General features: G+C 64.0%; 51 protein-coding genes and 2 pseudogenes (2 of these 53 only partly in view). 30 read left to right on the plus strand and 23 right to left on the minus strand.

Annotation, left to right across the window (positions count from 1 at the left end; translation table 11 throughout):
- The 14 genes from gshB to CAG46_RS01065 all read left to right on the plus strand — a co-directional run.
- Positions 1–369, plus strand: partial view of a glutathione synthase gene (gshB, locus tag CAG46_RS00995; RefSeq protein WP_085587811.1) — the 3' end only. 585 nt of this gene lie to the left of the window's left edge; 369 of the gene's 954 nt are visible here — the last part of the coding sequence; the start codon falls outside the window, past its left edge; the stop codon is at positions 367–369.
- Between the two features lie 91 nt (positions 370–460).
- Complete coding sequence (locus CAG46_RS01000; protein ID WP_013974528.1) at positions 461–1366, plus strand: energy transducer TonB; 906 nt, start codon at positions 461–463, stop codon at positions 1364–1366.
- 171 nt (positions 1367–1537) lie between these two features.
- A complete protein-coding gene (locus CAG46_RS01005; RefSeq protein WP_015272081.1) occupies positions 1538–2107 on the plus strand; it encodes a YqgE/AlgH family protein in 570 nt (189 codons plus the stop codon).
- Positions 2107–2544 carry a Holliday junction resolvase RuvX gene (gene ruvX / locus CAG46_RS01010; protein WP_013974530.1) on the plus strand — a complete coding sequence of 146 codons (438 nt, stop codon included), beginning with the start codon at positions 2107–2109 and terminating at the stop codon, positions 2542–2544. Before CAG46_RS01005 ends, ruvX begins: the two co-directional genes overlap by 1 nt.
- Before the next feature lie 49 nt (positions 2545–2593).
- A complete protein-coding gene (pyrR, locus tag CAG46_RS01015) occupies positions 2594–3112 on the plus strand; it encodes a bifunctional pyr operon transcriptional regulator/uracil phosphoribosyltransferase PyrR (RefSeq protein WP_025340908.1) in 519 nt (172 codons plus the stop codon).
- A gap of 12 nt (positions 3113–3124) precedes the next feature.
- On the plus strand, positions 3125–4129 hold the full coding sequence (locus tag CAG46_RS01020) for an aspartate carbamoyltransferase catalytic subunit (RefSeq protein ID WP_003257774.1): 1005 nt from the start codon (positions 3125–3127) through the stop codon (positions 4127–4129).
- Positions 4126–5397, plus strand: a complete 1272-nt coding sequence (locus CAG46_RS01025) for a dihydroorotase (protein WP_075046592.1) — start codon at positions 4126–4128, stop codon at positions 5395–5397. Before CAG46_RS01020 ends, CAG46_RS01025 begins: the two co-directional genes overlap by 4 nt.
- A 257-nt stretch (positions 5398–5654) precedes the next feature.
- Positions 5655–6185 carry an ATP-dependent protease subunit HslV gene (hslV, locus tag CAG46_RS01030; RefSeq protein WP_003249309.1) on the plus strand — a complete coding sequence of 177 codons (531 nt, stop codon included), beginning with the start codon at positions 5655–5657 and terminating at the stop codon, positions 6183–6185.
- Between the two features lie 76 nt (positions 6186–6261).
- Positions 6262–7605, plus strand: coding sequence for an ATP-dependent protease ATPase subunit HslU (hslU, locus tag CAG46_RS01035; protein WP_015272084.1), 1344 nt, complete (start codon positions 6262–6264; stop codon positions 7603–7605).
- A 163-nt stretch (positions 7606–7768) separates the two neighbouring features.
- Positions 7769–8146, plus strand: coding sequence for a gamma-butyrobetaine hydroxylase-like domain-containing protein (locus CAG46_RS01040; RefSeq protein ID WP_003249306.1), 378 nt, complete (start codon positions 7769–7771; stop codon positions 8144–8146).
- 269 nt (positions 8147–8415) lie between these two features.
- Positions 8416–10095 (plus strand): class II poly(R)-hydroxyalkanoic acid synthase, encoded by a 1680-nt coding sequence (gene phaC, locus CAG46_RS01045; RefSeq protein ID WP_085614661.1) that lies wholly within the window; start codon positions 8416–8418, stop codon positions 10093–10095.
- Between the two features lie 63 nt (positions 10096–10158).
- Positions 10159–11010 (plus strand): poly(3-hydroxyalkanoate) depolymerase, encoded by an 852-nt coding sequence (gene phaZ, locus CAG46_RS01050; protein WP_085587802.1) that lies wholly within the window; start codon positions 10159–10161, stop codon positions 11008–11010.
- A 168-nt stretch (positions 11011–11178) separates the two neighbouring features.
- Positions 11179–12861 carry a class II poly(R)-hydroxyalkanoic acid synthase gene (gene phaC / locus CAG46_RS01060; RefSeq protein WP_085614657.1) on the plus strand — a complete coding sequence of 561 codons (1683 nt, stop codon included), beginning with the start codon at positions 11179–11181 and terminating at the stop codon, positions 12859–12861.
- A gap of 13 nt (positions 12862–12874) precedes the next feature.
- A complete protein-coding gene (locus CAG46_RS01065) occupies positions 12875–13489 on the plus strand; it encodes a TetR/AcrR family transcriptional regulator (protein ID WP_075046596.1) in 615 nt (204 codons plus the stop codon).
- Positions 13490–13619: 130 nt separating this feature from the next.
- Here CAG46_RS01065 and CAG46_RS01070 read toward each other — a convergent pair whose 3' ends face one another.
- The 3 genes from CAG46_RS01070 to CAG46_RS01080 form a co-directional block, all read right to left on the minus strand.
- Positions 13620–14408: a phasin family protein gene (locus CAG46_RS01070; RefSeq protein ID WP_085614655.1), complete on the minus strand. Its 789-nt coding sequence runs from the start codon at positions 14406–14408 to the stop codon at positions 13620–13622.
- A gap of 10 nt (positions 14409–14418) precedes the next feature.
- Positions 14419–14838 (minus strand): phasin family protein, encoded by a 420-nt coding sequence (locus CAG46_RS01075; RefSeq protein ID WP_023663112.1) that lies wholly within the window; start codon positions 14836–14838, stop codon positions 14419–14421.
- A gap of 125 nt (positions 14839–14963) precedes the next feature.
- Positions 14964–15239, minus strand: a complete 276-nt coding sequence (locus tag CAG46_RS01080; RefSeq protein ID WP_015272091.1) for a polyhydroxyalkanoic acid system family protein — start codon at positions 15237–15239, stop codon at positions 14964–14966.
- Between the two features lie 124 nt (positions 15240–15363).
- Between CAG46_RS01080 and ubiE the strand changes: the two genes are divergently transcribed.
- The 13 genes and pseudogenes from ubiE to CAG46_RS29275 all read left to right on the plus strand — a co-directional run bounded on the left by ubiE (position 15364) and on the right by CAG46_RS29275 (position 25713).
- Positions 15364–16134, plus strand: a complete 771-nt coding sequence (gene ubiE, locus CAG46_RS01085; protein WP_013974541.1) for a bifunctional demethylmenaquinone methyltransferase/2-methoxy-6-polyprenyl-1,4-benzoquinol methylase UbiE — start codon at positions 15364–15366, stop codon at positions 16132–16134.
- Entirely contained in the window at positions 16134–16757 is a 624-nt protein-coding gene (locus CAG46_RS01090) for an SCP2 domain-containing protein (protein WP_075046598.1), read from the plus strand. The genes ubiE and CAG46_RS01090 overlap by 1 nt, the downstream gene beginning before the upstream one ends.
- The gene (gene ubiB, locus CAG46_RS01095; RefSeq protein ID WP_085614653.1) at positions 16754–18373 is read left to right on the plus strand and encodes a ubiquinone biosynthesis regulatory protein kinase UbiB; all 1620 of its coding nucleotides are present in this window, start codon (positions 16754–16756) and stop codon (positions 18371–18373) included. The genes CAG46_RS01090 and ubiB overlap by 4 nt, the downstream gene beginning before the upstream one ends.
- A gap of 72 nt (positions 18374–18445) precedes the next feature.
- Positions 18446–18838 (plus strand): phosphoribosyl-AMP cyclohydrolase, encoded by a 393-nt coding sequence (gene hisI / locus CAG46_RS01100; protein ID WP_085614651.1) that lies wholly within the window; start codon positions 18446–18448, stop codon positions 18836–18838.
- Position 18839: 1 nt separating this feature from the next.
- Entirely contained in the window at positions 18840–19175 is a 336-nt protein-coding gene (locus CAG46_RS01105; protein WP_013974545.1) for a phosphoribosyl-ATP diphosphatase, read from the plus strand.
- A 171-nt stretch (positions 19176–19346) separates the two neighbouring features.
- The gene (locus CAG46_RS01110; RefSeq protein ID WP_025340917.1) at positions 19347–19619 is read left to right on the plus strand and encodes a twin-arginine translocase TatA/TatE family subunit; all 273 of its coding nucleotides are present in this window, start codon (positions 19347–19349) and stop codon (positions 19617–19619) included.
- Positions 19620–19622: 3 nt separating this feature from the next.
- Positions 19623–20000 carry a Sec-independent protein translocase protein TatB gene (tatB, locus tag CAG46_RS01115; protein ID WP_025340918.1) on the plus strand — a complete coding sequence of 126 codons (378 nt, stop codon included), beginning with the start codon at positions 19623–19625 and terminating at the stop codon, positions 19998–20000.
- A complete protein-coding gene (gene tatC / locus CAG46_RS01120) occupies positions 19997–20785 on the plus strand; it encodes a twin-arginine translocase subunit TatC (protein WP_013974546.1) in 789 nt (262 codons plus the stop codon). Before tatB ends, tatC begins: the two co-directional genes overlap by 4 nt.
- Complete coding sequence (locus CAG46_RS01125) at positions 20782–21489, plus strand: 16S rRNA (uracil(1498)-N(3))-methyltransferase (RefSeq protein ID WP_085614649.1); 708 nt, start codon at positions 20782–20784, stop codon at positions 21487–21489. Before tatC ends, CAG46_RS01125 begins: the two co-directional genes overlap by 4 nt.
- Before the next feature lie 217 nt (positions 21490–21706).
- Positions 21707–22651, plus strand: a pseudogene (locus CAG46_RS29260) (methyl-accepting chemotaxis protein); the annotation flags it as partial.
- 141 nt (positions 22652–22792) lie between these two features.
- Positions 22793–23506 carry a methyl-accepting chemotaxis protein gene (locus CAG46_RS29265; protein WP_371919194.1) on the plus strand — a complete coding sequence of 238 codons (714 nt, stop codon included), beginning with the start codon at positions 22793–22795 and terminating at the stop codon, positions 23504–23506.
- A gap of 263 nt (positions 23507–23769) precedes the next feature.
- A pseudogene (locus CAG46_RS29270) lies at positions 23770–24810 on the plus strand (methyl-accepting chemotaxis protein); the annotation flags it as partial.
- 198 nt (positions 24811–25008) lie between these two features.
- A complete protein-coding gene (locus tag CAG46_RS29275; protein ID WP_371257968.1) occupies positions 25009–25713 on the plus strand; it encodes a methyl-accepting chemotaxis protein in 705 nt (234 codons plus the stop codon).
- A 111-nt stretch (positions 25714–25824) separates the two neighbouring features.
- Here CAG46_RS29275 and CAG46_RS01140 read toward each other — a convergent pair whose 3' ends face one another.
- The 7 genes from CAG46_RS01140 to pip form a co-directional block, all read right to left on the minus strand.
- Positions 25825–26559 carry an amino acid ABC transporter ATP-binding protein gene (locus tag CAG46_RS01140; RefSeq protein WP_013974550.1) on the minus strand — a complete coding sequence of 245 codons (735 nt, stop codon included), beginning with the start codon at positions 26557–26559 and terminating at the stop codon, positions 25825–25827.
- A complete protein-coding gene (locus tag CAG46_RS01145; RefSeq protein WP_015272097.1) occupies positions 26552–27514 on the minus strand; it encodes an amino acid ABC transporter permease in 963 nt (320 codons plus the stop codon). The genes CAG46_RS01140 and CAG46_RS01145 overlap by 8 nt, the downstream gene beginning before the upstream one ends.
- A 78-nt stretch (positions 27515–27592) precedes the next feature.
- A complete protein-coding gene (locus CAG46_RS01150; protein ID WP_024087841.1) occupies positions 27593–28390 on the minus strand; it encodes a transporter substrate-binding domain-containing protein in 798 nt (265 codons plus the stop codon).
- A 252-nt stretch (positions 28391–28642) separates the two neighbouring features.
- Positions 28643–31216, minus strand: a complete 2574-nt coding sequence (gene mdoH, locus CAG46_RS01155; RefSeq protein WP_025340923.1) for a glucans biosynthesis glucosyltransferase MdoH — start codon at positions 31214–31216, stop codon at positions 28643–28645.
- Positions 31209–32870, minus strand: coding sequence for a glucan biosynthesis protein G (locus CAG46_RS01160; protein WP_025340924.1), 1662 nt, complete (start codon positions 32868–32870; stop codon positions 31209–31211). Before CAG46_RS01160 ends, mdoH begins: the two co-directional genes overlap by 8 nt.
- A 323-nt stretch (positions 32871–33193) precedes the next feature.
- Entirely contained in the window at positions 33194–33631 is a 438-nt protein-coding gene (dtd, locus tag CAG46_RS01165) for a D-aminoacyl-tRNA deacylase (protein WP_085614643.1), read from the minus strand.
- Positions 33628–34599 carry a prolyl aminopeptidase gene (gene pip / locus CAG46_RS01170; RefSeq protein WP_013974556.1) on the minus strand — a complete coding sequence of 324 codons (972 nt, stop codon included), beginning with the start codon at positions 34597–34599 and terminating at the stop codon, positions 33628–33630. Before pip ends, dtd begins: the two co-directional genes overlap by 4 nt.
- Positions 34600–34871: 272 nt before the next feature.
- On the opposite strand from pip, the gene CAG46_RS01175 reads away from it, so the two are divergent.
- A complete protein-coding gene (locus CAG46_RS01175; protein WP_085614641.1) occupies positions 34872–40295 on the plus strand; it encodes a dermonecrotic toxin domain-containing protein in 5424 nt (1807 codons plus the stop codon).
- Positions 40296–40354: 59 nt separating this feature from the next.
- Here the strand turns inward: CAG46_RS01175 and hutG are convergent, their stop codons facing one another.
- The 7 genes from hutG to hutC form a co-directional block, all read right to left on the minus strand.
- Positions 40355–41158: an N-formylglutamate deformylase gene (gene hutG / locus CAG46_RS01180; protein WP_085614639.1), complete on the minus strand. Its 804-nt coding sequence runs from the start codon at positions 41156–41158 to the stop codon at positions 40355–40357.
- Positions 41159–41168: 10 nt separating this feature from the next.
- Complete coding sequence (gene hutI, locus CAG46_RS01185) at positions 41169–42374, minus strand: imidazolonepropionase (protein WP_085614636.1); 1206 nt, start codon at positions 42372–42374, stop codon at positions 41169–41171.
- Between the two features lie 16 nt (positions 42375–42390).
- A complete protein-coding gene (locus CAG46_RS01190; protein ID WP_075046609.1) occupies positions 42391–43794 on the minus strand; it encodes an amino acid permease in 1404 nt (467 codons plus the stop codon).
- Between the two features lie 157 nt (positions 43795–43951).
- Positions 43952–45484, minus strand: coding sequence for a histidine ammonia-lyase (gene hutH, locus CAG46_RS01195; RefSeq protein ID WP_003259868.1), 1533 nt, complete (start codon positions 45482–45484; stop codon positions 43952–43954).
- Between the two features lie 107 nt (positions 45485–45591).
- On the minus strand, positions 45592–47265 hold the full coding sequence (gene hutU / locus CAG46_RS01200; RefSeq protein WP_013974561.1) for a urocanate hydratase: 1674 nt from the start codon (positions 47263–47265) through the stop codon (positions 45592–45594).
- Between the two features lie 259 nt (positions 47266–47524).
- Entirely contained in the window at positions 47525–48097 is a 573-nt protein-coding gene (locus CAG46_RS01205; RefSeq protein WP_085614634.1) for a HutD family protein, read from the minus strand.
- Positions 48094–48804: a histidine utilization repressor gene (hutC, locus tag CAG46_RS01210; protein ID WP_013974563.1), complete on the minus strand. Its 711-nt coding sequence runs from the start codon at positions 48802–48804 to the stop codon at positions 48094–48096. Before hutC ends, CAG46_RS01205 begins: the two co-directional genes overlap by 4 nt.
- A gap of 145 nt (positions 48805–48949) precedes the next feature.
- On the opposite strand from hutC, the gene CAG46_RS01215 reads away from it, so the two are divergent.
- A complete protein-coding gene (locus CAG46_RS01215; protein ID WP_085614632.1) occupies positions 48950–50314 on the plus strand; it encodes a formimidoylglutamate deiminase in 1365 nt (454 codons plus the stop codon).
- A 169-nt stretch (positions 50315–50483) separates the two neighbouring features.
- On the opposite strand, the gene CAG46_RS01220 is transcribed toward CAG46_RS01215, so the two are convergent.
- The 5 genes from CAG46_RS01220 to CAG46_RS01240 form a co-directional block, all read right to left on the minus strand.
- Entirely contained in the window at positions 50484–51056 is a 573-nt protein-coding gene (locus CAG46_RS01220) for a lipocalin family protein (protein WP_025340931.1), read from the minus strand.
- Complete coding sequence (gene bamE / locus CAG46_RS01225) at positions 51053–51307, minus strand: outer membrane protein assembly factor BamE (protein WP_003249234.1); 255 nt, start codon at positions 51305–51307, stop codon at positions 51053–51055. Before bamE ends, CAG46_RS01220 begins: the two co-directional genes overlap by 4 nt.
- Positions 51308–51532: 225 nt before the next feature.
- Positions 51533–52129 (minus strand): DUF924 family protein, encoded by a 597-nt coding sequence (locus tag CAG46_RS01230; RefSeq protein ID WP_085614630.1) that lies wholly within the window; start codon positions 52127–52129, stop codon positions 51533–51535.
- Positions 52130–52132: 3 nt separating this feature from the next.
- A complete protein-coding gene (locus CAG46_RS01235; protein ID WP_025340932.1) occupies positions 52133–53143 on the minus strand; it encodes a class 1 fructose-bisphosphatase in 1011 nt (336 codons plus the stop codon).
- A 254-nt stretch (positions 53144–53397) separates the two neighbouring features.
- Positions 53398–55848, minus strand: coding sequence for a glycogen/starch/alpha-glucan phosphorylase (locus CAG46_RS01240; RefSeq protein ID WP_085614628.1), 2451 nt, complete (start codon positions 55846–55848; stop codon positions 53398–53400).
- 185 nt (positions 55849–56033) lie between these two features.
- Here CAG46_RS01240 and CAG46_RS01245 point away from each other — a divergent pair, with 185 nt between their 5' ends.
- Positions 56034–56438 carry a YkgJ family cysteine cluster protein gene (locus CAG46_RS01245; protein WP_003259873.1) on the plus strand — a complete coding sequence of 135 codons (405 nt, stop codon included), beginning with the start codon at positions 56034–56036 and terminating at the stop codon, positions 56436–56438.
- A 201-nt stretch (positions 56439–56639) separates the two neighbouring features.
- Here CAG46_RS01245 and typA read toward each other — a convergent pair whose 3' ends face one another.
- Positions 56640–57671 carry the 3' portion of a translational GTPase TypA gene (gene typA / locus CAG46_RS01250; RefSeq protein WP_025340934.1) on the minus strand. 789 nt of this gene lie beyond the right edge of the window, so the window shows 1032 of its 1821 coding nt (coding positions 790–1821); its start codon lies off the right edge, out of view; it ends in the stop codon at positions 56640–56642.

A 57671-nucleotide genomic window follows, 5' to 3' on the forward strand; every position in this document is an offset into this window, starting at 1 on the left:
ATCATGGCGCAGGAATACCTGCCGCAGATCGTCGACGGCGACAAGCGCATCCTGATGATCGACGGCGAGCCGGTGGACTACTGCCTGGCGCGTATCCCGGCCAGCGGCGAAACCCGTGGCAACCTGGCCGCCGGTGGCCGTGGCGAAGCACGCCCGCTGACCGACCGCGACCGCTGGATCGCCGCCCAGGTCGGCCCGACCCTGCGCGAGAAGGGCCTGATGTTCGTGGGCCTGGACGTGATCGGCGACTACCTCACCGAAATCAACGTCACCAGCCCCACCTGCATCCGCGAGATCGATGCCGCCTACAACACCGATATCGGCGGGCAATTGATGGATGCCATTGATCGCCAGCTGAAGGCACGCTGACCGCCGACGCACGGCAACAACCCAGAGTGGGGTATGATGCGGGTCCTTTTGGCCTGGCCTGCTACCCCGCCCTGCGGTTGCTGGAAACCTGATGACGCTGCCCGCTGACATCCCCGCCGACCTGCTGCCCCCCCGTGTTCGCCCGGTGGACCGGCTCGGCTTTACCCTGTTCCTGGCTGCCCTGGTGCACCTGGCGCTGATCCTCGGCGTCGGCTTCAGCGTGGTCAAGCCTGCCGAAATCCGCCACACCATGGACATCACCCTGGCCACCTTCAAGAGCGAGAAACCGCCGGAGAAGGCCGATTTCCAGGCCCAGGACAACCAGCAGGGCAGCGGCACCCTGGACAAGAAAGCGGTGCCCAAGACCACCGAACTGGCCCCGTTCCAGGACAGCAAGATCAACAAGATCACCCCGCCACCCGCCGCGAAGCCCGAGGTGGTACCGCCCCCTGTACCGCAGAAGTCGGCGGTAGTGACCACGGCGCCCAAGCCACAGAAGGTCGAGCCCAAGCCCAGGGAAAGCAAGCCGCAGCCCAAGCCGGCAGCCCCGGCACCGGACTTCGACAGCTCGCAGTTGTCCAGCCAGATCGCCAGCCTGGAGGCGGAGCTGTCCAACGAACAGCAGATGTACGCCAAGCGCCCGCGCATCCATCGGCTCAATGCCGCCTCGACCATGCGCGACAAGGGGGCCTGGTACAAGGAAGAGTGGCGCAAGAAGGTCGAGCGGGTGGGCAACCTGAACTACCCCGACGAAGCGCGCCGGCAACAGATCTACGGCAACCTGCGCATGATGGTGTCGATCAACCGCGATGGCTCGCTGTACGAGGTGCTGGTGCTGGAGTCGTCCGGGCAACCGGTGCTGGACCAGGCGGCGCAGCGCATCGTGCGGCTGGCGGCGCCGTTTGCGCCGTTTACCGGGGACCTGGCCGAGTTTGACCGGCTGGAGATCATCCGCACCTGGCGCTTTGCCCGTGGGGACCGTTTGTCCAGTAACTGACCTGCGGCATTACGCGGTCCCTGTGGGAGCGGGTTTACCCGCGAAAGCGTCCGACTAAGCGACATCATTGCCTGATCTGGCGCATTCGCGGGTAAACCCGCTCCCACAGGGAACGCGCAAGCCTCGTTACGCACCTTGTCAGCCTCGCCACCTGGCGCCACACTATCCCCCATGAAAACCCTCACGCCGAGCTACCTCAAGCATCAGTTCCTGATCGCCATGCCGCACATGGCCGATCCGAACTTCGCCCAGACCCTCACGTACATCGTCGAGCACAACGCCCATGGCGCCATGGGCCTGGTGGTCAACCGGCCGCAGGAGCTGAACCTGGCCGACATCCTCGAGCAGCTGCGCCCAGACGAAATGCCACCGGCCAGCACCTTGCAGGTGCCGATCTACCAAGGTGGCCCGGTACAGACCGACCGTGGCTTCGTGCTGCACAGCAGCGAATGCAGTTTCCAGGCCACCGTGGCGCTGGAGGGGCTGTCGCTGACCACCTCGCAGGATATATTGCTTGCCATCGCCGCCGGGGTAGGCCCGAAACAGAGCCTGATCACCCTGGGCTATGCCGGCTGGGAAGCGGGCCAACTGGAAGCGGAGCTTGCCGACAACGCCTGGCTCAACTGCCCGTTCGACCCGGAAATCATCTTCGGCCTGACCAGCGACCTGCGCCTGGAGGCCGCCGCGGCCAGCCTGGGGATCAACCTGAACCTGCTGACCAGCCAGGCGGGCCACGCCTGATGGCCGAACTGCACCCTGAACTGCGTCTGCTGCTGGGCTTCGACTACGGCAGCAAACAGATCGGCGTGGCCGTCGGCCAGGTGGTCACCGGCCAGGCCCGCGAGCTTTGCACCCTGAAGGCACAGAACGGCGTGCCGGACTGGGCCCAGGTGGAAAAGCTGATTGCCGAATGGAAGCCCGACGCCATCGTCGTCGGCCTGCCGCTGAACATGGACGGCACCCCCAGCGAAATGAGCGCCCGCGCAGAAAAGTTCGCCCGCCGCCTGAACGGCCGCTTCAACCTGCCCGTGCACACCCACGACGAACGCCTGACCACCTTCGAGGCCAAGGGCGAGCGCATGGCCCGTGGCGGCCAGCGCGGCAGCTACCGCGACAACCCGGTCGATGCCATCGCCGCCGCCCTGTTGCTGCAAGGCTGGCTGGAGGCCAATACCTGATCATCTTTGCCGCCGGGCCCGCCCGGCGCACCCTTCCGAGGAGCCTGCAATGAGCCTACCCGATCCAGCCGAACTGATTCGGCAGATGGCCGTCGACCTTCGCGCCCACCTGGCCCGCCGGGCAATTACCGAACCACGCTACATCGGCATCCGCACCGGCGGCGTCTGGGTTGCCCAGGCCCTGCAGGAAGCCATGGGCGACACCAGCCCCATGGGCACTCTGGACGTGTCGTTCTATCGCGACGACTTCAGCCAGAACGGCCTGCACCCGCAAGTGCGCCCGTCCGAGCTGCCGTTCGAGGTCGAGGGCCAGCACCTGGTGCTGGTGGATGACGTGCTGATGAGCGGCCGCACGGTGCGCGCCGCGCTCAACGAACTGTTCGATTATGGCCGCCCGGCCAGCGTCACCCTGGTCTGCCTGCTGGACCTGGATGCCGGCGAACTGCCAATCCGCCCGAATGTACTCGGCGCCACCCTGTCGCTGGCCGCCCATGAACGGGTAAAATTGACCGGACCCGCACCGCTCGCTCTCGAGCGCCAGGACCTCGCCTCCGCTTCCGCCCTTTAAGAGTCCCCCGCGATGACGCCAATCGACGCCAAGCGCCCGCTGCAGCTCAATGATCAGGGCCAGCTGCGCCACTTCCTCTCGCTCGACGGTTTGCCCCGCGAACTGCTCACCGAGATCCTCGACACCGCCGACTCCTTCCTGGAAGTCGGTGCCCGGGCCGTGAAGAAAGTCCCGTTGCTGCGCGGCAAGACCGTGTGCAACGTGTTCTTCGAGAACTCCACCCGTACCCGTACCACCTTCGAACTGGCGGCCCAGCGCCTGTCGGCCGACGTGATCAGCCTGAACGTGTCGACCTCCTCGACCAGCAAGGGCGAGACCCTGTTCGACACCCTGCGCAACCTCGAAGCCATGGCCGCCGACATGTTCGTGGTGCGCCACTCCGATTCCGGGGCCGCGCACTTCATCGCCGAGCACGTGTGCCCGGAAGTTGCCGTGATCAACGGCGGTGACGGCCGCCATGCGCACCCGACCCAGGGCATGCTCGACATGCTCACCATCCGCCGCCACAAGGGCAGCTTCGAGAACCTGTCGGTGGCCATCGTCGGCGACATCCTGCACTCGCGCGTGGCCCGCTCCGACATGCTGGCGCTGAAAGCGCTGGGCTGCCCGGACATCCGCGTGATCGGCCCGAAAACCCTGATCCCGATCGGTATCGAGCAGTACGGCGTGAAGGTGTACACCGACCTCGCCGAAGGCCTGAAGGACGTCGACGTGGTGATCATGCTGCGCCTGCAGCGTGAGCGCATGGCCGGTGGCCTGCTGCCCAGCGAAGGCGAGTTCTACCGCCTGTTCGGCCTGACCACCGCGCGCCTGGCCGGGGCCAAGCCCGACGCCATCGTCATGCACCCGGGCCCGATCAACCGCGGCGTGGAAATCGAGTCGGCGGTGGCCGACGGCAAGCACTCGGTGATCCTCAACCAGGTCACCTACGGCATCGCCGTGCGCATGGCCGTGCTGTCCATGGCCATGAGCGGGCAGAACGCGCAACGTCAATTCGACCAGGAGAACGCCCAGTGACCATCAGTATTCTCGGCGCCCGGGTCATCGACCCCAACAGCGGCCTGGACCAGGTCACCGACCTGCACCTGGACGGCGGCCGCATTGCCGCCATCGGTGCCGCCCCGGCCGGCTTCAGCGCCAGCCGCACGATCCAGGCTGATGGCCTGGTCGCCGCCCCCGGCCTGGTCGACCTCGGCGTGTCCCTGCGCGAGCCGGGCTACAGCCGCAAAGGCAACATCGCCAGTGAAACCCGCGCCGCCGTCGCCGGCGGTGTCACCAGCCTGTGCTGCCCGCCGCAGACCAAGCCGGTGCTGGACACCTCGGCCGTGGCCGAGCTTATCCTTGACCGCGCCCGCGAGGCTGCCAACAGCAAGGTCTACCCGATCGGCGCCCTGACCAAGGGCCTGGAAGGCGAGCAACTGGCCGAGCTGGTGGCCCTGCGCGACACCGGCTGCGTGGCCTTCGGCAATGGCCTGAAGGAGATCCCCAACAACCGTACCCTGGCCCGCGCCCTGGAATACGCCGCCACCTTCGACCTGACCGTGGTGTTCCACTCCCAGGACCGCGACCTGGCCCAGGGCGGCCTGGCCCACGAAGGCGCCATGGCCAGCTTCCTCGGCCTGCCGGGCATTCCGGAAACCGCCGAGACCGTGGCCCTGGCGCGCAACCTGCTGCTGGTGGAACAGACCGGCGTGCGTGCGCACTTCACCCAGATCACCAGCGCCCGCGGCGCGCGCCTGATCGCCCAAGCCCAGGCCCTGGGCCTGCCGGTGACCGCCGATGTGGCGCTGTACCAGCTGATTCTCACCGACGAATCGCTGCGCGAGTTCTCCAGCCTGTACCACGTGCAGCCGCCGCTGCGCACCGCCGCTGACCGAGACGGCCTGCGCGAGGCGGTGAAGTCGGGGGTGATCCAGGCGATTTCCAGCCACCACCAGCCGCACGAGCGCGACGCCAAGCTGGCCCCGTTCGGCGCCACCGAGCCGGGCATCAGCAGCGTCGAGCTGCTGCTGCCGCTGGCCATGACCCTGGTGCAGGACGGCCTGCTCGACCTGCCAACCTTGCTGGCCCGCCTGAGCAGCGGCCCGGCGGCGGCCCTGCGCCTGCCGGCCGGCGAGCTGAAAGTGGGTGGCGCGGCCGACCTGGTGCTGTTCGACCCGCAAGCCTCGACCGTGGCCGGCGAGCAGTGGTTCTCGCGCGGCGAGAACTGCCCGTTCATCGGCCACTGCCTGCCGGGTGCGGTGCGTTATACCTTGGTCGATGGGCATGTCTGCCACGAGGCCTGACAAAGCGCACACTCGCTTTGTGTAGGAGCGGTCTTGTGTCGCGATCGGGCCGCAAAGCGGCCCCAGCTAATCTTGCATGATGCCGAGATCCTGGGGCTGCCTTGCAGCCCTTTCGCGACACAAGGCCGCTCCTACATCGACCGAGTACGGTTAAGAGACCGAGCCGACCATTCATCCCCCACGGTTGAAATCCTTCCCCCCACCCCCATATGAGTCTGCATCAGGCACTTTCGCCCCGCTGCGTGGAGACTCTCCCCTTGACCACCATCGTTTCTGTCCGCCGTAACGGCAAAGTCGTCATGGGCGGCGACGGCCAGGTATCCCTCGGCAACACCGTGATGAAAGGCAACGCCAAGAAGGTGCGCCGCCTGTACCACGGCCAGGTCATCGCGGGCTTCGCCGGCGCCACCGCCGATGCGTTCACCCTGTTCGAGCGCTTTGAAGGCCAGCTCGAGAAACATCAGGGCCACCTGGTCCGCGCTGCCGTGGAGCTGGCCAAGGAATGGCGTACCGATCGTTCCCTGAGCCGCCTGGAGGCCATGCTGGCCGTGGCCAACAAGGACGCCTCCCTGATCATCACCGGCAACGGCGACGTGGTCGAACCCGAAGACGGCCTGATCGCCATGGGTTCCGGCGGCGCCTACGCCCAGGCCGCAGCCCGCGCCCTGCTGAACAAGACCGACCTCTCGGCCCGTGAAATCGCCGAGACCGCCCTGAACATCGCCGGCGACATCTGCGTGTTCACCAACCACAACCTGACCATCGAGGAGCAGGACCTGGCCGACTGATCAGCTGTTCTGGCGCCTCATCCCGGTGATGGGGTTTTTCCACGCTGATTCATTCCGCCCGAGGACCATTTTCATCATGTCCATGACCCCCCGCGAGATCGTCCACGAACTCAACCGCCACATCATCGGCCAGGACGACGCCAAGCGCGCCGTGGCCATCGCCCTGCGCAACCGCTGGCGGCGCATGCAGCTCCCCGCCGAGCTGCGCGCCGAAGTGACCCCGAAGAACATCCTGATGATCGGCCCTACCGGCGTCGGCAAGACCGAAATCGCCCGCCGCCTGGCCAAGCTGGCCAACGCGCCGTTCCTCAAGGTCGAAGCCACCAAGTTCACCGAAGTGGGCTACGTGGGCCGCGACGTCGAGTCGATCATCCGCGACCTGGCCGATGCCGCGCTGAAGATGCTGCGTGAGCAAGAGATCATCCGCGTGCGCCACCGCGCCGAAGACGCCGCCGAAGACCGCATCCTCGACGCCCTGCTGCCGCAGGCGCGGGTCAGCAGCTTCGCCGAGGAAGCCGCGCAGACCAGCACCGACTCCAACACCCGCCAGCTGTTCCGCAAGCGCCTGCGCGAAGGCCAGCTGGACGACAAGGAAATCGAGATCGAAGTGGCCGATGCCGTGGGCGTCGAAATTGCCGCGCCGCCCGGCATGGAAGAAATGACCAACCAGCTGCAGAGCCTGTTCGCCAACATGGGCAAAGGCAAGCGCAAGGCGCGCAAGCTGAAGGTTAAAGAGGCGCTGAAGATGGTTCGCGATGAAGAAGCGAGCCGCCTGGTCAACGAGGAAGAACTCAAGGCCAAGGCCCTCGAAGCTGTCGAGCAGCACGGCATCGTGTTCATCGACGAAATCGACAAGGTTGCCAAGCGAGGCAACGTTGGCGGCGCCGACGTGTCCCGTGAAGGCGTGCAGCGCGACCTGCTGCCGCTGATCGAAGGCTGCACCGTCAACACCAAGCTGGGCATGGTCAAGACCGACCACATCCTGTTCATTGCCTCGGGTGCGTTCCACCTGAGCAAGCCGAGCGACCTGGTGCCCGAACTGCAAGGCCGCCTGCCGATCCGTGTGGAGCTCAAGGCCCTGACCCCGGAAGACTTCGAGCGCATCCTGCAGGAGCCGCACGCGTCGCTGACCGAACAGTATCAGGCCCTGCTCAAGACCGAAGGCCTGAACATCGAGTTCCTCGCCGACGGTATCAAGCGCCTGGCCGAGATTGCCTACCAGGTCAACGAGAAGACCGAGAACATCGGTGCCCGCCGCCTGCACACCCTGCTCGAGCGTTTGCTCGAAGAGGTGTCGTTCAGCGCTGGCGACCTGGCCAGCACCCATGACGAAGCGCCGATCCAGATCGACGCGGCGTATGTGAACAGCCACCTGGGTGAGCTGGCGCAGAACGAAGACCTGTCGCGTTACATCCTGTAAAACCGGCGTCGACTGCTTCGCGGGCACGCCCGCTCCCACAGGATCACCACAGACCCAAAGCATGTGGTGATCCTATGGGAGCGGGCGCGCCCGCGAAGAGGCCCTTGAATCCCTCCATCATAAGCTGGAAGCTTGCTTCATCAGCTCCCGAGAGATTCCGCCCATGGCCCGCCTGCCCACCGCCATCAACCTGCACAAAGCCTCGAAAACCCTCAGCCTCACCTACGCCCCCGGCGAGGTCTACCACCTGCCCGCCGAATTCCTGCGCGTGCACTCCCCCTCCGCCGAGGTCCAGGGCCACGGTAACCCCATCCTCCAGTTCGGCAAGATCAACGTCGGCCTCAGCGGCCTGGAACCTGCCGGCCAATACGCACTGAAACTGACCTTCGACGACGGCCATGACAGCGGCCTGTTCACCTGGGAATATCTCGAGCAGCTGTGCCTGCGCCAGGAACAGCTGTGGGCCGAGTACCTCGACGAACTGCACAAGGCCGGGAAATCCCGCGACCCTGCCGAGTCGGTGGTCAAACTCATGCTCTAGCGCAAGGCCTGCAGGATTTAGAGCGCATTTTCTAAAATCATCTGTTTGAATGACTTACAGACAGCCCAGTGACGGGCTGTCTTGCGCATTACATGAAAGTCGGGTAACCAATGGGGGGTGGCAAGTTCCCTGCATCAAATTGCAGGTAGTCAGAACCCTCGCAGCACCGCTGTTCCTTATCACTGGTCACCCGAGTAGCAGTACCGGGCTCAGAACTGTGCACCCGCCACAGCAACCGGTACTCGTCTCAGGACAACGGAGCGTCGTAGATGAGTAACAAGAGCAACGATGAGCTGCAGCGGCAGGCCTCGGAAAACACCCTGGGGCTGAACCCGGTCATCGGTATCCGCCGCAAAGACCTGTTGAGCTCGGCACGCACCGTGCTGCGCCAGGCCGTGCGCCAACCGCTGCACAGCGCCAAACATGTGGCCCACTTTGGCTTGGAGCTGAAGAACGTGCTGCTGGGCAAGTCCAGCCTTGCCCCGGAAAGCGACGACCGCCGCTTCAATGACCCGGCATGGAGCAACAACCCACTTTACCGCCGCTACCTGCAAACCTATCTGGCCTGGCGCAAGGAGCTGCAGGACTGGATCGGCAACAGCGACCTGTCGCCCCAGGACATCAGCCGCGGCCAGTTCGTCATCAACCTGATGACCGAAGCCATGGCTCCGACCAACACCCTGTCCAACCCGGCAGCGGTCAAACGCTTTTTCGAAACCGGCGGCAAGAGCCTGCTCGATGGCCTGTCCAACCTGGCCAAGGACCTGGTCAACAACGGTGGAATGCCCAGCCAGGTGAACATGGACGCCTTCGAGGTGGGCAAGAACCTGGGCACCAGTGAAGGCGCCGTGGTGTACCGCAACGATGTGCTGGAACTGATCCAGTACAGCCCCATCACCGAGCAGGTGCATGCCCGCCCGCTGCTGGTGGTGCCGCCGCAGATCAACAAGTTCTACGTATTCGACCTGAGCCCGGAAAAGAGCCTGGCGCGCTACTGCCTGCGCTCGCAGCAGCAGACCTTCATCATCAGCTGGCGCAACCCGACCAAAGCCCAGCGCGAATGGGGCCTGTCCACCTACATCGACGCGCTCAAGGAGGCGGTCGACGCGGTGCTGGCGATTACCGGCAGCAAGGACCTGAACATGCTCGGTGCCTGCTCCGGCGGCATCACCTGCACGGCATTGGTCGGCCACTATGCCGCCCTCGGCGAAAACAAGGTCAATGCCCTGACCCTGCTGGTCAGCGTGCTGGACACCACCATGGACAACCAGGTCGCCCTGTTCGTCGACGAGCAGACTTTGGAGGCCGCCAAGCGCCACTCCTACCAGGCCGGCGTGCTCGAAGGCAGCGAGATGGCCAAGGTGTTCGCCTGGATGCGCCCCAACGACCTGATCTGGAACTACTGGGTCAACAACTACCTGCTCGGCAACGAGCCGCCGGTGTTCGACATCCTGTTCTGGAACAACGACACCACGCGCCTGCCGGCCGCCTTCCACGGCGACCTGATCGAAATGTTCAAGAGCAACCCGCTGACCCGCCCGGATGCCCTGGAAGTGTGCGGCACCCCGATCGACCTGAAACAGGTCAAATGCGACATCTACAGCCTTGCCGGCACCAACGACCACATCACCCCGTGGCAGTCGTGCTACCGCTCGGCGCACCTGTTCGGCGGCAAGATAGAGTTCGTGCTGTCCAACAGCGGCCACATCCAGAGCATCCTCAACCCGCCAGGCAACCCCAAGGCGCGCTTCATGACCGGTGCCGATCGCCCGGGTGACCCGGTGGCCTGGCAGGAAAACGCCACCAAGCATGCCGACTCCTGGTGGCTGCACTGGCAAAGCTGGCTGGGCGAGCGTGCCGGCGAGCTGAAAAAGGCGCCAACCCGCCTGGGCAACCGTGCCTATGCCGCTGGCGAGGCATCCCCGGGCACCTACGTTCACGAGCGTTGAGCTGCAGCGCCGTGGCCCCCTGCGGGGCGCCACGGTGTTCATTTCACCCCATGAGTCACGCGCATGCCGCAACCCTACATCTTCAGGACCGTCGAGCTGGACAACCAGTCCATCCGCACCGCCGTCCGCCCGGGCAAGCCGCACCTGACGCCGTTGCTGATCTTCAACGGCATCGGTGCCAACCTGGAGCTGGTGTTTCCGTTCATCGAAGCACTGGACCCGGACCTGGAAGTCATTGCCTTTGACGTACCCGGGGTCGGCGGCTCGTCCACGCCACGCCACCCGTACCGCTTCCCCGGGTTGGCCAAGCTGACGGCACGCATGCTCGACTACCTCGACTACGGCCAGGTCAATGTCATCGGTGTGTCCTGGGGCGGCGCCCTGGCCCAGCAGTTCGCCCACGATTACCCCGAACGCTGCAAGAAACTGGTGCTGGCCGCCACCGCAGCCGGTGCGGTGATGGTGCCAGGCAAGCCCAAGGTGTTGTGGATGATGGCCAGCCCACGGCGTTACGTGCAGCCGTCGCATGTCATCCGCATTGCGCCGACGATCTATGGCGGCGGCTTCCGGCGTGACCCCGAACTGGCCATGCAGCACGCCGCCAAGGTGCGCTCCGGCGGCAAGATGGGCTACTACTGGCAGCTGTTCGCCGGGCTCGGCTGGACCAGCATCCACTGGCTGCACAAGATCCAGCAACCGACCCTGGTGCTGGCCGGCGACGACGACCCGCTGATCCCGCTGATCAACATGCGCCTGCTGGCCTGGCGGATTCCCAATGCCCAGCTACACATTATCGACGACGGTCATTTGTTCCTGATCACCCGGGCCGAGGCCGTCGCCCCGATCATCATGAAGTTCCTTCAGCAAGAACGACAGCGCGCCGTCATGCACCCTCGCCCGGCTTCGGGTGTGTGAAGGCGATTTGGGGCCCTGTGGGAGCGGGTTCACCCGCGAAGAATCCAACTCGGTGTATGGCACCGGCTTCGCCGGTGTTCGCGGGTGAACCCGCTCCCACAGAGACCCTGCTAGATCAGTGAATATGTTTAGTCATGAGGCACCAGGTCAGGACGAGGGAGTGTTGCCATGAAAGACAAACCGGCCAAAGGAACGCCAACGCTTCCCGCCACCAGCATGAACGTGCAGAACGCCATCCTCGGCCTGCGCGGTCGTGACCTGATTTCCACGTTGCGCAATGTCAGCCGCCAAAGCCTGCGTCACCCGCTGCACACCGCACATCACCTGTTGGCCCTGGGTGGCCAGCTGGGCCGGGTGATACTGGGTGACGCACCGCTTCAGCCGAACCCGCGCGATACGCGCTTCAATGACCCGACATGGAGCCAGAACCCGTTCTACCGTCGCGGTCTGCAGGCCTACCTGGCCTGGCAGAAGCAGACCCGCCTGTGGATCGAGGAAAGCCACCTGGACGACGATGACCGGGCCCGTGCGCACTTCCTGTTCAACCTGATCAACGATGCCCTGGCGCCGAGCAACTCGCTGCTCAACCCGTTGGCGGTCAAGGAACTGTTCAACAGCGGTGGCCAGAGCCTGCTGCGCGGCGTGGCCCACCTGCTCGATGACCTGCGCCACAACGACGGCCTGCCACGCCAGGTCGACGAGCGCGCCTTCGAAGTGGGCGGCAACCTGGCCGCGACCGCTGGCGCCGTGGTGTTTCGCAACGAGCTGCTGGAGCTGATCCAGTACAAGCCGATGAGCGAAAAGCAGCACGCCCGGCCACTGCTGGTGGTGCCGCCACAGATCAACAAGTTCTACATCTTCGACCTCAGCTCGACCAACAGCTTCGTCCAGTACATGCTCAAGAATGGCCTGCAGGTGTTCATGATCAGCTGGCGCAACCCCGACCCGCGCCACCGCGAATGGGGCCTGTCCAGCTACGTTCAGGCCCTGGAAGAAGCGCTCAACGCTTGCCGCAGCATCAGCGGCAACCGCGACCCCAACCTGATGGGCGCCTGCGCCGGCGGCCTGACCATGGCCGCACTGCAGGGCCACCTGCAAGCCAAGCACCAGCTGCGCCGGGTGCGCAGCGCCACCTACCTGGTCAGCCTGCTGGACAGCAAGTTCGAAAGCCCCGCCAGCCTGTTCGCCGACGAGCAGACCATCGAGGCCGCCAAGCGCCGCTCCTACCAGCGCGGTGTGCTGGATGGCGCCGAGGTGGCGCGGATCTTCGCCTGGATGCGGCCCAACGACCTGATCTGGAACTACTGGGTCAACAACTACCTGCTCGGCAAGACACCACCAGCCTTCGACATCCTGTACTGGAACGCCGACAGCACGCGCCTGCCCGCCGCGCTGCATGGCGACCTGCTGGACTTCTTCAAGCTCAACCCGCTGACCCACCCCGCCGGCCTGGAGGTATGCGGCACACCCATCGACCTGCAGAAGGTCGAGCTGGACAGTTTCACCGTGGCCGGCAGCAACGACCACATCACCCCGTGGGATGCGGTGTACCGCTCGGCCTTGCTGCTGGGTGGCGACCGACGCTTCGTGCTGGCCAACAGCGGGCACATCCAGAGCATCATCAACCCGCCCGGCAACCCCAAGGCCTACTACCTGGCCAACCCCAAGCTGTCCAGCGACCCCCGCGCCTGGTTCCACGATGCCAAGCGCAGCGAAGGCAGCTGGTGGCCGTTGTGGCTGGAGTGGATCACCCCGCGCTCCGGCCCGCTCAAGGCACCGCGCAGCGAACTGGGCAATGCCACCTACCCACCGCTGGGCCCCGCGCCGGGCACCTACGTGCTGACCCGATGAGCATGCCGACTGGATGAAGACTCGCGACCGTATCCTCGAATGTGCCCTGCAGCTGTTCAACCAGCAGGGCGAGCCGAACGTATCCACCCTGGAAATTGCCAACGAACTGGGCATCAGCCCTGGCAACCTCTACTACCACTTCCACGGCAAGGAGCCGTTGGTGCTGGGGCTGTTCGAGCGCTTTGAAGAAGCGCTGATGCCCTTGCTCGACCCGCCGCTGGAGGTACGCCTTGACGCCGAAGATTACTGGCTGTTCCTGCACCTGATCGTCGAACGCATGGCGCAGTACCGCTTCCTGTTCCAGGACCTGTCGAACCTGACCGGACGCCTGCCCAAACTGGCCCGCGGCATGCGCAACCTGATCAACGCGCTCAAGCGCACGCTGGCGGCGTTGCTGGCCAGCCTCAAGGGCCAAGGGTTGGTAGAGAGCGAGACCCAGGCGCTGGGGCAACTGGTGGAGCAGATCACCCTGACACTGATGTTCTCGCTGGATTATCAGCGGGTACTGGGGCGCGAGGGGGATGTGGGGATTGTGGTGTACCAGGTGATGATGCTGGTGGCGCCGCATCTGCAGGCCCAGGCGCGGGGGGCAGCGGAGCAGTTGGCGGTGCGGTATCTGGAGGGGTAAGCCTGACTGGGATGTAATGCAGCAGCCGACGCATTCGCGGGTGAACCCGCTCCCACAAGTACCTTGCAGAGCTTACAAGCGGCGCAGTACCTGTGGGAGCGGGTTTACCCGCGAAGAAGGCGACGCGGTATCAGATCAGGGTACCGGTGCCTGTCTGTGCCGAAGGCGGGTTGCTGGCCGGAGCCGCAGTGGGCGCCGGAGCTGCGCTAGCGGCCGGAGCGGCGCTGGCCGCTGGAGCTGCCGGCTTGGCGGCTGCCGGCTTGGCCGGTGCTTTCTTCACAGCAGGCTTCTTCGCCACAGCCGGCTTGGCCGCTGCCGGCTTGGTCGCTGCCGGTTTCGCCGCAGGCTTGGCCGCCGCAGTCTTCGCAGCAGGTTTAGCCGCTGCGGCCTTGGCTGCCGGCTTGGCTGCCGCGGTTTTTGCCGCAGGCTTGGCCGCTGCCGTCTTGGCCAGTGGCTTGGCCGCCGCCTTGCTCGCAGCCGGTTTGGCTGCAGTGCGCGACGAAATCGGGGTAACCGAAGCGCCGGTGAGTTTCTCGATCTGCTTGGTCAGGCTGTCCACCTGCTGGTGCAGGGCCTTGATCTCGTTGCGGCTCGGCACGCCAAGGCGCGAGATGGCACTGTTCAGGCGCTTGTCGAAGGCCTCTTCGAGTTCGCTCCACTTGCCCAGCGCACGGTCCTTCACGCCCGACACACGCGAAGTGGTCGACGACTTGGCAGTTTCAGCAACATCTTCTGCGGTCTTCTTCGCCTGCTTCTCGGCCTTCTCGCCATCCTTCACCAGCGAGTCGAACAGCTTCGGGCCGTCCTGGTCGATCTTCGAATAGATACCAAGCCCCGCCAGCCAGATCTTGCGGGAGTACTTCTCGATCCCGCCGACCCAGGAGCTGCCTTCTTTCTCGGAATTCTTCTTGCCAGCCATCCTGCTCTCCTTATGGTTTGTGCGCGACGCGCTCGAGCAGCTCGTGAAGCTGTTCAAGCTTGATGGACAACGCCTCAACGTCATGTTTAGACGGAATGCCAAGGCGATTCAAGGCGCGACCTACCCGCGCGTCGAAAGCTTTTTCGATCTTGTCCAGTTGAACTTCGACCTTGCCGCGTACGCGACTGACTTCCTGGGTCGCTTCGTCGATCTGGTTGTTGGCAGCATCGAGCTCCTTGTCGATGCGCTTCTTGCCACGCTTCTCGACGCCTTCGCCGGCCTTGACCAGCTCATTGAAGTAGTCGGAGCCTTCCTGGCCCACACGCGCATAGGCGCCGATGCCCGCCAGCCAGATCTTGCGCGCGTAGCCGCGCACCTCGCCCAGCGTACCCGGGGCGTCGTCCTTTTTCTTCACAGTCACTTTGGCCATGCTCTGTACCTCATGCTCATGAGTGGAGGAGGAACCGCCCATGGAGGTTGGGCTTGAGCACAAGGTAGAGAGGGAAATTAGAATCTTCACCCTAAGGTGAACGAGCATGGCCCCGGGAAGGGGTGTCAGGCCAGGGCTTTGTCCAGCGCCCGCTCGATCTCGCCCTTGATGGTGCCGCTCATCATCGACAGCATCATGCCCAGCTTCAATTCGACGCGGATGCGGTCATCGAAGATGTGCACGCTGCCGTTGGCACCGCTGCGCGCCACGTCGACCCGGTCACCGTTCCAGGTGGCCTTGAGGTCGTACTCGCGGGTCAGTTTGTCGACCAGCGCTTCAGCCTTGGCACGGGCGGCATCACGGCCGAGGGAATGTTTGCGTTCGACGCTGATCTGGGTCATGCGGGTGTTCCTGAAGATGAAGACATAATGGGCATTATGCCCGCCCCTGCCCACTGGCACACCCCGCCAAGACAAATCCGCCCGTTCGCCCTAGAATGGCGGTAATTTTTTCCGGTGAAGCGATATGAACGACCAGCGCAAAGGCGACCACGCCGAACCCACCACCCATTTCGGTTACCAGGACGTCCCTGAAAGCCAGAAGGCGAAGAAAGTCGCCGAGGTGTTCCACTCGGTAGCGGCCAAGTACGACCTGATGAACGACGTGCTTTCCGGCGGCATGCACCGCCTGTGGAAGCGCTTCACCATCGAGCTGTCGGGCGTACGCGCCGGCAACCGTGTACTGGACATCGCCGGCGGTACCGGCGACCTGGCCGCCAAGTTCTCGCGGCTGGTCGGCCCGACCGGCCAGGTAGTGCTGGCCGACATCAATGAGTCGATGCTCAAGGTCGGCCGTGACCGCCTGCTCGACCGTGGCGTGGCCGGCAACATCGAGTTCGTCCAGGCCGACGCCGAGAAGCTGCCATTCCCGGACAACCACTTCGACTGCGTGACCATCGCCTTCGGCCTGCGCAACGTCACCCACAAGGACGAAGCCATCCGCTCGATGCTGCGCGTGCTCAAGCCGGGCGGTCGCCTGCTGGTGCTGGAGTTCTCCAAGCCGACCAACAAGCTGATGTCCAAGGCCTACGACGCCTACTCGTTCGCCTTCATGCCGCTGGCCGGCAAGCTGATCACCAACGACTCGGAGAGCTACCGTTACCTCGCCGAGTCGATCCGCATGCACCCCGATCAGGAAACCCTTAAGGCCATGATGGTCGAGGCCGGTTTCGACCGCGTCACCTACCACAACATGACCAGCGGCATCGTTGCCGTGCACCGGGGGATCAAGCCCTGATGCTGCTGGCCGGGCTGCTCGCCAGCGCCGAACATGGCCTGAACCGCGTCCTGCGCATGGACAGCACGGCCCTGCCGCGGCTGGCCGCGCTGGAGGGCAAGGTCATCGAGATCGACTGCCGCCAGCCGGCCTTGCAGGTGTTCATCCTGCCCGATGAAGAGGGCCTGATGCTCGCCGCCCACTGGCAAGGCGAGGTCGACTGCAGCCTGCGCGCCCCGGCCGGCAGCCTGGCGCAGCTGGCCCTGGCCAGGGACAAGACCGCCGTGCTGCACAGCCCGCAAGTCGAACTGCATGGCGACAGCGCCGTGCTGCTCGACCTGTTCGGTGTGCTGCAGGACCTGGAGCTGGACTGGGAGCACGAGCTGCAACGCTGGCTCGGCCCGGTCGCCACGGCGCTGCTGGCGGGCCACATCCGCCTGCGTGCACGCTGGACCCGCCAGGGCCTGGCGCGCTTCAGCCAGAACCTTTCCGAGTACCTGGCCGAAGAGTCCCGTACCCTGGTCGGCAAGCGCGAAGCCGAAGCCGCCTTCAGCGAGCTCGATGCCCTGAAGCTCGATACAGAACGCCTCGAGGCGCGCCTCAAGCGCCTTTCCCGAACCCTTGATACCAGCGATAACGCATGAAGCTGCTCGCCGTCCGCCGTCTTTTTCGCATCCAGCGTGTGGTGATCCGCTACCGTCTCGATGACCTGCTGTTCGACCTGCCGCTGCCCTGGTGGTTGATGAGCCTGCGCCTGCTGATGCCGTGGCGCTGGCTGCCGCGCAAGCCGTCCGAGCTCAGCCGTGGCGCGCGCCTGCGCCTGGCCCTGCAGGACCTGGGGCCGATCTTCATCAAGTTCGGCCAGTTGTTGTCCACCCGCCGCGACCTGCTGCCCAACGACATTGCCGATGAGCTGATGCTGTTGCAGGACCGCGTGCCGCCGTTCGACCCCAAGCAGGCCGTGGCACTGATCGAGGCGCAGCTGGGCGCCCCGGTAACGCAACTGTTCAGCCGCTTCGACGTCGAGCCACTGGCCTCGGCCTCGGTGGCCCAGGTGCACGCTGCGCGCCTGAAAAGTGGCGAGGAAGTGGTGGTCAAGGTGGTGCGCCCAGGCCTGAAGCCGGTGATCGCCCAGGACCTGGCCTGGCTGTTCCTGATCGCCAAGGCCGCCGAGCGCGCTTCGGCCGACGCCCGTCGCCTGCACCCGGTGGAAATCGTCGGCGACTACGAAAAAACCATCTACGACGAGCTCGACCTGCTGCGCGAAGCGGCCAACGCCAGCCAGCTGCGGCGCAACTTCGAAGGCTCCGAGCTGATGTACGTACCCCAGGTGTACTGGGACCTGTGCCGCCCCAAGGTGCTGGTGATGGAGCGCATCTACGGCGTGCCGGTGACCGACATGGCCACCTTGGCCGACCAGCGCACCGACATGAAGCTGCTGGCCGAACGGGGTGTGGAGGTGTTCTTCACCCAGGTGTTCCGCGACAGCTTCTTCCATGCCGACATGCACCCCGGCAACATCTTCGTCAGCACGGTCAAACCATGGAGCCCGCAGTACATCGCCATCGACTGCGGCATCGTCGGCAGCCTGACCGCCGAGGACCAGGACTACCTGGCGCGCAACCTGATCGCTTTCTTCAAGCGTGACTACCGCCGCGTCGCCCAGTTGCACATCGACTCGGGCTGGGTGCCGGCGCACACCAAGGTGAACGAGTTCGAAGCGGCGATCCGCACCGTGTGCGAGCCGATCTTCGAAAAACCGTTAAAGGATATTTCCTTCGGCCAGGTGCTGATGCGCCTGTTCCAGACCGCCCGGCGCTTCAACATGGAAGTGCAGCCGCAGCTGGTGTTGCTGCAGAAGACCCTGCTCAACATCGAGGGCCTGGGCCGCCAGCTGTACCCCGAGCTGGACCTGTGGAGCACCGCCAAGCCATTCCTCGAGCGCTGGATGCGAGACCGCATGAGCCCCAAGGCCGTGCTCGGCAACATTCACAGCCAGGTCGAGCAACTGCCGCACCTGGCCGACATGACCCGCGACCTGCTCGAGCGCCTGTCGCAACCGCACCTGCACGATCCGCAACTGCCGGAGCGGCGCCGCCAGGGCGACCGCTGGGCGCTGCGCCTGCTCGGCGCCGGCCTGCTCGGCGGTGGTGCGGTACTGGCCGCTGGTGCCGCCGCGGCCACCAGCCTGGCCGCCCCTGCCGCCTGGCCGGCCTGGCTGATGCTGGCCGCCGGCCTTTACCTGATCGTGCGCCAATAGCCAGCCGCGCCCATGGCTGGCACACTAGCGCAAAGGGCCCGGCACAGGAGCGGGCCCGCTTTGGAGTCGACGATGAAAGACTGGCTGGACGAGATCAAGTGGAACAGCGAGGGCCTGGTACCGGCGATCGCCCAGGACCACAAGACCGGACGCGTGCTGATGATGGCCTGGATGAACCGCGAATCGCTGGCCCTGACCGCCGCCGAGCAACGCGCCATCTACTGGTCGCGTTCGCGTGGCAAGCTGTGGCGCAAGGGCGAGGAATCCGGGCATGTGCAGAAGCTGCATGAAATGCGCCTGGACTGCGATGCCGACGTGATCATCCTGATGGTCGAGCAATTGGGCCATATCGCCTGCCATACCGGCCGTGAAAGCTGCTTCTACCGCGTCTTCGAAGACGGCCAGTGGAAAATCGTCGACCCGGTCCTGAAAGACCCGCATGCCATCTACAGCGCAGGACACTGACATGAGCGACACCCTCAACCGCCTGGCCGAAGTGCTTGAAGAACGCAAGCAAGCGGCGCCCGACAGCTCCTACGTGGCCAGCCTGTACCACAAGGGCCTGAACAAGATCCTCGAAAAGCTCGGCGAAGAGTCGGTCGAGACGATCATTGCCGCCAAGGATGCCGCGGTCAGCAAGGATTACAGCGATGTCATCTACGAAACCGCCGACCTGTGGTTTCATAGCCTGGTAATGCTCAGCGCGCTGGGCCAGCATCCGCAAGCCGTGCTCGATGAGCTGGAACGCCGCTTCGGACTTTCCGGGCATGATGAGAAGGCGGCTCGACAGCCGTCTGCCTGATGTAATTCAGGTGTGCGGGGCCCCTCTCTTTTTTGTGGGAGCGGGTTCACCCGCGAAGAATGCGACGCGGTGTATGGCACCGGCTAAGCCGGTGTTCGCGGGTGAACCCGCTCCCACAGGGGCCGCGTTGCCAGAACAATTCGCTTTACCTGTAAATTTCAGGAGTACGAAATGGGTATCTTTGACTGGAAACACTGGATCGTCCTGCTGGTGGTCGTGGTCCTGGTGTTTGGCACCAAGAAGCTGAAGAACTTCGGCAGTGACCTGGGTGAGTCGATCAAGGGCTTCCGCAAGGCCATGAGCGACGAAGAGAACAAGCCGGCCGAGCAGACCCCGCCGCCTGCCCAACCCGTTCCACCGGTGCAGAACACTGCCCAGCAGAACCAGGGCCACACCATCGAAGGCCAGGCCCAGCCGGCTCAAGAGCCGCAGCGGAAAGACTGACCCATGTTCGGCATCAGTTTCAGCGAGCTGCTGCTCGTCGGCCTGGTCGCCCTGCTGGTGCTCGGCCCCGAGCGCCTGCCCGGTGCCGCGCGCACGGCAGGCCTGTGGATCGGCCGGCTCAAGCGCAGTTTCAACAGCATCAAGATGGAAGTGGAGCGCGAAATCGGCGCCGACGAAATCCGCCGCCAGCTGCACAACGAGCACATCCTGCAGATGGAAGAGGAAGCCAAGCGCATCCTCAACCCGATGACGCCACCGGCGCAGCCACCTGTCACCACCGCAACCGTTCAGCCCCCCGCCGGGCTCGAAGCCAGGCCGGTCGAGACCGCTGCCACCCCGGCCACGCCTTCTGAACCGCCTCAACCGCCGCGAGCCCCATGAGCGAAAATCCGGAACACGACCAGCCAATGCCGCTGGTTTCGCACCTGACCGAACTGCGCACCCGCCTGCTGCGCTGCGTTGCCGTCATTTTCCTGATCTTTGCCGGGCTGTTCTCCTTCGCCCAGCAGATCTACACCTTGGTCTCCGCGCCGCTGCGCGAGCACCTGCCGGCCAATGCGACGATGATCGCCACCGACGTGGCCTCGCCGTTCCTCACGCCGTTCAAGCTGACCATGATCGTCTCGCTGTTCCTGGCGATACCGTTCATCCTCCAGCAGATCTGGGGCTTCATCGCACCCGGGCTGTACCGCCATGAAAAGCGCATCGCCATTCCGCTGTTGGTGTCGAGCATCTTCCTGTTCTACGCCGGCATGGCCTTCGCCTATTTCCTGGTGTTCCCGCTGATCTTCGGCTTCTTCGCCAGCGCCACGCCGGAAGGCGTGTCGATGATGACCGACATCGCCAGCTACCTCGACTTCGTGATGACGCTGTTCTTCGCCTTTGGCGTGGCCTTCGAAATCCCGGTGGCGGTGGTGCTGCTGGTATGGATCGGCGTGGTCGACGTGAAGTACCTGAAGAAGATTCGCCCCTACGTGATCATCGGCTGCTTCGTGGTCGGCATGGTCCTCACCCCACCGGACATCTTCTCCCAGACCCTGCTGGCCGTACCCATGTGGCTGCTGTTCGAGATCGGCGTGCTGTGCGGCAGCCTGATCCGCAAGCGCAGCGCCCACGACGAAACCGCCAACGACCACAACGACCAGCCACCAGCGACCCAACCGTGAACCTGTTGCTCCTTGAAGAGGCCGACTTCGTCTCGGCCGACCGCGTCGTTCTCGCAGACCGGCGCTTCACCCACATGCAGGACATCCACCGTGTGGCGGTGGGCGACAACCTGCGCGTGGGCCGTATCAACGGCCTGATGGGCAAGGCCACGGTGCTGCGCCTGGAAAAGCACGAAGCCGAACTGGAAGTCGCCTTTGACCAGCAGCCACCGGCCAAGCTGCCGCTGACCCTGGTGCTGGCCGTACCTCGGCCGAAAATGCTGCGCCGGCTGTTCCAGACCGTGGCCACCCTTGGCGTGCCGCGGCTGATCCTGCTGAACAGCTACAAGGTCGAGAAAAGCTTCTGGCAAACACCGTTCCTGCACCCGGACAGCATTCGCGAGAACCTCATCCTGGGCCTGGAACAAGCCCGCGACACCGTACTGCCCGAAGTGATCATCGAGAAGCGCTTCAAACCATTCGTCGAAGACCGCCTGCCGGCCATCGCCGCAGGCACCCTGGGCCTGGTCGGCCACCCCGGCCCCTACCCCGCCTGCCCGCGCGCCGTGGAGCAGCCCGTGACCCTGGCCATCGGCCCGGAGGGCGGCTGGATCCCCTACGAGGTGGACCTGCTGGGCAAGGCAGGCCTGGCTCCGGTCCAGCTGGGCGACCGCATCCTGCGGGTAGAGACAGCGGTGACAGCGATGCTTTCACGAATTTTCTGACACTGAAGTCAACTTTTACCCATAAAGTTTCCCCTCCCCAGGCCGATTGTCTTGGCAACACAACAGTTAATCGTGCTGCCAAGGCGCCGGGGAGTCGTACATGTATCAATGGTTCGCCCAATCATTGGGCAATGTGAGCGTCAATCGCAAACTGGGGCTGGGCTTCGGCCTGGTGCTGCTGTTGACCCTGGCCATCACGCTGGCGGGCTGGCACGGCATGGACAGCATCATCAACCGTGGCGACAAGCTGGGAAACATCTCGGTCATCCAGCAGTACACCCAGGAACTGCGCATCGCCCGCCAGCATTACCAGCGCCAGCCTGACGAAGCCTCGGTGGCAGAGCTGGAAAAAGCCCTGGGCAATCTCGAGCGCCAGGTGCAGCTTATGCTCGGGCAGATCGAGCAGCCCGCTGACAGCCAGCGCCTTGAGCAGCAGCGCGAGGCCGTGCGCGGCTACCAGCAGGCGTTCAACGAGCTGAAACAGGCCGGCCAACGCCGCGAGGCCAGCCGCGCCGTGCTAGGCGACACTGCCGACAAAGCCGCGGAGCTGATTGGCCGGGTGCAACGCGGCCTGCTGCAGGGTGGCGATATCAGCCAGTACCAGCACGCCGTGGAAGTCAGCGCCCTGTTGCAACAGGCGCGGTTCCAGGTACGCGGTTACACCTACAGCGGCAACGCCGACTATCAGCAGACGGCGCTGAAAGCTATCGACCAGGCCTTGGCCGAACTGCGCGCGCTACCGGCCAAAGTGCCGGCGGAGCATGCTGCCAGCCTGGACGATGCCACCACCGCCCTGGCAGGCTACCGCGACGCGGTCACCCAGTTCGGCAGTGCCCAGGTCGCCAGTGAGCAGGCCCTGCAGAGCATGGTCGAGCACGGCACCGTACTGCTGCAGACCAGCCAGGCGATGACCACCTCGCAAACCGCTGTGCGCGACGCCGGGGCGGCCCAGGCCAAGACCGTGCTCGCCGTGGCCACCGTGCTGGCCCTGACCCTCGGCCTGCTGGCGGCCTGGGCCATCACCCGGCAGATCATCGTCCCGCTGCGCCAGACCTTGCACGCCGCCGAGCGCGTGGCCAGTGGCGACCTGACCCTGAACCTGCAGGTACAACGCCGCGACGAACTGGGCCAGTTGCAAGCCAGCATGCATCGCATGACCCAGGGCCTGCGCGAACTGATCAGCGGCATCGGTGATGGCGTCACGCAGATCGCCAGTGCTGCCGAGGAGCTGTCGGCGGTGACCGAGCAGACCAGTGCCGGGGTCAACAACCAGAAGGTCGAGACCGATCAGGTGGCGACCGCCATGAACCAGATGACCGCCACCGTGCATGAGGTGGCGCGCAATGCCGAGCAGGCCTCGGAAGCTGCGTTGATGGCCGACCAGCAAGCCCGCGAAGGCGACCGTGTGGTGGGCGAGGCAGTGGTGCAGATCGAGCGCCTGGCCGGCGAAGTGGTCAACTCCAGCGAAGCGATGAACCAGCTCAAGGCCGAAAGCGACAAGATCGGCAGCGTGCTCGACGTGATCAAATCGGTGGCCCAGCAGACCAACCTGCTGGCCCTCAACGCAGCGATCGAAGCGGCCCGTGCCGGCGAGGCCGGGCGTGGCTTTGCCGTGGTGGCCGATGAGGTGCGCAGCCTGGCGCAGCGCACTCAGCAATCGACCGAAGAGATCGAAGAACTGATTGCCGGCCTGCAGAACGGCACCCAGCGCGTGGCCAGCGTGATGGACAGCAGCCGCCAGCTGACCGACAGCAGCGTCGAACTGACCCGCCGTGCCGGCAGCTCGCTGGAGACCATCACCCGGACCGTATCGTCGATCCAGGCCATGAACCAGCAGATTGCCACGGCAGCTGAAGAACAGACGGCCGTGGCAGAAGAGATCAACCGCAGCGTGATGAACGTGCGGGATATTTCTGACCAGACCTCGGCGGCCAGTGAAGAGACGGCCAGTTCCAGCGTGGAGCTGGCGCGGTTGGGTACCCACCTGCAAGGGTTGGTGGGGAGGTTCAGGCTCTAGGCTGATATGTAGGTCGCCTGTACTGGCCTCTTCGCGGGTAAACCCGCTCCCACAGGTACCGCACAGTTCTCAAAATCTGTGCAGTACCTGTGGGAGCGGGTTTACCCGCGAAGAGGCCGGCGCAGGTGGAGTGTTCCTACCTGTTGAAGTGAAATTTCCTACCTAATTATCAGGTCAAGTCCTACAGCTCCGCTGCCGATTGGCAAAGGTGTGATGCCAGCAATGCGCCTGCATCCTCGCCCCCAATCGCACGGAGATTCCTCATGCTCGGCTACCTCAACCGCAAGCTCGGCAACATCAGTGTCGCAGCCAAGCTCGCCCTCGGCTTTGCCGTAGTCCTGCTGCTTACCCTGGCCACCACCGTCAGTGGCTGGCGTGCACTGGATGACGCCATTGTGCGTTCGCAGCAACTCAGCGAAATCGGCCTGATCAACGACCTGACCAAAGACTTGCGCGCAGAGCGCATCACTTACCGCGTACTCAACGACAACGCCAGTAGAACGCGGATAGCCAACATTCTCGACCAGCTCAACAGCATGCTGAGCACCTTGCAACAACGTAGCAGCGTGGATGAATCCCGGCAGATGCTGACCGAAAAGCTCGCGTTGCTGCAGCGCCTGCGCGACGATTTCAGCGAGCTGGAGAATACTGTCGCCAAGCGTATCGCCCTGCGCCAGGCCATGCAGGCCCATGAGCAGAAGCTCACCGAAGTGATCGACGATCTCCAGACCCAGGCCTTGCTGAGGATGCCTGCCGACAGCCAGCAAGGCGGTGTGCTGGGGCTGATGGACACGCTTGGCCGTCATGTCGACGGTGCCAACCAGCAGAGCCTGGTTCCGGCCTATACCTTCTCCCCTGTGGAAAGCTTCGCCAAGGTCGGCGACAGCTCCCTGGATGCCGCCGCCAGCAGCCTTGCACAACTGCTCAAAGGCCTTGCTCCACTTGGCTTGCCCCGTGCGCTCACCCAGCAGCCCGGCGAGCAGCTGGCCAAGTACCGAGCCAGCCTGGATGAGTATCGTCGGGCTGCGGTGCGTGTCGAACAGCTGCAAAACAATATGGAGAACATGGGCAACGAGCTGCGCGCGGTAAGCCTGGAACTTGGCAAACGCAAGGTCGAGCAGCGCGACAGGGAAGCCCTTGAAGCCCGTTCGCTGCTGACCACTGTAGCCCTGCTGGCGTTGGTCGTAGGCGTCGTGGCCGGCTGGCTGATCACCCTGCAGATCACCCAGCCTTTGCGCCAGACCCTGGCCGTGGCCGGGCGCATCGCCAAGGGCGACCTGAGCCAGGTCGAACCGGTGCAACGCCGCGACGAGATGGGCCAGTTGCAAACCAGCATGCGCGAAATGACCTTGAGCCTGCGCGAGCTGATCGGTGGCATCGACCGGGGCGTCGGCCACCTGTCACAGGCCGCCACACAGCTGGCGGCCAGCAGCGAAGACACCAAGCTGCGCATCAACCAGCAACGCGAGGAAACCGACCAGGTGGCCACAGCCATGAACCAGATGAGCGCCACCGTGCAGGAAGTGGCGCAGAACGCTGAACAGGCCTCGCTGGCGGCGACCAACGCCGACCAGCAGGCGCAGATCGGCGACCAGGTGGTGGCCGAAGCTATTGGCCGTATCGAACAGCTGGCCGGGCAGATGGACCATTGTCTGGCGGCCATGCAGCACCTGGCGGGCGAGAGCCAGCGCATTGGCAGCATCCTCGATGTGATCAAGTCAGTGTCCGAGCAGACCAACCTGCTGGCCCTGAACGCGGCGATCGAAGCAGCACGGGCGGGTGAAGCCGGGCGTGGTTTTGCCGTGGTGGCCGATGAAGTGCGCGGTCTGGCCCAGCGCACCTCGACGGCGACCGAGGAAATCGGCCAACTGATCGACAGCCTGCATAACGGCACCGACGAAGTGACCCGCCTGCTGGACAACAGCAAGAACCTGACCGAGCAGAGTGTGGAGCTGAGCCGCAAGGCGGGGCATGCGTTGAGCCAGATCACCGACACGGTGTCCAGCATCCAGGGCATGAACCAGCAGATTGCCACGGCCAGCGAAGAGCAGAGCGTGGTCGCCGAGCAGATCAACCGTAGTGTGCTGAATGTGCGCGATGTGTCGGATCAGACCAGTGCGGCCAGTGAGCAGACGGCGGCTTCTAGTGGGGAACTGGAGCAGCTGGGGCAGCAGCTGCGGGGGATGGTGGGGCGGTTCAACATCTGAAACCGAGTCGTCCTCTTCGCGGGCATGCCCGCTCCCACAGGTATATCACCCTCCTTCAAGGCAGTGGTGGACCTGTGGGAGCGGGCGTGCCCGCGAAGAGGCCGGTGCGGGTTAAAGCACCTGACGCAGGAACGCCTGCGCGCGCGGGTCCTTCGGCGAGGCGAAGAACGCGGCCGGCGCCGAATCTTCCAGCAGCTTGCCATGATCGAAGAACAGCACCCGGTCCGCCACTTCACGGGCAAAGCCCATTTCGTGGGTAACGCAGACCATGGTCATGCCTTCCTGGGCCAGGGTCTTCATCACGTCCAGCACCTCGCCGACCATTTCCGGGTCAAGCGCCGAGGTCGGTTCGTCGAACAGCATCACTTTCGGGTCCATGGCCAGGGCACGGGCGATCGCCACCCGCTGTTGCTGACCACCGGACAGGCGTGACGGGTATTCGTTGGCTTTCTGCGCAATGCCCACCTTCTCCAGCAGCGCCCGGGCCTTGGCCTCGCGGTCGGCCTTGTTGCGCTTGCGCACCACCTTCTGTGCCAGGCACAGGTTCTCCAGCACGGTCATGTGCGGGAACAGGTTGAAGTGCTGGAACACCATGCCGACTTCGCGGCGGTAGGCGTTGATGTCGGTCTTCGGGTCGGCCAGTTGCAGGCCGTCGATGGCCACATGGCCTTCGTCGAAATGCTCCAGGCCGTTGAGGCAGCGCAGGAAGGTCGACTTGCCCGAACCCGACGGGCCGAGCACCACCACCACTTCGCCCTTGGCGACCTGGGTGGTGACGTTATCCACGGCCCGTACCACGTGGCCACGGGTGTCGAAGACTTTCAGCAGGTCACGGACTTCAATCACTTTGCGCAAGCCTCCGCTCGAGCCGGCTGGCCAGGTGCGACAGCGGCAGGTTGATCAGCAGGTACAGGCCTGCCACGCAGAACCAGATCTCGAAGGTCGAGAACGAGGTGGTAATGGCCTCGCGGCCGCTCTTGGTCAGTTCGGTGATGGCGATCACCGAGACCAGCGAGGTGTCCTTGACCAGGCTGATGAACTGGCCGGCCAAAGGCGGCAGCACGCGCTTGAAGGCCTGCGGCAGGATCACGTGGCGCATCGACTGGCCCGCGTTCAGGCCCAGCGAGCGGGCCGCTTCGTTCTGGCCCTTGGCGATGGACTGCACGCCGGCACGAACGATTTCGGCCACGTAGGCGCCGGTGAACAGCGCCAGTGCAGCCACCCCGGCAAACTCGCGGGACAGGTTGAGCACGGTACCGATGAAGAAGTAGAAGATGAAGATCTGTACCAGCAGCGGTGTACCGCGCACCAGCTCGACATACACCGTCGACAGGTCGCGCAGCGTAGGGTTGCTGGACAGGCGGCAGAGGCCGGCGAACAGGCCGATCAACAGGCCCAGGGCACCGGATACCACCGAAATCCAAAGCGTGGTCCACAGGCCCCAGGCCAGCGGGCCGGCCGCCCAGTGGCGGGTGACGCCAATCTGGTCGCCTTCGGAAACATCGTCGCCGCGGGCCAGCTGCAGGCTGTCCTTGTCCACATCGAGCACCTGCTCGGCACCGCTCTCGTCTTTCAGCGTGACACGGGCATTGTCGCCAGAGATGACGATGTCCTGCACGGTGCCGTAACCGGCGGCGCGCTGTGCTTCCTCGGCCTTGTAGGCGAAGTACTGCGGTACGCGGTTCCAGCGCCACTCGTAGGAAATCATCGAGGTGGCCATGTACAGGCTGAACGCCAGGCCCACCAGGACCAGGGCAGTCAAACCGTGCCAGGGCCACTGGGCTTTCTTGTGTTTGATCACGTGGGGTACTTCCGTAAATACGAACGCGCAGGGTTTGCCTGCGCGTCGGGGTCATAAAGCCGGCTTGTGGCCTGGGCCTTATTCCATTTCCTTCAGCCAGTCCTTGTTCTTGAACCACTTGTCGTGAATACGATCGTAGGTCCCGTCATGCTTGATCTGGTGCAGGAAGTTGTTGATGAAGTTGATGCTGTCGTAGTCGCCTTTCTTCAGGCCGAAGGCCAGCGGCTCGTAGGTGAAGGGTTCTTCGAGGAACAGCAGCTTGCCGGCACCGGCCTTGTCCACTGCCACCACGTTGTACGGCGCGTCGTAGACGAAGGCGTCAGCCTTGCCGTTGACCACGTCCATCACCGCTTCCTGCTCGTTGTCGTAGCCGTGGTACTTGGCCTTGGCGATCAGCTTTTTGGAAACCATTTCGCCGGTGGTGCCGAGCTTGGAGGTGATGCGGTACTTCTCGTTGTTCAGGTCCTTGTACGACTTGATCTCGCCCGCCAGTTCCTTGCGGATCAGCAGGGTCTGGCCAACCACGATGAAGGGTTCGCTGAAGTTCAGGCGCAGGTTGCGTTCCTGGGTCAGGGTCATGCCGCTGCCGATCATGTCGAACTTGTCGGTCAGCAGGGCCGGGATGATGCCGTCATAGGCCGTGGATACCGGCTCGAACTTGACGCCCATGGACTTGGCCATGGCTTTGAGGATATCGACTTCGAAGCCGATGATCTCGCCGCGCTTGTTGGTCATCTGGAACGGCATGTAGGTCGGGTCCATGCCCACCCGCAGGGTGCCGCGCTTGACCGCGTCATCGATCGCGCCCGCCTGGGCTGCCGTCACGGCGACCAGGGCGGTGACACCGACCAGCAGTCGCGAAAGGTATTTCTTGATCATCACCAAGTCCCCTAGCAAGAAAAGTAGCGAATCTTATTGTTGGCATGGCCGTGGCGGCCGATGCGTCATATCGGAGAGGGATGCTAACGCATGGCGGCTCGGGGACCTAGAGCCGGGGGGGACTTTGTTGGCCAAAATCGAGGGAGGGCCCTAAAAGCTTCGCGGGTGAACCCGCTCCCACAGGTACGGCGCACACCTTGAAGGCTGTGCTGTACCTGTGGGAGCGGGTTCACCCGCGAATAGGCCCGATCAGGCGCCGACGAGTGCCGGTTGGCCTTCATTCTCCGGATGCAGCGGCAACAGCGGCGAATGCGGGTCGTTCTTGATCGATGCACGCCACACGTTGATCCACGCCGCATTGTGCTCGGCCCAGACCTGCTCATGCAGGCGGGTCAGCGCCACCGGGTCGCTGAGCAGGGCCAGGCGGGTATTGAGGTCCAGCCCTTGCGGCCCGACCTCCATCGCCTTGGCCACGCGCTCGACGCGCAGTGCCTCGATCGGCGCCGCCTGACCATGACGGGCAGTGGCCATGGCGCAGGCCAGGGCGTTCTGCCGCGGGTCGACCACAGCCCGCACGAAGCCGTCATGCAGGGCATGCCAGCGGTTTTCGTGGGTGTACTGGTCGGTGGCCAGCAGCTCTTGCGGAGTGGCGTATTCCTCGGGGATGAGGAACAGCTTCTCGTCCTTGGCCGCCAGGCCCAGGCGGGTGCGGCTGGAGATCACCGAAACCGGGATCGACAGCACCAGCGAACCAACGATTGGCGCCAGCCACCACAGGAAGCTCGGGTTCAGCCAGGCCACCAGCGCCGCCCAGGCAATGCCCAACAGGGTCTGCGGGCCGTGGCGGCGCACCGCTTCGCTCCACGGCGTGGAGTCGTCGTCACGCTGCGGCGAGTTCCAGGTCGCGGCCCAGCCGAGGAACGCGGCCAGCACGAAGCGGGTGTGGAAGATCATGCGCACCGGTGCCAGCAGCATGGAGAACAGCATCTCCATCAGCATCGACAGGGTGACCTTGATACGCCCGCCAAACTCTGTCGCGCCCTTGGCCCAGATCAGGATGACGCTGAGCAGCTTGGGCAGGAACAGCAGCACGATGGTGGTGGAGAACAGCGCCACGGCCTTCTCCGGGTGCCACTGCGGCCACAGCGGGTAGAGTTGGTACGGCTCGATGAAGTACTGCGGCTCCATCAGCGTGTTGGTCGCCAGCAGCGCGGTCGACAGCACCAGGAACAGGAACCACAGCGGTGCCGACAGGTACGACATCACCCCGGTGAGGAACACCGCCCGGTGCACCGGGTGCATGCCCTTGACCAGGAACAGGCGGAAGTTCATCAGGTTGCCGTGGCACCAGCGGCGGTCGCGCTTGAGCTCGTCGAGCAGGTTCGGCGGCAGTTCTTCGTAGCTGCCCGGCAGGTCGTAGGCAATCCACACGCCCCAGCCGGCACGGCGCATCAGCGCGGCTTCGACGAAGTCGTGGGAGAGGATTGCACCGGCGAACGCACCCTTGCCCGGCAACGGCGCCAGGGCGCAGTGCTCGATGAACGGCTTCATGCGGATGATCGCGTTGTGGCCCCAGTAGTGCGACTCGCCCAGCTGCCAGAAGTGCAGGCCGGCGGTGAACAGCGGGCCGTACACGCGGGTGGCGAACTGCTGCAGGCGCGCATACAGGGTGTCCATGCCCGAGGCCTTCGGCCCGGTCTGGATGATGCCGGCGTCCGGGTTGGCCTCCATCAGGCGCACCAGGCTGCTCAAGCACTCGCCGCTCATGACGCTGTCGGCGTCGAGTACGACCATGTACTTGTATTCGCCGCCCCAACGACGGCAGAAGTCGTCGAGGTTGCCGCTCTTGCGCTTCACCCGGCGCCGACGGCGGCGGTAGAAAATGCGGCCGAAGCCTTTGGTTTCGCGACACACGTCCAGCCAGGCCTGTTGCTCGGCCACGGCGATGTCGGTGTCGTTGGTGTCGCTGAGCACGAAGAAGTCGAAGCGATCGAGGTTGCCGCTGGCGGCCACCGACTCGAACGTTGCGCGCAGGCCGGCGAACACGCGCGGCACGTCTTCGTTGCAGATCGGCATCACCAGCGCGGTACGCGCCTCGGGCGCGATCGGCTCGTTGCCTGCGCTGCTACCCGAAATCTTGTACTTGTCACGCCCGGTGAGCAGCTCGAGGAAGCCCATCAGCGCGGTCCAGAAGCCCGCCGATACCCAGCAGAACAGGATGCCGAAGAGAACCAGGATGGACGTCTGCAAGGCATACGGCCAAACCTGCACCACGGTGTCCCACAGCGGCTGGTTGACGACTTCGTCAAAGTCCACGAACGACCAGCCCTGGTACGGCAGGATGCCCTTCATGTACCAGCCGGCAACGATGGTCTGGCCGATCATCAGCGCCAGCAGGATGTAACGGCGGATCGAGCCGACCGTACGCCAGCGAGCTGGCGGCAGCTCGCGCTTGGGCGGCTGCGGGGCGTTGGTGCGGCCAGTCATGCGCCGCCACATGCGGATCAGCACGTTGGTACGCCATGGCTCGGGCACGACCTTGGTGCGCTTGATCGGCGGAGCGATCTTCAGGCACAGGCGGCCGCTGCCGTCGACGCCAAGCATCTCGGCGTCTTCCAGCTCGGCGGCGCTGCCTACAGTCAGGCGCGGGCCCACCGAGGCCTGCACGGCCTCGGCAGAGCTGGCGGCCGGGTTGGCCGCCAGGCGTTGGTGCAGCTCACTGAATGACGTGCAGCTGGCGAGTTCCGCCCGTTGCTCGTCGCTCAGTGGTAGGTGGGCCAGGTACTCGCGAAGCGATTCCGGCCTTGCGCTTGAGTTACTCATCGGCAGGCAACTGATAGCTCCAGGTCTCGGTCAGCACCTTCTCGGTGGTGGCCGGGGTCCCGTTGGTGGGCGCCGCATCGGCGGCAGGTTGTTCGGCCTTGGCAGCTTTCTCGGCCTTGGCTTGCTTGGCAGCAGCCTTGTCCTGCTTGGCGTCCTTGGCAGGCTTGGCGGCTTCGACCGGCACGTCACGCACCAGCGCGGCACGCATTTCGGTCGATTTGTTGGCTTCCTTGACCTTCAAACGCAGGGTCAGGCGCCAGCCCTTGGTCTCAGGGTTATAGCGCAGGTTGTTCTCGACCACCTCGGCGTTGTCGCCCACGCTGATCTGGCTGCGCACGGCGGTGTCTTCCGGCAGGGCGGCCAGCGCCGGGCCGGCGAAGTCGACCAGGAAGGCCACGCTGCCGTCTGGCTGGCGGATCAGGTTGGACTGCTTGACGTCGCCGGTGGAACGCAGGGTCTGCTTGACCCAGCCCAGCTCGGAAGCCTGGAACTTCGGCTCGTCGATGGTCCAGTGCAGGCGGTAGGCGTACTCGAATGGCTTGCCTGGCTCAGGCAGCTTCTCCGGGCTCCAGAAGGCCACGATGTTGTCGTTGGTCTCGTCGGCAGTCGGGATTTCGACCAGATCGACGGTGCCCTTGCCCCAGTCACCCTTCGGCTCGATCCAGGCGCTCGGGCGCTTCTGGTAGTTGTCGTCGAGGTCTTCGTAGTCGCTGAAGGCGCGCTGGCGCTGCATCAGGCCGAAACCACGCGGGTTCTCGACGCTGAAGTTGCTCACGGCCAGGTGTTTCGGGTTGTTCAGCGGGCGCCACAGCCATTCACCGTTGCCGGCATGGATCGACAGGCCTTCGGAATCGTGCAGGGCCGGGCGGTAGTTGAGGACCTTGGACGGCTGGTTGGGGCCGAACAGGTACATGCTGGTCAGCGGGGCAATGCCCAGGCGGCTGACATGGTCACGCAGGAACACGCGGGACTGCACGTCGACCACGGTGTCGTTGCCTGGACGCAGGATCAGCTTGTAGGCACCGGTGGAGCGTGGCGAGTCCAGCAGGGCGTAGATGACCAGGTGCTTGTCGGCCGGCTTGGGCTTCTCGACCCAGAACTCGGTGAAGCGCGGGAACTCCTCGCCCGACGGCAGTGCGGTGTCGATGGCCAGGCCACGGGCCGAAAGGCCGTACACGTGGCCCTTGCCGACCACGCGGAAGTAGCTGGCGCCAAGCAGGGTCATGATCTCGTCCTGCTTGTCGGCCTTGTTGATCGGGTACAACACGCGGAAACCGGCGTAACCCAGGTTCTTGGTGGTTTCCGGGTCGTGTGGCACGTCACCGAACTCGAAACGGCTCGGGTCGTACTTGATTTCCTCGACCTTGGTGGCGGTGACCTGGTTGATCTTCACCGGGGTGTCGAAGTGCATGCCCTGGTGATAGAACGACAGCTTGAACGGGGTCTTGTCCTTGGCCCACTCGGCCTTTTCCTGCAGGAAATGAATCTTCTGGTAGTCCGCGAACTTCATGTCGCGGAATACGGCCGGCAGGTTGCTTTTCGGTGCTTCGTACTTCTGGCCGGCCAGATCCTTTGCCTTGGCTGCAACATCGTCAAGATTGAATGCCCACAGCTGGCCCGCGCTCATCAGGCCGACCAGTGCCACACTGGCCATCAGGGCCTTGCGCAGCCCGGTACCGGGGATTCTTGATGCTTTTTGGGGACTAACAATCACGAGCAACCCTCGCCGAAAACAGATCATGAAACCAACGGCCAGCGACAAATGCCGGGTTGGCGAGCACTGTTCGGACCCCGTGAGGGCGTAATGATTCCCCAAACGGATCCAGACAATGCTCGAGTCAGAGTGAAACGAACCTGCGAACGCAGGTCCATGCAGCGCGCGATTATCCAGCAGGTCGCGTGACAACGCATCAGGCTGGAACAACTATTTATCGTACAAAACCCCTTGTTTTCCTGTGAACAAGGGGTTTTTTACACTCACATTTGTAACATAAATGTTACGGGGCCATCATTGACCAGGTGCACCTGCATGTCTGCACCGAATTGCCCGCTTGCCACATCGGCGTGCTGGGCCTTCGCCTGCTGCAAAAGATAGTCGAACAACTCGGCGCCGAGGGCCGGTGGCGCTGCCGTCGAGAAACTCGGGCGCATGCCGTTGCGGGTGTCTGCCGCCAGGGTGAACTGCGACACCAGCAACAAACCTCCCCCCACATCCTTGAGCGACAGGTTCATCTTGCCCTGCTCGTCGCTGAACACCCGGTAGTTCAACAGCTTGTGCAACAACTTGTCGGCCTGCTGACGGGAATCTTCAGGCTCGACGGCCACCAGCACCAGCAAACCCTGGTCGATGGCACCTACCACCTCCCCCGCTACTTCCACCCGCGCACCACGCACGCGCTGCAGCAGGCCCCTCATGCTTCTTCCAGGGGCAGGTCGAGCAGGCGCCGGGCCATCTGGTCGGCGGCACGCACCAGGGCATCGGTGATGCCCGGCTCGGAAGCCGCGTGGCCAGCGTCACGGATCACCTTCAGTTCGCTGTTCGGCCAGGCCTGGTGCAGCGCCCAGGCGTTGTCCAAAGGGCAGATCACATCATAGCGGCCATGCACGATCACGGCCGGCAGGTGTGCGATCTTCGGCAGATCGCGGATCAGCTGGTCCGGCTCGAGGAAGGCGTTGTTCATGAAGTAGTGGCATTCGATACGGGCGATCGACAGTGCACGCTGCGGCTCGGAGAAGCGGTCGACCACCAGCGGGTTGGGACGCAGGGTGGCGGTACGGCCTTCCCAGGTGGACCAGGCCTTGGCCGCGTGCATCTGGGCGATCTGGTCGTTGCCGGTCAGGCGCTTGTGGAAGGCCGTGACCAGGTCACCGCGCTCCTCCGGCGGGATCGGCGCGATGTAGTCCTGCCAGTAATCGGGGAACAGGCGGCTGGCGCCTTCCTGGTAGAACCATTGGATTTCCTGGGGCCTGCACAGGAAGATGCCGCGCAGGATCAGGCCATGCACCCGCTCGGGGTGGGTCTGGGCGTAGGCCAGGGCCAGGGTAGAGCCCCACGAGCCGCCGAACAGCACCCACTTGTCGATGCCAAGGTGCTCGCGGATGCGCTCGAGGTCTTCGACCAGGTGCCAGGTGGTGTTGTTTTCCAGGCTCGCGTGCGGCGTGGAGCGGCCACAGCCGCGCTGGTCGAAGGTGATGATGCGGTACAGGGTCGGGTCGAAGTAGCAGCGGCTCTGGGCGTCACAACCGGCGCCCGGGCCGCCGTGGATGAATACCACCGGCAGACCTTCTGGCGAGCCGCTTTCGTCGACATACAGCACATGCGGCGCTTCCACGGCCAGATCGTGCCGGGCGTAGGGTTTGATCTGCGGGTACAGGGTCTGCATTGCGCACTCCGTGTGAGGATTATTCGGCCGTGGGCCATCATAAACCTGAATTGCGCTTTGAGCACTGCCCGCGCTGATGCCGCCGCACCTCAAGGGCACATATATCTACCTCCAGCAGTTCAGGCAGGCCCGCGATAGTCCCTCGCCCCAAATCAAGCAAGGGCCTCGCCATGCCAACTGCAGTCACTTCCGTGCCTAGTGTCCATTACGCCACCATCGAGCGCAGAATCCCCACCTGGCTCAAGCAGGCTCCATCAGAAACCCGACTTGCGATGCGCAACTGGCATCAACCCCCTGCCTGGCTGGTGACGGCACTCCAGCAACAACCGGAAGTCGCAAAGGCATGGCAGGAAGAGCACGCACGCCACCGCGAGCACCAGATGCAGGTGCACAAGCTGTTCGAACAGCTTCCAACCCTGGAAACCTACGCCACCAAGGCACTCACCGAAGCCATCAAGCAGCGATTCAGGCTTGACCTGGATGTGCGCAACACCTACCTCGTCGATGCCCGCCTGATCGAAACGACCGACGCCATCGACAGCCGCCAGGCCGTCGACCGGGCTACACGCTCGCTGCTGCACTGCGCCTTGCACAACTTCGACCAGGCCGCCGCTGCCGAACATGGCATGGACGCGCCCGCCTCCCTGCTCAAGAGTTCGGTCATCGTCGATCACCGGCGCTTCATGGGCACCGTGCCGATCACCAATGCACTGGATATCGCCGCCGAAGACTTCGCCGACTTGTGTCGCACGCTGGATATCGGCGGCAAGTATCACGAACAGGTACATGCCATCTACTACCCGGCGGCCACGCCGTCACTCGGCGCCGATGAAGCCGCACTGGCCGTTTATGAAACCCTGGGGCGCGCCGAGGTATCGGCATTCCGGCAATCCCTGCATTTCGCGCGCCTCAAGGGCGATATCAGCGAAGCGCTATATTCCGCCGCTCTCGCCACACCACTTGACCAGGCGCCATCGCCCTCTTCGCCGGTGACATTCAGCTTGCTCGAGTTGTGGGAAGCCGAGCTGACCGGCGTTGTGCTCATTACCCTGCAAGCTGAAGGGCATCAGGCCGTGGCGCTGTACATCCCTGAAGACAGCACCACGCCCCTCAAGGAGTTCACCAGCCAGCAAGCCATGCACGACGAATTGCGCGACAGGCTCCAGGCCGATATCGGCTACCTGGACAGCCACCTCGCCGACCGCGACAAGGCGCCGATAACCACCCGCCTGAAGGACCGGCTCATGCCTCTCGCCTGGAGTGCCCGCGGCTTGCATGAACGTGTTCCGGACCCGCACGCCACCCTGTATCCGGTCATGAAGCCCTTCAGCCACGCCTTCCAAGGCGTGATGGCTTTCCAGAAGGCCCAGCGTCATGAAAAGGATGTGCTGTTCCATGCCACTCCCACCGAAATCGTCGACCGACGCACCGCGCAAGCCCATCGGGAACTGATCGCCGGCCGTGTGCTTACGGCCTTGAACATCGCCGGCTTCTTCGTGCCGGGGCTTGGCGAGGCAATGCTTGCCGTTTGCCTGGCCCAGCTGGCCCATGAGGTGTATGAAGGGATCGACGCCTGGGAAAACGACGAGCGTGATACTGCCTATGGCTATCTGCTCAATGTGATCGAAAACGTGGCCGTCATGGCCGCCCTCAGCGCAGCAGCCAAAGCATTGAGAGGCTCGCAGGGCAGCGAAACCGGCATGGCTTCGGAAGGGCCGGAGATTGAAGAACCAGAGGATGAGGAGCCAGGGATAGCCCGTATTCCTGTAGAAACGCCTTCATTCATCGAAGAACTGGAAGACGTGGAAACATCCGATGGTCAGATGAGGCTGTGGAAACCCGACCTCACGCCTTACCAGAGCTTCGAGACACTGCCCCATGACCTGGTACCGGACGAACTGGGCCTACGGCATCACCAAGGCAAGCGCTGGCTGATACTGCAGGGCAATCAGTACATCGTCAGCCAAACGCCAACGACTGGTGAATATCGTTTGCAACACCCTGCAAGTCCCCGCCGTTACCAGCCGCCAGTGCGGCACAACGGTGCCGGAGCATGGTTGCACGTTACCGATAAGCCACTGAGTTGGTCGGGCATGACACTCCTGCGCCGCATCGGCCACTTGAGTGGGCACTTCGACGAGCAGACGCTGCAACGGATTATCGCCGTCAGCGGCGTACACGAAGACGAGCTGCGCCGGGCCCTGGCCGAAAGCCAGCGGCTGCCGGCCTTGCTGGAAGACACCCTGCAACGCTTCAAGCTGGACGAAACGGTCCGCCAGCTGGCGGACGAGAGCACTCGGCCCGCTGAGTTTGCCAGGGCCTACGCCGGCCTTTCGCGTGACCTGGCGCCGGGCGCCGAGGCCCTCCAGAGGGCGTATCCGAAATTGCCGTCAGCAGTCGCCAATGAGCTGGCGCGCGAGGCCAGTGCCAACGAACTGCAGATAGTCGACAACGGCAAGGTACCACTGCGCCTTGCCGAAGAGGCCCGCATCTACCAGCAACAAATTCGCCTTGCCCGCGCCTGCGAAGGGCTGTACCTGTCCAGCGTGCCGAACTGGGATAGCGACCTGTTGATCATGCATACGCTCGAACGCTTGCCAGGCTGGCCTGCACAGGCCAGGCTCCGGCTGCTCCAGCGCATGTCCTGGCCGACCCAGGATCATGCCATAGGCACACTGGACACCCGCCCATTCAAGACCATCACCCATGCCCAGGCAGGGTACATCGTCCACGACGAACGCCTGCCCAGTGCGGCGGTCAAGGTGTATTCAAGCCTTTACGCTGCATTGTACGAGGCACTGCCAGCGGCCATGGCAAACATGGACGTCGCCGATCAGCAAGCGCTGCAGCGCCTTGTACAGGAAAGCCCGTTGCTGCCCCGCCCGGCCTTGAGGGTGCTGCTGGGCATGCAGCCCGTACGCCCAGGCTACCGTTCTCCCATGCGCCTGGCCGATGGCCGCCTGGGCTACCCACTCAGTGGCGGCGGCCCGGCCACCCATGGCATCACCCGCCAGCAGCTGTTCGAAGCTATCGAAGCCACAGGGCTCGCCGCACGCACCGGCCGCTCGGCGGATCAGATTCTGCTGGCACTTGCCAGCCGCGGCCGTACACAGCTGCAGATATTCGAACATTTGCAGACGCTGCTGGAGCAACGCAACGAGCTGCAAAGCAGCCTGGACGATTGGAGCGAAGCCATTTCGCCGGCAAGCGACCAGGCAGCACAGGACTACGACAGCCTGCGTGACTCGATCATGCAACATTGGTACGACACTGCGCTGGACGAAAGCACCGGGCCCACCACAGAACTGCGTATCGCCCGCGTCCCCCTTGCCGACGTGCCCCTCACCTTGCCCGCTTTTTTCAACGCACGCGTGCGCAGCCTGAGCCTGATCGACCTACCGTCAGGGTCCTTGGCGGGCTGGGCGCAAAACGAGCGCCTGCTGCAACGCCTGCTCAGGCAGATGCCGCAGATCGAGTCGCTGGAAATCAGCCGTCCGTTTGACCCCAGGGCAACGCCCTCGCCCTTCCTGTTCAGCGTGCCCACCATCACCGAGTGCCTGCCAGGGTTGCAACGATTGGTGCTCACCAACCAGAACATGACGCTTTCCGAAAGCGACCTGAACCTGCTGTCAGGGCTTCGCCAATTGAGATACCTGGACCTGAGTGGTAACCGGCTGGCGCAGAGCAACAGGCCAAGCTTCCATGAATTGACCCTGGATTACCTGGGCCTGGACCAGATGCAATTGGCCCAATGGCCGGTCGGGATTGGCAGCGACGCCCTGGCGCGCATTGCCCACCTGTCATTGCGCCACAACAATCTCAGGTCGTTGCCCACGTTCCTGCTTCATGAAGCGGACATGCTGACCACGCCACCGGTGATCTCGCTGGAAGGCAACAGCATCAATGAATCCCATCTGCAGCGCTTGTTGCTGAACGAACACGTCGACACCTCGGGTATCACCACGGACCAGCCAGCAGCACTTTCCGAACAGCTAGCACGCATTCGCGATGAGCGACGGCAGATGCGCGATGCGATCGATGGCTGGGCCCAGGCATCCAGTTCGAGCAACCCATTGACCCAAGCCGCACTGGCGGACAGGCAACGTATCGCGTCAGCGATCGATCAATTCTGGGAACAGCAGGAGCAGGGCCAGTCATACCTGCGCCTGCAACTAGAGGACGTGGCCATCGAGCATTTCCCCAGGCGGCTTCCAGCGTTCTTCGGCGCCCGCGTACGTGCACTCAGCCTGACGCGGTTGCGAGGCAGCACCTCACAGCTCGATGAACTACTCAGCCGGTTCCCTAACATCAGCCGGCTGACCATCGATGAACACCAGGCCGCCATGCCATCGCTGGCATCCGCCCTGGCTCGCCTTCCCCAACTCACCTACCTGGAGTTTCGCAACATGGGGCTGGAGGTCGACCAGGCCATGATGGACATTTTCGCAGGGCTGCGAAACCTGACCTCGCTGGACCTGTCGGGCAACCGTGCAGGCAGCATCGACCATGTGCCCGCATCACTGGCCGGCAACCTGCAGTCACTCGCATTGACCAACATGAACCTGCAAGCCTGGCCCAGCTGGTGTGACAGTTTGCTGCCACTGGAACTTCTGGACCTGAGCTCGAACAACATCACCCAGTTGCCCGAGCACATCCTGACGAACCTGAACAATCCCATGCCAATCTCGTCGATCGCCTTGTTCGACAACCCACTGCCCCTTGAAACCATCCTGCGGGTACGCACCTTCTCGGACAGCCAGCACAGCTATTCCTTTGCCCTGGATATCCCCGACGACCTGATGTTCTTCGATTCTTCCAGCGAAGGGTCTCTCGACCACCCTCACTTCCCACTGCTGGGCGATGATACGCCCAGGCTGGAGGACTGGATGCTGGGTAGCGAAGCACAGAATGCCGCATTGCAGGACTGCTGGGAGCGGCTCGAAGGCAGTGATCTGTTGCGTCTGGCGGGCCGTTTGCACAATGCCGCCCCATACGTTGACCCGAATACGCGAGCCACCTTCTGCGAACGGGTGCGCTTGATGCTGGTGGTGGCTGCAAGCAACGAAAGCGAACGCCCGATCATGGAGAGCATCGCCGCAGCGGCATTGCCAGACCCGGTAACCGGCTCGCAGACCTGCCATGACGGAGCGCTGCAGGAGTTCAACAATATTGAACTGTACCTGATGAGCCAACGCCTGTTGGTCGACGCCGGCGATTCCCTGCAAGCACTGCGTCGTCGCCTGTTGCAGCTTTTCCGGATCGAACAGCTGGAGCTGCTGGCCAACCAACGGACCGGCTCGGGTGACCTGGTCTCGGTACGCCTGGCCTACCGCCGGGAACTGGCCAGGGAACTGGACCTGCCGATCGCCGACAGCATGCGTTTTCGAGGTGCTGCGAACCTGGCGCGCGATGAGCTATCCAGTGTGCTGGAAAAGGTCCGGAAAAGTGAACTGAGCGATGCACTGGTCGACTACATGCTGGCGAATACGGACTGGACCACGCGCCTGCGCGCCGAGTGTGCCGACCGCTTCGCCGAAATAGACGCACGTTTCCGCCTGCGGGTGCTCGAGCTGGCCAGCAAGGACCACTCGCTTCAGGACGAGTTGAACTTGCAGCAAGGCCTGCAAGATGACAAGGACCAGGAAGAGAAGGAGCTACTGCGCGAACTTACCATCAAGCAGATCAACAACAACTGACCCATGGTGACTGGCGACGCGCATGGCCAACAGCGCGTCGCCGTTTTCACCGGCGAACGTCACCGCCCATACCGTTCCTTGCCCCACGCCAGCAGCGCCTGCAGCAGCTGCCCCAATACCTGCTGAGTCGGCTGAGCCAGGTCTTCGCGGTAGGCGAACGGTTCGCTTTCTTCCATGTAGGTGCTCTGCGCCAGCTCCAGCTGCACCGCATGGATGTGATTGGCCGGATCGCCGTAATGCCGGGTGATATGCCCGCCCTTGAAGCGGCCATTGAGCACATGGCTGTATCCCTGGGCCTGGGCGCACACTTCTTTCAGCCGTTCGGCCAGAGCCGGGTCGCAACTGGCGCCGTTGAAGGTACCCAGGTTGAAATCCGGTAGCTTGCCGTCGAACAGGTGCGGGATCAGCGAACGGATCGAATGGGCGTCCCACAGCAGGGCGTAGCCGAACTGCTCGCGCAGCCGCGCCAGCTCGCGACGAATCGTGTCGTGGTAGGGGCGCCAGATCTGCTCCAGATACTGCTTGCGCTCCTCGCCTGTCGGCACCAGCCCGTCCTTGAACAATGGCTCGCCATCGAACAGCGTGGCCGGGTACAGGCCGGTGGTGGCACCAACGTACAGTGGCTTGTCGTCATCCGGCCGGTTCAGGTCGATGACGAAGCGCGAATACTCCGCCGCCACCACGCTGGCGCCCATGTCACGGGCAAAGTCATACAACCGTGGAATATGCCAGTCGGTGTCCGGCAGGCTGCGCGCCTGGTCGACCAGGCCGTCTCGTACCGCCGACGACAGTTGCAGGCCGGCATGGGGCATGCTGATCAGCAGCGGCAGGCGCCCCTGATGAAAACTCAGTACCTTGTCCATCGTGCCTCACTCAGTTGGAAATCTCGTGGCCCTTGCGCACCACGCGCTTGGGCAGGTCGCCGCCCAGCCAGTAGGCCAGGTCGGCGGGGCGTTCGATCTGCCAGGCGACGAAGTCGGCGACCTTGCCCACTTCCAGCGAGCCGTGGCTGTCGCCCAGGCCCAGCGCCGTGGCGGCGTGCACGGTGACACCGGCCAGGGCTTCTTCCGGGGTCATGCGAAAGCAGGTGCAGCCCATGTTCAGCATCAGCCGCAGCGACAACCCTGGCGAGGTGCCGGGGTTGAGGTCGCTGGCCAGGGCAATCTTCACGCCGTGGCGGCGCAAGGCGTCCATCGGCGGCAGCTGGGTTTCGCGCAGGAAGTAGAACGCGCCCGGCAGCAGCACGGCGACCGTGCCGGCTTTTGCCATGGCAATGGCGTCTTCCTCGGTCATGAATTCCAGATGGTCAGCCGAAAGCGCCTGGTAGCGCGCCGCCAGGCGGGAGCCGTGCAGCGACGACAACTGTTCGGCGTGCAGCTTGACCGGCAGGCCCAGCTCGCGCGCCTTGATGAACAGCCGCTCGACCTGGGCCGGGGAGAACGCCAGGTGTTCACAGAAGGCATCCACTGCGTCCACCAGGCCTTCGGCGGCCAGGGCCGGCAGCATTTCATCGCAGATGTGCGCGATGTAGTCGTCAGCCCGGCCGACGTATTCCGGCGGCAAGGCATGGGCTGCCAGGCAGGTGGCGCGCACCGCCAGCGGCAACTCGTCGGCCAGGCGCCGGGCCACGCGCAGCATCTTGCGCTCGTTGGCCAGGTCCAGGCCGTAGCCGGACTTGATCTCGATGGTGGTCACGCCATCGCGCATCAGCACCTGGACCCGCTGGCGAGCACTGGCGAACAGCTCGTCTTCGCTGGCCGCGCGGGTGGCCCGCACGGTGCTGGCGATGCCACCGCCCTGTGCGGCGATTTCGGCATAGCTCACACCCTGCAGGCGCTGCTCGAACTCGCCGCTGCGGTTGCCACCGAACACCGCGTGGGTGTGGCAGTCGATCAGCCCCGGGGTGACCCAGGCGCCGCCCAGGTCCACCGTACGCACGGCATCGACCGACGCCAGCTCGACGCGTGGGCCGATCCACTCGATCAGCCCGGCGTCGGTGACGATGGCCGCGTCCTCGATGGCCGAGTAACGGCCCTCGGCCATGGTTGCCACATGGCAGTGCTGCCAGACGGTTCTCATACATTGACTCCTGTACTTAGCGGTGCAGCTCGGCCGGTTCCGCTACCGGTTCGCCCTGCCCTGCGCGCGGCTTGCACCACAGCAGGTAGGACGCCACCAGGAACACCACCCAGACCACGCCGACAAGCAGTGCCGCCTGGGTATCCGGGAAGTAACCGAGCACGCCAAAGATGAACACCATGAACGCAATGGCCATGGCCGGGCCGTAAGGCCAGAACGGTACCGGGAACTGTAGCTGGGCCACTTGCTCACGGCTCATGCTGCGGCGCATGGCCACTTGGGTGAGCAGGATCATCAGCCACACCCACACGGTGGCGAAGGTAGCGATCGAGGCGATCAGCAGGAACACGTTCTCCGGGATCAGGTAGTTGAGCAGCACGCCGATCAGCAGCGCAGCCCCCATCACCACCACGGTCATCCACGGCACGCCGTGCTTCGACAGCTTGCTGAAGCCGCGCGGCGCGTGGCCTTGCTGGGCCAGGCCGTACATCATGCGGCCGGCGCCGAAGATGTCGCTGTTGATGGCCGAGATCGCGGCAGAAATCACCACGATGTTCAGCACCGCGGCGGCAGAGCCGATGCCCAGGTTACTGAAGATCTGCACGAACGGGCTGCCCTGGCTGCCAATCTGCGGCCATGGGAACAGGCACATCAGCACGAACAGGGTGAGCACGTAGAACAGCAGGATGCGCAGCGGCACGGCGTTGATCGCCTTGGGGATGACCCGCTGCGGGTCCTTGGCCTCACCGGCGGTGACGCCGATGATCTCGATGCCGCCGAACGCGAACATCACCACGGCAAAGGAGGCGATCAGGCCACCCACGCCATTGGGCATGAAGCCGCCGTGGTCGAACAGGTTGCTGACACCCACGGCCTGTCCGGTGCCAACCTGGCTGAAGCCGAAGGCCATGATGCCGAGGCCGGCCAGGATCATCGCCACGATGGCGCCGACCTTGAGCAGCGACAGCCAGAATTCCATTTCGCCAAAGACCTTGACGTTGCACAGGTTGAGGCCGCCGATCAGGAAGACGATGCCCAGCACCCAGATCCAGCGGGCCACTTCCGGGAACCAGAAGCCCATGTAGATACCGAAGGCGGTGACGTCGGCGATGGCGACGATGACCATCTCGAAGGCGTAGGTCCAGCCGAGGATGAAGCCGGCCATGGGGCCGAGGTAGGTGCTGGCGTAGTGGCCGAACGAGCCGGCGACCGGGTTGTGCACAGCCATTTCGCCGAGGGCGCGCATGACCATGAACACAGCGGCGCCGCCGATCAGGTAGGCCAGCAGCACGGCCGGGCCGGCCATCTGGATGGCCGAGGCGGAGCCGTAGAACAGCCCGGTGCCAATGGCGGAACCGAGGGCCATGAAACGGATGTGGCGGGCACTTAGCCCGCGCTTTAGACCTTGAGCTTGTTGCATGTCACGTCCTTAAATTGTTTTTGTGGTCGTGAGATCGAGGGGGGCTGCCTTGCAGCCCAATCGCCGGCAAGCCAGCCCCCACAGAGATGGTGTGTCGCATCTCCATCTGTAGGAGCCGGCTTGCCGGCGATGGGCCGCACAGCGGCCCCTGGGGGCATTACAGGCTTGGCAGCACACCAGCCGGCAGCAGGCCGGTCAGGCGACCCTTGGCCAACAGTTCCACGGCCTTTTCGATGTCGGGCGCGAAGAAACGGTCACGGTCATAGTGCGGCACTTCGCTGCGCAGCGCCTGGCGCGCCTGCTCCAGCTTGGCCGAGGTCTTCAGGCCCTTGCGCAGGTCCAGGCCCTGGCAGGCGCCCAGCCATTCGATGGCCAGCACGCCACGGGTGTTTTCGGCCATTTCCCACAGGCGCTTGCCGGCTGCCGGGGCCATCGACACGTGGTCTTCCTGGTTGGCCGAGGTCGGCAGGCTGTCGACACTGTGCGGGTGCGACAGGGCCTTGTTCTCGCTGGCCAGGGCAGCAGCGGTGACCTGGGCGATCATGAAGCCCGAGTTGACCCCGCCGTTTTCCACCAGGAACGGCGGCAGCTGGGACATGTGCTTGTCCATCATCAGCGAGATACGGCGCTCGCTGAGCGAGCCGATTTCAGCGATGGCCAGGGCGATGTTGTCGGCGGCCATGGCCACCGGCTCGGCGTGGAAGTTACCGCCGGAAATCACGTCACCTTCGGCAGCGAATACCAGCGGGTTGTCCGACACGGCGTTGGCTTCGATGCCCAGTACCTCGGCGGCCTGGCGCAGCTGGGTCAGGCAGGCGCCCATGACCTGCGGCTGGCAGCGCAGCGAGTACGGGTCCTGGACCTTGTCGCAGTTCTTGTGCGACAGCGACACTTCGCTGGAGTCGCCCAGCAGGTCACGGAAGCAGGCAGCAGTGTCGATCTGGCCGCGCTGGCCACGCACTTCGTGGATACGCGCATCGAACGGCGAGCGCGAGCCCAGTGCGGCTTCGACGCTCAGGCCGCCGCAGGCGATGGCAGCGGCGTACAGGTCTTCGCCCTGGAACAGGCCACGCAGGGCATAGGCGGTGGACGCCTGGGTGCCGTTGAGCAGGGCCAGGCCCTCCTTGGCGGCCAGGGTCAGCGGCTCGAGGCCGGCCACGGCCAGGGCTTCGGTAGCTGGCAGCCACTGGCCCTTGTAACGGGCCTTGCCTTCACCCAGCAGCACCAGCGACATGTGCGCCAGCGGGGCGAGGTCGCCGGAGGCGCCCACCGAACCCTTCAGCGGGATGTGCGGGTAGACTTCGGCGTTGACCAGGGCGATCAGCGCGTCGATGACCTTGCGACGGATGCCGGAGAAGCCACGGCTGAGGCTGTTGATCTTCAGCACCATGATCAGCCGCACCAGGTCGTCATCCAGCGGCGCGCCGACACCGGCGGCGTGGGACAGCACCAGCGAGCGCTGCAGGTTTTCCAGGTCGTGGCTGGCGATGCGGGTCGAGGCCAGCAGGCCGAAACCGGTGTTGATGCCGTAGGCGGTACGGTCTTCGGCAATGATCTGCTCGACGCAGGCAACGCTGGCGTCGATGGCCGGCGCGGCGCTGGCGTCCAGTTGCAGGCGCACGGGCGCGGCATGGATGGCGCGCAGCTGGGCCAGGGTCAGGGTGCCGGGCTTGAGGGTCAATTCGGTCACTTCACTACTCCAATCGCGTGGAGCCGCAGGCCCGTTTGTGAGTGCCTGCGTGCTCCTTCTTGTTGTTCAGTATCACCCCTTGTGGGGTGCGATCCAAAGCGTGGCGATCAGCCAGTGATCATCGGCAGGTCCAGACCCTGCTCCTTGGCGCACTCGATGGCGATGTCGTAACCGGCATCGGCATGACGCATCACACCGGTCCCTGGGTCGTTGGTCAGCACGCGAGCGATACGCTCGGCGGCTTCATCGGTACCGTCGCAGACGATGACCATGCCAGAGTGCTGGGAGAAGCCCATGCCCACGCCACCACCGTGGTGCAGCGAAACCCAGGTAGCACCGCCGGCGGTGTTCAGCAGGGCGTTGAGCAGCGGCCAGTCGGAGACAGCGTCGGAACCGTCGCGCATGGCTTCGGTTTCACGGTTGGGGCTGGACACCGAACCGGAGTCCAGGTGGTCACGGCCGATCACGATCGGTGCCGACAGCTCGCCGCTGCGTACCATTTCGTTGAACGCCAGGCCCAGCTTGGCGCGCAGGCCCAGGCCAACCCAGCAGATACGTGCCGGCAGGCCCTGGAAGCTGATGCGCTCGCGAGCCATGTCCAGCCAGCGGTGCAGGTGGGCGTCGTCGGGGATCAGTTCCTTGACCTTGGCGTCGGTCTTGTAGATGTCTTCGGCATCACCGGACAGCGCCGCCCAGCGGAACGGGCCGATGCCACGGCAGAACAGCGGGCGGATGTAGGCCGGCACGAAGCCCGGGAAGTCGAAGGCATTGGCCACGCCTTCTTCCTTGGCCATCTGGCGGATGTTGTTGCCATAGTCGAAGGTCGGGACACCCTGCTTCTGGAAGTCGAGCATGGCTTGCACGTGCACGGCCATCGACTGCTTGGCGGCCTTGACCACTGCAGCCGGCTCGGTCTGCGCGCGGTCGCGGTACTGTTCCCAGGTCCAGCCGGCTGGCAGGTAACCGTTCAGCGGGTCGTGGGCGCTGGTCTGGTCGGTGACCATGTCCGGGCGCACGCCACGCTTGACCAGCTCTGGCAGGATTTCGGCAGCGTTGCCGTGCAGGGCGATGGAGATGGCCTTGCCTTCGGCGGTGTACTTGGCAATGCGTGCCAGGGCGTCGTCGAGGTCAGTGGCCTGCTCGTCGACGTAGCGGGTTTCCAGACGGAAGTCGATGCGGCTCTGCTGGCATTCGATGTTCAGCGAGCAGGCACCGGCCAGGGTGGCGGCCAGTGGCTGGGCGCCGCCCATGCCGCCCAGGCCGGCGGTCAGTACCCACTTGCCTTTCAGGCTGCCGCCGTAATGCTGGCGACCGGCTTCGACGAAGGTTTCGTAGGTGCCCTGGACGATGCCCTGGCTGCCGATGTAGATCCAGCTGCCGGCGGTCATCTGGCCGTACATTGCCAGGCCTTTGGCGTCCAGTTCGTTGAAGTGTTCCCAGTTGGCCCAGTGCGGCACCAGGTTGGAGTTGGCGATCAGTACGCGCGGGGCGTTGCTGTGGGTCTTGAACACGCCGACCGGCTTGCCCGACTGCACCAGCAGGGTTTCGTCGTCTTCCAGGCGGGTCAGGGTCTCGACGATCTTGTCGTAGCACGCCCAGTTACGGGCAGCGCGGCCGATACCGCCGTACACCACCAGTTCTTTCGGGTTTTCCGCGACCTGTGGATCGAGGTTGTTCATCAGCATGCGCAGTGGCGCTTCGGTCAGCCAGCTTTTGGCAGTCAGCTTGTTGCCACGTGGGGCACGGATTTCAACGTCACGGTATTTGTTGTTGTCGGTCACGGGAAAGGTCCTCTGCGGTCGTCCGCGGGCGGGTATGTCGTGGTAGATATACAAACACACCTTTACTTGTATGTACAAGCATGGACAACCAAAATAATTGGACTTTTCCGCTGAGCGGCCAAAAAAACCGGGGGCCGCTGCGCGACCCTTTCGCGACACAAGGCCGCTCCTACAGGGGACCGCGCCAGCCAGGGCATGCGCGGTGCGTGTAGGAGCGGCCTTGCGTCGCGAAAGGGCTGCGCAGCAGCCCCCGGCTATCTCAACGTGAAACGAGTTCGATCAGGCAGAACCGCCCCTGCACATCCAACCCCAGCAACTTGTCATTGCCCTCCAGCCGCAGGCAGTCATACAACCCCAACCGCTGCGTCTCGCACCCGGCAATACCCACCTCGACCTGGCTGCTGGCAGCGAACAGCAACACCGTCGACGCCGAGCTGTACAAGCGGCTGGTGCCATCGAACCACTGCAACCGCGCCCGGTAGCGCTGCGGTGCGTAGATCAGGTTGAAATCGCGGATCGCCCCACCCAGCAGCTTGCAGCTGACCTGGCTCTCGCCGCTGAAGGCGAAAGCATCGAACGGCAGCAACGGCCTGCTGGCCTGGCCGTCGACCAGCAGGCGCATGCCGTCACCTTGCAGCACGGTGATGATCCGCTGGTAGCCGGCGAAGGTGGAAAACCCGCCGGACTCCTCGATATCGGCAATCGACAAGCGCCAGCCAAAGCCGTCCAGGCCTTCGCCACTGTCGCGGGTAATCTCTTCGGTGAAACCGCCACCGTTCTTCCACGGCATGCGCGGGTAGCCCTGCGCACGCAACAACTGCAGCTGACTCATTTACTGAAACGTCCTTCCAGGCGATGACGGGAACCGGGGTGGATCAGCCGCGCGGCGGTCACCGGCTGGCGGCCGGACCAGGTGCGGCGGCGGATCAGCAGGCAGGGCTCGCCCCGCTCGATCTGCAACAGGCGGCATTCTTCCGGCTCGGCCAGGATTGCCTCGACCACGTGCTCACCCTCGGTCAGCGGCGCCACCTGCGACAGGTAGGCGTAAGGCGTCTGCCGGGTGAAGTCCTGCTTGAGGTAGTCGGGGGCAATCGCCGCATTGACGTAGCGATCCTCGATCTGCACCGGCACGCCGTTCTCGAAATGCACGATCAGCGAGTGGAACACCCGTTGGCCTTCGCGCATGTCCAGGGCCAAGGCCCGCTCGGAACCGGCCGTTTCCTCGGTGAGGGTGATCACCTGGCAGCTATGCTGGTGGCCACGCGCGGCAATTTCGTCGGCGATGTTGTTGACCTCGAACAGCGCCGAACGCCCCTTGGGCTCGGCCACGAAGGTACCGACCCCTTGCATGCGCACCAGCAGGCCTTCGGCGGTAAGTTCGCGCAGGGCGCGGTTGATGGTCATGCGGCTGAAGCCCAGCTCGCTGACCAGTTCGCTCTCCGAGGGTACCCGGTGATGCGGTGGCCAGCTGCCGTTGTCGATCTGCTGGATGATCATCTGTTTGACCCGGGCGTACAGCGGAGCCGGGCCCTCGCCCATCTGGGCAACCAGCGCGGAGACAGGTGGTGTCGGCACGGCGTTGGATCCTTGTGCAAATGGAATGAGCGGTAGCTTGCCGCAGTTTACCCGGCAGGCAAACGCCTGTATATGTATATACAAGTTAACAATAACAGGATTTTCACCGATGTCCGCCTACTTCGCCGAACGCGCCCTGCTGCCCACGGGCTGGGCCAGCCATGTCCGCATCGAAGTCACCAGTGATGGCCATGTGGCCCGCATCGAACCGGGTGCCTCGGCCGAAGGTGCCGAGCGGCTGGCCGGCCCGCTGCTGCCCGGCATGCCCAACCTGCACTCGCATGCCTTCCAGCGCGCCATGGCAGGGCTGGCGGAAGTTGCCGGCAACCCCAACGACAGTTTCTGGACCTGGCGCGACCTGATGTATCGCCTGGTCGGCCAGATCAGCCCGGAGCAGCTGCAGGTCATCGCCCGTCAGCTTTACATCGAGATGCTCAAGGCCGGCTACACCTCGGTCGCCGAGTTCCACTACGTGCACCATGACCAGGCCGGCAAGGCCTACGCCGACCCGGCCGAACTGTCCCGCCGCATCAGCGCGGCTGCAGCCGACAGCGGCATTGGCCTGACCTTGCTGCCGGTGCTCTACAGCCACGCAGGCTTCGGCGGCCAAGCCCCGAATGACGGGCAACGGCGCTTCATCAACTCCACCGAACAATACCTGCAACTGCAAGCGCAGCTGGCCCCGCTGCTGGCCGCGCAACCCGCGCAGCAACTGGGTCTGTGCTTCCATTCGCTGCGCGCGGTGACGCCCGGGCAGATCGCCGAAGTGCTGGCAGCCAGCGACAAGCAGTGCCCGGTGCATATCCATATCGCCGAGCAGCAGAAGGAAGTCGACGACTGCCTGGCCTGGAGCGGCCTGCGCCCGCTGCAGTGGCTGTACGAGCACGTGGACGTGGACCCACGCTGGTGCCTGGTGCATGCCACCCATGCCGAGCCGGATGAAGTCACCGCCATGGCCCGCAGCGGCGCGGTAGCCGGGCTGTGCCTGACCACCGAGGCCAACCTGGGCGACGGGATTTTCCCGGCAGTGGACTATCTGGCACAGGGTGGGCGCATGGGCATTGGTTCGGACAGCCATGTGTCGCTGAGCGTGGTGGAGGAACTGCGCTGGCTGGAATACGGCCAGCGGCTGCGCGATCAGCGGCGTAACCGCCTGTATCGCGGCGACCAGCCGATGGTCGGGCGCACGCTGTATGACGCTGCCCTGGCGGGCGGTGCGCAGGCGCTGGGGCAGGCGGTCGGGGAACTGGCCGTGGGCAAGCGCGCCGACTGGCTGGTGCTCGACGGGCAGGACCCTTACATCGCCATGGCCGATGGGGATGCGATTCTCAACCGCTGGCTGTTTGCCGGGGGCGATCGCCAGGTGCGGGATGTGATGGTGAATGGGCAGTGGGTGGTGCGCCAGGGGCGGCATGCGCAGGAAGAGCAAAGCGCGCTGGCGTTTGCCGAGGTACTGCGGCAGCTTTTGGGCTGATCTACCTGCAGTTCTATCGCATTCGCGGGTGAACCCGCTCCCACAGGTGAGGCGCTGAACTCAGATGCGGTGCAGTACCTGTGGGAGCGGGTTTACCCGCGAACACCGGCGAAGCCGGTGCCATACATCGCGGTTGCGGGTAAGCCCACACCCACAACCACTCTGAACCTCAGTGCCTCTTGACGATCTGCTGGTCCGACGCACGCCAGATCAGCCGATTGGTGTCATACCCCTGCTGCCGGGCCTTGGACATCAGGTTCTCGCGCTCCCAGGCCGGTAGCGTCGGCGTACGCGACAGGATCCACAAGTGCTTGCGGTCCGGGCTGCCGACCACCGCCGTGCGGTAGCGATCATCCACATACAGAATCCAGTACTCGCCCCTCGCCACCCCTGGCACCAGCTTGGTGAACCAGTTGTCGAACTCGACCCACAACTTGTCGGTATGCCCCGGCTCCTGGATGTTCGCATGCCCTTCGGCGCGCAGCCATTCGTCACCCATGGTGCGGCAGCGGTTGAGCACGCCGAGGCTACCATCGAGCCGGAGGTTGTAGTGCGCTTCGGACTGCTCGCAGCCGGTCTGGTAGCGCATCGGCAGGCGCGCCAGCTCGTACCATTTGCCCTGGTAGCGCTTGAGGTCGATGTTGCCCGCGGTTTTCGGCGCCAGCGGGTCATGCACGGAGCCGGCACAACCGCCCAGCAGCAACGCCAGGCATACCCCCATCAGCAGATACAGGTGCCTCATTTGAGACCCTGCCCTGAATACATGAGCACCTTGTCAGCCGCGTATTGCACACTGATGAAGCTCTTCTCGTCCCCCCAGGTGCAGCTGCTCATCCCCAGCGCACCAGAGCACTCGGTCGGCGTGCCGAGCAGCTGCTCGACCTCGGCCTTGTTCATACCGGCCTTGATCTTGGAATAGTTTTCCTGGTTGATCTTGCTGCAGGCAGTCAGGACGACGCACAGCGACAACAGGGCGAGGGAACGCAACGACATGAAGGACACTCCTGGAGAGGGGATACAGGCGAGTGGCCTGCAGTGACCTTCGACGGTAAAAACCCTCCCAGGTTCCCTGACCTCCCTCCTCTAACCCTACGCCATTGGTCGGATGGCCACTACTGTGCGATTAATCACAAAGAATTACCCCGCCCAAACAAAAAGGCCGCCCCCGTGAAGGAGCGGCCTTGCGTCGCGACGGCCTGCGCAGCAGGCCACGAAGCCTCAGAACCTGGACCCAGGCTCCAGCAAAAAGTCCATCTCTTCGCTGGTACTCGGCCGCTCCAGCACCAGGTTGCGGTGCGGGAAGCGCCCGAAACGGGCAATTACCCGCTGGTGCTGCTCGGCGTAGTCGAGGAAGCCTTCGAACAACCGGCGGTTGGCTTCGGGCTGCTCGTCCAGCAGCACCTGGTAGCGCTCGACGCACAGGTTCTGCCAGTCCAGCACCTCGGCATGCTCCAGCACCAGCAGCACGAACACCCGCTGGATCGGCAGCAGCTGGTAATCCCAGTTTTTCTGTAAACCCTGCATCGCCACCACCTGGGCACGCCGGTCGCCCTCGAAGGCACGCGGCGTGTCGCGGTGGATCATGCGCGGCAGCTGGTCCAGCAGGATCAGCAGGCCCAGCCAGCCCTGCGGGCTTTGCTGCCACTCGTCGAGCCCACCCGCCAGGGCATGCTCGACCAGGTCGCCAAACAGCGCATGGGCGTCGGCATCATGATGCTTGCCGAACCACAGCGTGCTCTTCTCGTCAGCCACGGCCTGGGGACTGGTGCCCCAACCGAACCACCACTCCAGCAACGGCTGCCAAGGTGCGAGCATGACTTACTCCTTGTGGTAGGCGGTGACGCGCTCGACCTCTTCCTTCGAGCCGAGGATTACCGACACACGCTGGTGCAGGCTTTCTGGCTGGATGTCGAGGATGCGATCGTAACCGTTGGTGGAGGCGCCGCCGGCCTGTTCGATGATGAAGGACATCGGGTTGGCTTCGTACATCAGGCGCAGTTTGCCCGGCTTGCTCGGCTCGCGGGCGTCACGTGGGTACATGAACAGGCCGCCACGGGTCAGGATGCGGTGTACGTCGGCCACCATCGAGGCGATCCAGCGCATGTTGTAGTTTTTCTTCAGCGGGCCGGTCTCGCCTGCCAGCAGTTCGCCCACGTAGCGCTGAACCGGGGCTTCCCAGTGGCGCTGGTTGGACATGTTGATGGCGAACTCTGCGGTGCTTTCCGGCACGCGGATGTTTTCGTGGGTGAGGACGAAGCTGCCCAGTTCGCGGTCCAGGGTGAAGCCCTTGACGCCGTTGCCCAGGGTCAGGATCAGCATGGTCTGCGGGCCGTAGATTGCGTAACCGGCGGCGACCTGCTGGGTGCCTGGCTGCAGGAAGGCATTTTCGTTCAGGGTTTCGTTCTGGCTCAGGTATTCGTTAGGGCAACGCAGTACCGAGAAGATAGTGCCGACCGAAACGTTGACGTCGATGTTGGACGAGCCGTCCAGCGGGTCGAAGACCAGCAGGTAGGCGCCTTTCGGGTACTTGCCCGGGATCTGGTAGGCGTTGTCCATTTCTTCGGAAGCCATGCCGGCCAGGTGGCCGCCCCACTCGTTGGCTTCCAGCAGGATATCGTTGGAAATCACGTCCAGTTTCTTCTGGACTTCGCCCTGCACGTTTTCAGTGCCCATGCTGCCCAGCACACCACCAAGGGCGCCTTTGGACACGTGATGGCTGATTTCCTTGCACGCACGCGCCACCACTTCGATCAGGAAGCGCAGATCGGCAGGGGTATTGTTGCTGCGGGTCTGCTCAATCAGATAGCGACTCAGGGTAACGCGGGACATGTATGGCTCCGAAAGGATTGGGGGGATAAAAACCCCCGCAGTTTACAGGGAGAGTTGCGGGCTAGCGAGTGATGAGACTCGCCACGGCTCTCAGACGGCACAATAGGTCGGTAGTTCAGCGTGCGCCAGGCCGGTGGTCGGAGTGAGGCCCATTCGCGGGTGAACCCGCTCCCACAGGATCTTCACAAGATTCAGGGCCTGTGCAGTCCCTGTGGGAGCGGGTTTACCCGCGAAGAGGCCGGCACAGGCTTACCTCAATCCAAAGCCTTCCAGATCTCGCTGGCATATTCCCGAATGGTCCGGTCCGAGGAGAACCAGCCCATCCGCGCGGTATTCAGCACCGCCATGCGCCACCATTCCTGCGGCGTGTGCCACAGCTCCTCGACCCGTCGCTGGGCATCCCAGTAGGCATCGAAATCGGCACACACCAGGAAGCGGTCATGAGCCACCAGCCCGTCGATCAGCGCGCTGTAGCGCGACGGGTCGTCCGGTGAGAACACCCCGCTGCGAACAGCCTGCAACACGTCGTTCAGGCGGCTGGACGCGGCAATCGCCGCACTGGCGCCAAAGTCCCCGTCGCGCCGTCTGGCCTCCACCTGCTGCGCGGTAAGGCCGAAGATGAACATGTTTTCGGTACCCACCTGCTCGCTCATCTCGACGTTGGCACCATCCAGGGTGCCGATGGTCAGCGCGCCGTTCAGGCCGAACTTCATGTTGCTGGTGCCGGAGGCTTCGTAACCGGCGGTGGAAATCTGCTCGGAAAGGTCCGCCGCCGGGATGATGCTTTCGGCCAGGCTGACGTTGTAGTTGGGCAGGAATACCACCTTCAGCAGGCCGCGCACGGTGGGGTCGTTGTTCACCACCCGGGCGATGTCGTTGGCCAGCTTGATGATCAGCTTGGCCTGGTGATAGCTGGCCGCGGCCTTGCCGGCGAAAATCTTCACCCGCGGCACCCAGTCGGTACCGGGGTCGTTGCGCATGGCCTGGTACAGCGCCACGGTGTGCAGCAGGTTTAGCAACTGGCGCTTGTATTCGTGGATGCGCTTGACCTGCACATCGAACAGCGCTTCGGGGTTCACCGTAACGCCCAGGCGGTCCTGGATGATGCTGGCCAGGGCACGCTTGCTGTGCAGGCGCTGCGCGGCGAACTGCTTGCGGAAGCCGCTCTTGTCGGCGAACGGCACCAGATTGACCAGGCGCCCTTCCGGATCGTCCAGCAACTCAGGGCCCAGCGCCTCGACCAGCATGGCGGTCAGCTGCGGGTTGGACTGGTACAGCCAGCGGCGGAAGGTAATGCCGTTGGTCTTGTTGTTGATCCGTTGCGGGTAGAGCTTGTGCAGCTCGGAGAACACCGTGCTTTTCATCAGCTTGCTGTGCAGCGCCGACACACCGTTGACGCTGTGCGAACCGAGGAACGCCAGGTTGCCCATGCGCACTCGGCGGCCGTTGTCTTCTTCGATCAGCGACACGGCCCGCAGCACATCGAAGTCGTGCAGGCCTTTCGCCCGCAGCGCGTCGATGTGATAGGCATTGATCAGGTAGATGATCTGCATGTGCCGCGGCAGCATGCGTTCCATCAGCGCCACCGGCCAGGTTTCCAGGGCTTCGGGCAGCAAGGTGTGGTTGGTGTAGGCCAGGGTGCCGACGGTCAGCTCCCAGGCGGTATCCCAGCGGATTTCATGCTGGTCGACCAGCAGGCGCATCAGCTCGGCCACGGCGATCGACGGGTGGGTGTCGTTGAGCTGGATGGCCGCTGCATCCGGCAGGTTGAGCAGGTTGTCGTGCATGTTCAGGTGGCGGCGCAGCAGGTCCTGCAACGAAGCCGAGACGAAGAAGTACTCCTGGCGCAGGCGCAGCTCCTGGCCCGCCTCGGTGCTATCGGCCGGGTACAGCACCCGCGAAATGCTTTCGGCCCGCGCCACCTCGGCTACCGCACCCAGGTGGTCACCAGCATTGAAGCGTTCCAGGTGCAGCTCTTCCAGCGCCCGCGCACGCCACAGGCGCAGGGTATTCACGCTGGCCCCGCGCCAACCGACAACCGGGGTGTCATAAGCCACCGCTCGCACGGTCTCGCCCGGCCACCACACCTGGCGCTGCTGGCCGTGGGTGTCGTGCACCGTTTCGACGCTGCCGCCAAAGCTGATCGGGTAGATCACCTCCGCGCGCTCGAACTCCCAGGGGTTGCCAAAGTCCAGCCAGTTCTCGGTCTGTTCCTGCTGCCAGCCATCGACCATGGCCTGGCGAAACAGCCCGTGCTCGTAGCGGATGCCATAACCGTGAGCAGCAATGCCCAGGGTCGACATGCTCTCCATGAAGCACGCCGCCAGGCGGCCCAGGCCACCGTTGCCCAGCGCGGCATCGGGCTCGAGCAGGCGGATGCGCTCCAGGTCCACGTCCAGCCCTTCCAGTGCGTCGCGGGCAATGTCGAGCAGGCCCAGGTTGCTCAGGCTGTCGTACAGCAAGCGGCCAATGAGGAATTCGAGGGAAAGGTAATAGACCCGCTTCTGGCTGCGGCGATAAGCCTGGCGGGTGTGGTCCATCCAGTGATCGACCATGTGATCGCGCGCGGCCAGTGCGATGGCTTCGAACCAGTCGTGGTCGAAAGCGTGCTCCGGGTCCTTGCCGACCGCGTAGGTCAGCTTGTCCAGTACAGCGGCGCGAAATTCGGCCACCTCGGCGTCACGAGCTTTGGGTTCCTGGGACATGCGGCATCCTCGGGCAAGTTGACGAAAGCGGAGGGAGACTGTTGAGCCTAGACCCTTCGACAGGGAGTGACAGTTAGCGTTCGCAGTTTTCATGCCCACTCTGCGATTCCGGCAAAAGGTTGTTCATAAATTGAACAATTCCGGTATGATCGCGCGCCCCAAGACCGTGATACACCCCCATAACGATGAAAACGACCCTGATCGCCGCGGCCGAAGTCGACCGCCTGGAGACCTGGCAGCGCTATACCAGCAACATGTGCCATGGCTGCCATTCGACCTGCTGCACCCTGCCGGTGGAGGTGAAGATCAAGGATCTGATCCGTATCGGCGTGGTCGACGAGTTCGAGAAAGACGAACCGCCGAAGAACATCGCCAAGCGCCTGCAGAAGGACGGCATCATCGAACGCTTCAACCAGAAGTCGGGGATCTTCACCCTGACCCGGATGAGCAATGATGACTGCCTGTACCTGGATCGTAAAAGCCGGCTGTGCACCATTTATGACAAGCGGCCGGATACCTGCCGCAACCACCCCAAGGTCGGGCCGCGGCCGGGGTATTGTGCGTACAAGCCCAAGGTGGTCGGGCGCTGATCCTGCTTTGCATTTGAGATTCTGGGGCTGCGTTGCAGCCCTTTCGCGACACAAGGCCGCTCCTACAGGAGATCGCGGTCCCTTGTAGGAGCGGCCTTGTGTCGCGAAAGGGCCGCAAGGCGGCCCCAAAATCTGCAGGCAAACAAAAACGCCCCCGGCCTTTCGACCGGGGGCGTTTTCGTTTCAGCTCAAGCTAGACGATCAAGCCTTGGCTTTCTTGGCAGCGCGGGTACGCTCGCCTTCGTCCAGGATCTTCTTGCGCAGGCGGATCGACTTCGGAGTCACTTCGCACAGCTCGTCGTCCTGTATGAATTCCAGGGCCTGTTCCAGGGTGTGGCGAACCGGCGGTACCAGGGCGATGACTTCGTCTTTGCCCGAAGCACGCATGTTGTCGAGCTTCTTGCCCTTGGTCGGGTTCACGCCCAGGTCGTTGTCACGGCTGTTCAGGCCGATGATCTGACCGTTGTAGATGTCCTGACCGTGCTCGATGAACAGCTTGCCGCGAGCCTGCAGGGTTTCCAGCGAGTAGGTCAGCGCCTTGCCGGTCTCGATCGAAACCAGTACACCGTTCAGGCGACCGGACATCTGGCCGGCTTTCATGGTGTCGTAGCGATCGAAGATCGAGGTCAGGATGCCGGCACCATTGGTCAGGGTCAGGAACTGGTTACGGAAACCGATCAGACCACGAGCAGGTACGTTGTACTCCAGACGTACACGGCCCTTGCCATCCGGCGCCATGTTGGTCAGGTCGCCTTTACGCAGGCCCATTTCTTCCATGACCTTGCCCTGGGATTCTTCAGGGATGTCGATGGTGACGTTCTCGAACGGCTCCTGCTTCACGCCGTTGACTTCGCGGATGATCACTTCAGGGCGGCCTACAGCCATCTCGAAGCCTTCACGACGCATGGTTTCGATCAGAACCGACAGGTGCAGCTCACCACGGCCGGAAACCTTGAACTTGTCAGCCGAGTCGCCTTCTTCAACGCGCAGTGCAACGTTGTACAGCAGCTCTTTGTCCAGACGTTCCTTGATGTTACGGCTGGTGACGAACTTGCCTTCCTTGCCGCAGAACGGCGAGTCGTTGACCTGGAAGGTCATCGAAACGGTCGGCTCGTCAACGGTCAGTGGCTTCATCGCCTCGACGTTGTTCATGTCGCACAGGGTGTCGGAGATGAACAGCTCGTCGAAACCGCTGATGCAGACGATGTCGCCAGCCTGGGCTTCTTCAACGTC

This window comes from Pseudomonas sp. B23(2017) (assembly GCF_002113725.1).
Classification (GTDB): Bacteria; Pseudomonadota; Gammaproteobacteria; order Pseudomonadales; family Pseudomonadaceae; genus Aquipseudomonas; species Aquipseudomonas putida_Z.

Excerpts from the sequence above, each read along its gene's own strand:
- CAG46_RS01110 (WP_025340917.1), top strand. The coding sequence starts at position 19,347 with ATGGGTATCTTTGACTGGAAACACTGGATCGTCCTGCTGGTGGTCGTG.
- CAG46_RS01160 (WP_025340924.1), bottom strand. The coding sequence starts at position 32,870 with ATGGCCAGTGTGGCACTGGTCGGCCTGATGAGCGCGGGCCAGCTGTGG.
- CAG46_RS01175 (WP_085614641.1), top strand. The coding sequence starts at position 34,872 with ATGCGCAACTGGCATCAACCCCCTGCCTGGCTGGTGACGGCACTCCAG.
- hisI (WP_085614651.1), top strand. The coding sequence starts at position 18,446 with ATGAAAGACTGGCTGGACGAGATCAAGTGGAACAGCGAGGGCCTGGTA.
- hslU (WP_015272084.1), top strand. The coding sequence starts at position 6,262 with ATGTCCATGACCCCCCGCGAGATCGTCCACGAACTCAACCGCCACATC.
- CAG46_RS01070 (WP_085614655.1), bottom strand. The coding sequence starts at position 14,408 with ATGGCTGGCAAGAAGAATTCCGAGAAAGAAGGCAGCTCCTGGGTCGGC.
- CAG46_RS01000 (WP_013974528.1), top strand. The coding sequence starts at position 461 with ATGACGCTGCCCGCTGACATCCCCGCCGACCTGCTGCCCCCCCGTGTT.
- pyrR (WP_025340908.1), top strand. The coding sequence starts at position 2,594 with ATGAGCCTACCCGATCCAGCCGAACTGATTCGGCAGATGGCCGTCGAC.
- hutI (WP_085614636.1), bottom strand. The coding sequence starts at position 42,374 with ATGAGAACCGTCTGGCAGCACTGCCATGTGGCAACCATGGCCGAGGGC.
- hutG (WP_085614639.1), bottom strand. The coding sequence starts at position 41,158 with ATGGACAAGGTACTGAGTTTTCATCAGGGGCGCCTGCCGCTGCTGATC.
- CAG46_RS01105 (WP_013974545.1), top strand. The coding sequence starts at position 18,840 with ATGAGCGACACCCTCAACCGCCTGGCCGAAGTGCTTGAAGAACGCAAG.
- phaC (WP_085614657.1), top strand. The coding sequence starts at position 11,179 with ATGAAAGACAAACCGGCCAAAGGAACGCCAACGCTTCCCGCCACCAGC.
- dtd (WP_085614643.1), bottom strand. The coding sequence starts at position 33,631 with ATGAGGGGCCTGCTGCAGCGCGTGCGTGGTGCGCGGGTGGAAGTAGCG.
- phaZ (WP_085587802.1), top strand. The coding sequence starts at position 10,159 with ATGCCGCAACCCTACATCTTCAGGACCGTCGAGCTGGACAACCAGTCC.
- CAG46_RS01080 (WP_015272091.1), bottom strand. The coding sequence starts at position 15,239 with ATGACCCAGATCAGCGTCGAACGCAAACATTCCCTCGGCCGTGATGCC.
- CAG46_RS01215 (WP_085614632.1), top strand. The coding sequence starts at position 48,950 with ATGTCCGCCTACTTCGCCGAACGCGCCCTGCTGCCCACGGGCTGGGCC.
- CAG46_RS01205 (WP_085614634.1), bottom strand. The coding sequence starts at position 48,097 with ATGAGTCAGCTGCAGTTGTTGCGTGCGCAGGGCTACCCGCGCATGCCG.
- ubiB (WP_085614653.1), top strand. The coding sequence starts at position 16,754 with ATGAAGCTGCTCGCCGTCCGCCGTCTTTTTCGCATCCAGCGTGTGGTG.
- pip (WP_013974556.1), bottom strand. The coding sequence starts at position 34,599 with ATGCAGACCCTGTACCCGCAGATCAAACCCTACGCCCGGCACGATCTG.
- ubiE (WP_013974541.1), top strand. The coding sequence starts at position 15,364 with ATGAACGACCAGCGCAAAGGCGACCACGCCGAACCCACCACCCATTTC.
- CAG46_RS01245 (WP_003259873.1), top strand. The coding sequence starts at position 56,034 with ATGAAAACGACCCTGATCGCCGCGGCCGAAGTCGACCGCCTGGAGACC.
- phaC (WP_085614661.1), top strand. The coding sequence starts at position 8,416 with ATGAGTAACAAGAGCAACGATGAGCTGCAGCGGCAGGCCTCGGAAAAC.
- CAG46_RS01020 (WP_003257774.1), top strand. The coding sequence starts at position 3,125 with ATGACGCCAATCGACGCCAAGCGCCCGCTGCAGCTCAATGATCAGGGC.
- mdoH (WP_025340923.1), bottom strand. The coding sequence starts at position 31,216 with ATGAGTAACTCAAGCGCAAGGCCGGAATCGCTTCGCGAGTACCTGGCC.
- tatC (WP_013974546.1), top strand. The coding sequence starts at position 19,997 with ATGAGCGAAAATCCGGAACACGACCAGCCAATGCCGCTGGTTTCGCAC.
- CAG46_RS01240 (WP_085614628.1), bottom strand. The coding sequence starts at position 55,848 with ATGTCCCAGGAACCCAAAGCTCGTGACGCCGAGGTGGCCGAATTTCGC.
- CAG46_RS01235 (WP_025340932.1), bottom strand. The coding sequence starts at position 53,143 with ATGTCCCGCGTTACCCTGAGTCGCTATCTGATTGAGCAGACCCGCAGC.
- CAG46_RS29265 (WP_371919194.1), top strand. The coding sequence starts at position 22,793 with ATGAACCAGATGACCGCCACCGTGCATGAGGTGGCGCGCAATGCCGAG.
- CAG46_RS01190 (WP_075046609.1), bottom strand. The coding sequence starts at position 43,794 with ATGCAACAAGCTCAAGGTCTAAAGCGCGGGCTAAGTGCCCGCCACATC.
- bamE (WP_003249234.1), bottom strand. The coding sequence starts at position 51,307 with ATGTCGTTGCGTTCCCTCGCCCTGTTGTCGCTGTGCGTCGTCCTGACT.
- CAG46_RS01220 (WP_025340931.1), bottom strand. The coding sequence starts at position 51,056 with ATGAGGCACCTGTATCTGCTGATGGGGGTATGCCTGGCGTTGCTGCTG.
- CAG46_RS01005 (WP_015272081.1), top strand. The coding sequence starts at position 1,538 with ATGAAAACCCTCACGCCGAGCTACCTCAAGCATCAGTTCCTGATCGCC.
- CAG46_RS01090 (WP_075046598.1), top strand. The coding sequence starts at position 16,134 with ATGCTGCTGGCCGGGCTGCTCGCCAGCGCCGAACATGGCCTGAACCGC.
- CAG46_RS01230 (WP_085614630.1), bottom strand. The coding sequence starts at position 52,129 with ATGCTCGCACCTTGGCAGCCGTTGCTGGAGTGGTGGTTCGGTTGGGGC.
- CAG46_RS01040 (WP_003249306.1), top strand. The coding sequence starts at position 7,769 with ATGGCCCGCCTGCCCACCGCCATCAACCTGCACAAAGCCTCGAAAACC.
- CAG46_RS01075 (WP_023663112.1), bottom strand. The coding sequence starts at position 14,838 with ATGGCCAAAGTGACTGTGAAGAAAAAGGACGACGCCCCGGGTACGCTG.
- tatB (WP_025340918.1), top strand. The coding sequence starts at position 19,623 with ATGTTCGGCATCAGTTTCAGCGAGCTGCTGCTCGTCGGCCTGGTCGCC.
- ruvX (WP_013974530.1), top strand. The coding sequence starts at position 2,107 with ATGGCCGAACTGCACCCTGAACTGCGTCTGCTGCTGGGCTTCGACTAC.
- hutC (WP_013974563.1), bottom strand. The coding sequence starts at position 48,804 with ATGGGCGAGGGCCCGGCTCCGCTGTACGCCCGGGTCAAACAGATGATC.
- CAG46_RS29275 (WP_371257968.1), top strand. The coding sequence starts at position 25,009 with ATGAGCGCCACCGTGCAGGAAGTGGCGCAGAACGCTGAACAGGCCTCG.
- CAG46_RS01065 (WP_075046596.1), top strand. The coding sequence starts at position 12,875 with ATGAAGACTCGCGACCGTATCCTCGAATGTGCCCTGCAGCTGTTCAAC.